Raw genomic sequence first — 44,055 nt, 5'->3', positions numbered from 1 at the left:
CAAAGATCCAAATGGCAAAGACATCGTGGTTGAGTTTGGTACACCAGTGACTCAACCAGACGGTTCAATCACTGTAACCGGTAAAGTACCTGAAGGTACGGATAGTACTGTAACTGTGACTGTGCCTGAAGGTTCTTATGACGATACTACGGGTAACCCAGGACAACCAGGTACGGGTACAGGTACAGTCGATACTGACCGTCCACAAGTTGAAGTGACTGTGACACCAAATGGTGACATCGTACTGACTTACCCAGATGACACAGATCCGTCAACGATTACGACTGATAAAATCACAGTCAAAGATCCAAATGGCAATGACATCGTAGTTGACTTTGGTACACCTGTGACTCAACCAGATGGTTCAATCACTGTAACGGGTAAAGTACCTGTTGGTGTAGACGGCACGATTACTGTGACTGTACCTGAAAGTTCATATGAAGATACCACGGGTAATCCAGGTTTACCGGGTCAAGCCAATGGTGGTGAAGGTACACCAGTAGATACACGTGCCCCTGATGTAACCGTAGATATCGTTCCAAATGCAGCAAACAGCTCAACAGCAACAGCAGTCTTTAAATTCTCTGAAGCTATTGATCCAACCAGCTTTAATGCCACTGATCTCGTTGTGACCGGTGCCAAGTTAATCGGTCAACCTGTTTATGATCAAGCAACAGATAGCTGGTCAGTTGAACTTAAAGTAGAACCAGGTCAAACCGTATCGGTTGAAGTAAAACCGGGTAGTTATACTGATTTAATTGGTAATGCAGGTACAGCAGGTGATGACCAACTCATCACTGTTAAAATTACCGGTGTAACTCCAGATGTGGACGAAAACGGTTCACACATTACGGTGATTACAGGTAAAACTGAACCTGGTAAAGACGTTGTTGTACAACTTCCAGATGGCACAACACTTCCACCGACAAAGGCGGGTGTTGACGGAACATGGACGATTACAACGACTACACCATTACAAGATGGTGACTTTGTAACAGCAACAACGACAGACCAAGACCAACAACCGATTCAAGATAAAGTATCTTTGCCATTGATTTACATCAATGTGGTCGCTGGCGATGACGTGATTAACGAAGATGAATTGGCAGGCTTAACTGATCCAGATGGTCTATTCCTTATCACTGGTACCATCAGTAATCCAGATGCTGAAATTACGGTCACTGTAAATGGTAAACCGTACACTGTTGACCCTGCGAATATTACGCCACAAGGTCAATGGAGCTTAAAAGTTCCAGCGACTGAACTTGGTCCAGACAACAGCATCACTGCCATTGCAAAAACACCAACAGTGACTTCAGAACCTGCGATCCGTAATCCAGGACTCGACAACGAAGCACCAACGGTGGATGTACAAATTACAGAACAAGGTAAAATTACAGTTCAATTTGTACCGGATGTGAATGTAGCGAGCATCGATCCAAAAGACTTTGTGGTGAAAGATGGAAATGGTGATGATATCACCATCAGCTTCACACCATCAGCAGATGGCTTGACGTATACTGCACAGCTTCCAGATGGCTTTGACAGCACAGTAACCGTGACTGTACCAGAAGGTTCATACGAAGATGTATCAGGTAACCCAGGACAACAAGGTACAGGAACAGGTACAGTTGATACTGACCGTCCACAAGTTGAAGTGACCGTGACACCAAATGGTGACATCGTACTGACTTACCCAGATGACACAGATCCGTCTTCTATTACGACTGATAAAATCATCGTCAAAGATCCAAATGGCAAAGACATCGTGGTTGACTTTGGTACACCTGTGACTCAACCAGACGGTTCAATCACTGTAACGGGTAAAGTTCCAGAAGGTACGGACAGCACGATTACTGTGACTGTGCCTGAAGGTTCATACGAAGATACTACGGGTAACCCAGGTCAACCAGGTACGGGTACAGGTACAGTGGATACTGACCGTCCACAAGTTGAAGTAAGCGTGACACCAAATGGTGACATCGTACTGACTTACCCAGATGACACAGATCCATCTACGATTACGACTGACAAAATCACGGTTAAAGACCCAACAGGTAAAGACATCGTGGTTGACTTTGATACACCTGAAACTCAGCCAGACGGTTCAATCACTGTAACCGGTAAAGTTCCAGCAGGTGTAGACGGTACGATTACCGTGACTGTACCTGAAGGTTCATACGAAGATACTACGGGTAACCCAGGACAACCGGGTACGGGTACAGGTACAGTTGATACTGACCGTCCACAAGTAGAAGTGACCGTGACACCAAATGGTGACATCGTACTGACTTACCCAGATGACACAGATCCATCTTCAATCACCACAGATAAAATCACGGTTAAAGACCCTACGGGTAAAGACATCGTCGTTGACTTTGGTACACCAGTGACTCAGCCGGACGGTTCAATCACTGTAACCGGTAAAGTTCCAGCAGGTGTAGACGGTACGATTACCGTGACTGTACCTGAAGGTTCATACGAAGACGTAACAGGTAACCCAGGTGTTGAAGGTCAGGACACAACGACTGTAGATACGATTGCGCCTGAAGTGGCTGTAACGGTGACCTCTTCATCTGCAGACCATACTTCAGCAACGGCTACATTTACCTTTACAGAAAAAATTGATCCCGCAACTTTCTCTACGAATGATTTGATTGTTACGGGTGGCAAGGTTGTTGGCGCTATTACCCAAGTCGATGAATTTACGTGGACTGTTGAACTTAAAACAGAGCCGGGTGTAACCGTATCTGTTGAAGTGAAAGATGACAGTTATAGCGATGTTGCGGGTAACACAGGTAAGGGTGATCAAGATCAATTGATTACACTCAAAATTACCGGTGTAACGCCAAATACAGATGCGAATGGCGATGATATTACTGTTATTACAGGTAAGACAGAGCCAAATAGCGAAGTGAGTGTGCTCGTTCCGGGTCAAGATACACCATTAACAGTACAATCAGGCCCAGATGGTCTGTGGGAATTAACTGTTCCGGGTATTTTGAAAGATGGTAACGAAGTTACTGCGACGACCACTTATGAAGATAAAAATGGTGATGTCGTCAGCACTGGTGATGAAGTTGAATTGCCATTCGTTTATATCGATGTTGTGGCGGGTGATGATGTCATCAATGAAACAGAATTGGCTGATTTAACTGAAACTGTAGATGGTCAAAACTTCATTACAGTGACAGGTACCATCAGTAATCCTGCTGCAGATTTGGTTGTGAACTTTAATGGTACGCCTTATAGCGGTTCACAAGTGACTGTGACTCCACAAGGTCAATGGAGCATCCGTGTTCCTGTTGCAGATGTGAAAGAAAGCAACACCGTGACTGCACAAGCAACAACAGATACAGCAACGTCAAATACAGCTGAACGTCAACCTGGTTTAGATAATCAAGCACCGACTGTGACTGTTGAAATTACTGAACAAGGTCTGATTAGCATTAAATACGAATCGGATGTTAATCCTTCAACGGTTGATGTTGCCGATTATACAGTGGTTGATCAGTTCGGTAAGAAAGTTACTGTGGAATACACAGTGTCTGAAGATGGCTTAACCGTTACAGGTAAAATCACAAGCCCAGTGGATGGCAAAGTGACTGTACTTGTACCAAAAGACAGTTATCAAGATTTCAGTGGCAACAATGGTACCAAAGGTTCGGCAAGTGAATCTGTCGATACAACTTCACCTACAGTAAATGTGACCATTACGCCGCAAGGTGAAATTGTGGTGACTTATGAAGATGATGTTGATCCAAAGTCTATTGATCCAAAAGACATCGTTGTTAAAGATCCATCGGGCAATGTGATCACTGTTGAGTTAACACCATCTGCAGATGGCTTAACGTACACAGGTCAAGTGCCAGATGGTATTGACGGTAAGGTAACGGTTTCAGTTCCTACAAATTCATATGAAGACTTAACAGGTAATCCGGGTAAAGCTGGAACAGGCGAAGGAGATGTGGATACAGATCGTCCACAAGTTGAAGTAACGGTGACACCTGAAGGTCAAATCATCGTGACTTATCCTGAAGATACTGATCCAACGACTATTGATCCTCAAGACATTATCGTTAAAGACCCATCAGGTAATGACATCACTGTAACGTTAACACCATCAGATAATGGCTTAACGTACACAGGTAAAGTGCCAGAAGGTATCGATGGTAAAGTGACTGTAGACGTGCCTGAAGGTTCTTATGAAGACCTTACAGGTAACCCAGGTAAAGTCGGTGGCGGTGAAGGTTCTGTAGATACAGACCGTCCGCAAGTTGACGTGACAGTGACTCCTGAAGGTCAAATCATCGTGACTTATCCTGAAGACACTGACCCAGCGACCATCGATCCAGAAGACATTGTTGTTAAAGATCCATCGGGCAATGTGATCACTGTTGAGTTAACCCCATCAGAAGGTGGCTTAACCTATACAGGTCAAGTGCCAGAAGGTATCGACGGTACAGTCACTGTGGAAGTGCCAGAAGGTTCTTATGAAGACCTTACTGGTAACCCAGGTAAACTTGGTGAAGGTGAAGGTTCTGTAGATACCGACCGTCCACAAGTTGAAGTAACGGTAACGCCTGAAGGTCAAATCATTGTTGAATATCCTACAGATACCGATCCAACATCGATCACAACAGATAAGATTGTGGTGAAAGACCCTGAAGGTAATGAAATCACTGTGACTTTAACACCGTCAGAAGGCGGCTTAACCTATACAGGTCAAGTGCCAGATGGTGTGGATGGCACAGTCACTGTTGAAGTTCCTGAAAATTCTTATGAAGACCTTACAGGTAACCCAGGTAAAGCTGGTGAAGGCAAAGGTGATGTCGATACAGACCGTCCACAAGTCGAAGTGACTGTGACGCCTGAAGGTCAAATCGTCGTAACTTATCCTGAAGATACCGATCCAACCTCAATCACGACAGACAAGATTGTGGTGAAAGACCCTGAAGGTAATGAGATCACTGTGACATTGACCCCGTCAGAAGGCGGCTTAACGTATACAGGTCAAGTGCCAGAAGGTATCGATGGTACAGTAACGGTTGAAGTTCCTGAAAACTCGTATGAAGACCTTACAGGTAATCCGGGTAAAGCAGGCGAAGGCAAAGGTGATGTCGATACAGACCGTCCACAAGTCGAAGTGACTGTGACACCTGAAGGTCAAATCGTCGTGACTTATCCTGAAGATACTGATCCAACGTCAATCACGACAGACAAGATTGTGGTGAAAGATCCTGAAGGTAACGAAATCACTGTGACTTTAACACCGTCAGAAGATGGCTTAACGTATACAGGTCAAGTTCCAGACGGTATCGACGGTACAGTAACGGTTGATGTTCCTGAAAACTCATATGAAGACCTTACAGGAAATCCGGGTAAAGCAGGTGAAGGTAAAGGCTCAGTTGATACAGACCGTCCACAAGTGGGTGTGGAAATCACTCCGAATGGCGATATTATCCTGACTTATCCTGAAGATACTGATCCAACGACTATTGGTACTAGCACGATTACAGTTGAAGGCCCTAAAGGCCCAATCACTGTTGAATTTGGTACGCCTGAAGTACAAACAGATGGCACTGTTGTTGTGACTGCTAAAGTTCCTGAAGGTGTTGACGGTCAAGTGACTGTTACCGTTCCAGAAGGTTCGTATGAAGACTTGACTGGCAATCCGGGTAAAGTGGGTGAAACTCAAGGCAATGTCGATACTGACCGTCCAAGTGTTGAAATCACTTTAACACCACAAGGTTCGATTGTTATTCAATATGAAGACGATGTCGATCCAACTACGATTGATCCAAAAGACATCGTGATTACAGATGAAAATGGTAATCCGATTAAAGTTGAATTAACGGTATCTCCAGATGGTTTAACCCTGACAGGTCAAATCCCACCAAATGTAGATTCAAAAGTGACCGTGATCGTGCCTGAAGGCAGTTACCAAGATAAAACAGGTAATGAAGGTCAATATGATATCGACAGCAAGTTGGTAGATACTGATGTTCCTGAAGTGACTGTAACGGTTGATCCGCAAGGTAATATCACTGTGACTTATCCTGAAGATACAGATCCGAAAACCATCAAACCAGATGCGATTGTGGTGAAAGATCCTACAGGGAAAGAGATCACTGTTGAGTTAACGCCATCACCAGACGGCTTAACGTATACCGCTAAAGTGCCAGAAGGCATTGATGGTAAAGTGACTGTCGATGTACCAGCAGGCTCTTATGAAGATTTGACAGGAAACCCAGGTACACCAAGTACAGGTAAATATCCTGTCGATACCATCGCGCCAACTGTTGAAATCACCTTAACGCCTACAGGCGATATCGTGGTGAAATTTGAAGATGATGTTGATCCGAAATCGATTGACCCTGAAACAATTATTATCACTGATAAAGACGGCAAACCTGTTGAGGTGACGCTAACACCTTCTGAAGATGGTTTGACTTATACAGGTAAAATCCCTTCAGGTGTGGATGAGCAAATTACAGTTGAAGTTCCAACAGGTTCATACACTGACTTGGTGGGTAACCCAGGTGTAACTGATAAAGAAACTGTAGATGTAGATACTATTGCGCCAACAGTGATTGTCGATATTATTGCTCAAGCGACTGATAGCAAAGCTACAGCGACTTTCGAGTTCAGCGAGAAAATTGATCCTGCAAGCTTCAGCTCTGCTGACTTGAAAGTGACAGGTGGTCAAATTGTTGGTCAGCCAACCTATAACGAAACCACAGGTCTATGGTCAGTTGAACTCAAAGTTGAACCAGGTCAAACCGTAACTGTTGAAGTCCTTCCTGAAAGTTATACAGATGAAGCAGGCAATAAAGGTTCAGGCGAAAGTGATCGTTTAATCACGGTTAATATCACAGCTGTTACACCAAATACCACGGAAGACGGTACGCACGTGACCGTGATTACAGGTAAAACTGAGCCGGGTCATGATGTGGTTGTGACTTTGCCTGATGGTACAGAATTACCACCAGTGAAAGCAGGTCCAGATGGTACATGGACCACAACGACTGAACTTCCATTAAAAGATGGTGATGACTTATCTGCGTCTACAACAGACCAAGATGGCAACCCAACGAAAGACACCGTGTCTTTACCATTGATTTCGATCAATGTGATTGCGGGTGATGATGTCATTAATGAAGAAGAAATGGCTGAATTGACCGATGAAGATGGTAACTTCATTATCACCGGTACAATTTCGAACCCGAATGCGGCTATTACTGTCGATGTTAATGGCACTGAATATACTGTTGATCCTGCAGATATTACGCCTACAGGTCAGTGGACACTGAAAGTTCCTGCAACTGAAATCAAACCGGAAAACTCAATCACTGCAACTGCGAAAACAGATACAGTGACTTCAGAACCTGCAATTCGTAACCCAGGTTTAGACAATGATGCACCAACAGTTCAAATTGACATCACTCCACAAGGTGAGATCAAAGTAACATTTGCACCAGATGTTGATCCTGCAACGATTGATCCAAAAGACTTCGTGATTACAAGTCTAGACGGCAAACCAGTAGTGATTGATTTCACGCCATCTGAAGATCGTTTGACTTATACCGGTCAAGTGCCTACAGGTGTAGATACCTCGATTACAGTAAAAGTGCCTGAAGCATCTTATTCAGATAAAGCGGGTAACCCAGGTGAAGAAGGTTCTGAAACAGTTACAGTGGATACAGCCCCGCCTGTAGCAGAAGTGACTGTGACACCAGATGGTAAGATCACTATTACATATCCAGATGACACAAAACCAGACACCATTGATACCACAGGTATTATTGTGGAAGGTCCAGATGGTGAAGTGATTCCGGGTGTAACCTTTGAAGAACAACCTGATGGTACATATACAGCGAAAGTGCCTGAAGGCATCGATGGCGACATCGTCGTGAAAGTGCCTGCGGGTTCTTATGAAGACACTACGGGCAACTCAGGCGAACCTGTAAAACAACCAGCTACGGTAGATACAGAATCTCCAGTCGTTGATGTTCAAATCGATGAAAACGGTAAGATCACACTGACTTATCCAGAAGATACTGATCCTGACACGATTGATACGACAGGTATTGTTGTTGAAGGTCCAAATGGCCCAATTTCTGATGTGACTTTCGAAAAACAACCAGATGGTACCTACACTGCGAAAGTACCTGAAGGCGTTGATGGCGAGATCGTTGTGAAAGTACCTGCGGGTTCTTATGAAGACACTACAGGTAACTCAGGTGAGCCAGTTGAACAACCGGGTACTGTGGATACAGATACACCAACAGCAACCGTAACCATTACTCCAGACGGTAAGATCACTGTCACTTATCCTGATGATGTCGATCCATCGACAATTACAGAAGAGTTGATCGTGGTTGAAGGTCCAAAAGGACCAATCGAAGTACCATTTACACCACCAGTGAAACAACCAGATGGTTCATACGTGGTAACAGGTGAAGTGCCTGAAGGTACAGATGGCGAAATCGTGGTGAAAGTACCTGCGGGTTCTTATGAAGACACTACAGGCAACTCAGGCGAGCCAGTTGCTCAACCGGGTACTGTAGATACAGATACACCAACGGCTGAAGTGACGATTACACCTGACGGTAAAATCACTGTGACTTATCCAGATGATGTCGATCCATCGACAATTACTGAAGATAAGATCGTAGTTGAAGGTCCAAATGGTCCAATCGAAGTACCATTTACACCTGCTGTGAAACAACCAGATGGTTCTTATGTGGTCACAGGTGAAGTGCCTGAAGGTACAGATGGTGACATCGTCGTGAAAGTACCTGCGGGTTCTTATGAAGACACCACAGGAAATTCAGGCGAGCCTGTTGAAAAACAAGGAACGATTGATACTGAATCTCCAGCGGCTGAAGTGACGATTGAACCGAATGGTGAAATTATCGTTACATATTCACCTGATGCGGATAAAACAACCATCGATCCTGCTGACATTGTGGTGAAAGATAGCAAGGGCAATACCATTGTGGTTGATTTTGTTCCATCAAATGATGGCTTGACTTACACAGGTAAAGTGCCAACTGCGATTGATGAAAATATCACAGTGACTGTGCCTGAAAATAGCTTCAAAGACACCACAGGTAATGACAATACGACTTCGGTAAAAACTGACCCTGTCGATACGATTGCACCTAAAGTTGAAGTCGTGATCACGCCAGAAGGTCAAATCACCCTGAAATACGAAGACGATGTTGTTCCATCGACCATTGATACCTCAAAAATTGTGATTGTTGATGGTAATGGTAAATCTGTACCTGTGACATTTACACCAAGCGAAAACGGTTTGACTCTTGTTGGTCAAGTTCCTGATGGTATTGATAGTCAAATTACTGTGACTGTACCAAGTGGTTCGTATCAAGATGAAGTGGGTAATAAGGGCGGTAAAGGCAGCACGTCAAAACCTGTCGATACTCAGTCTCCTGAAGTAGAAATCAGCATTACTCCTGACGGTAAAATCACCATTACTTATCCAGATGATGTCAATCCTGACAGCATTGAAGAAGGTAAAATTGTTGTTGAAGGTCCAAATGGTCCAATCGAAGTACCATTTACTCCACCAGTGAAACAACCCGATGGTTCATACGTGGTGACAGGTGAAGTTCCTGAAGGTACAGATGGTAATGTGACTGTTACAGTTCCAACAGAAAGTTATGAAGATACCTTGGGTAATCCAGGTGAAGAGGTTGACACGACGGTTCCTGTCGATACCATTCCACCTAAAGCCGAAGTGACCGTTACACCAGATGGTAAGATCACTGTGACTTATCCAGATGATGTAGATCCAAATACGATTGTGGAAGAGTCAATAACAGTAACTATTCCAGATCCAACGGATCCAAATGAAACAATCGATATACCTGTGACATTTAATCCACCAGTGAAACAACCTGATGGCTCTTATGTGGTAACGGGTGAAGTTCCTCCGGGTGTAGATGGCACAGTAACAGTGACCGTTCCGGGTACCTCTTATGAAGATGAATCGGGTAACCCAGGTGAACCAAATTCAGGTAATGGTAAAGTCGATACCGACGTACCAACTGCAATTGTGACAATTCAACCGAATGGTGACATTGTTATTAAATACCCTGAAGATACCAACCCAGATTCGATTGATACATCGACGATCACTTTCACTGATAAAGATGGCGATCCAGTAGTGGTTGAATTAACACCTTCTACAGATGGCAAGACCTTTACAGGTAAAGTACCGAACGGAAATGATACTGATATTACAGTTAGTATTCCGACTGGTAGTTATACCGATGAAACGGGTAATCCGGGCGCTCAGGTTGATGTCACTGAACCAGTAGATACTATTGCACCTAATGTTAATATCGATATCACACCAAATGGTCAGATTACTTTAACGTTTGACGATGATACGGTTCCAAGTACCATCCAAACTGGAAAAATCACAGTTACTGACAAGTCTGGTAATCCTATCGTTGTTGAATTTGTCCCAAGTCAAGATGATCCGCTTGTATTGGTGGGTCGTGTTCCTGAAGGTACTGAAACTGGTATCGTGGTGACTGTTCCAGCGGGTAGTTATCAAGATGATGTAGGTAACAAAGGTACTTTAGATCAAGATTCTGCTGATGTAGATGCTGTACCGCCTGTCGCTGTAGTAACGATTACACCAGACGGTAAGATCACTGTGACTTATCCTGATGATGTTGATCCATCGACGATTACAGAAGAGAAGATCATTGTTGAAGGTCCAAATGGTCCAATCGAAGTACCATTTAACCCGCCAGTGGAACAACCTGATGGTTCTTATATCGTGACTGGTGAAGTACCTCCGGGTGTTGATGGTGACATTACCGTAACTGTCCCAACAGATAGCTATGAAGATAAATCAGGCAATCCGGGTGAGGACGTTACAACGACAGAAACACCTGTAGATACTGTTCCGCCAAAAGCTGAAGTAACGATTACACCTGATGGTAAGATCACTGTAACTTATCCTGATGATGTTGATCCATCGACGATTACAGAAGATAAAATCATTGTTGAAGGTCCAAATGGTCCAATCGAAGTACCATTTAACCCACCAGTGGAACAACCTGACGGCTCTTATATCGTGACTGGTGAAGTACCTCCGGGTGTTGATGGTAAGGTTACAGTAACTGTCCCTACAGATAGCTATGAAGATAAATCAGGCAATCCGGGTGAGGAAGTAGATAAAACTGTCCCAGTGGACAATATCGCTCCTGAAGTTGAAACAACCCAAGTGGTTACGAAAGAAGATCAAAGTGTGACATTAACTTGGGCGCATTTTGGTATTTCAGATGCAAATACAGCAAATGATCAGCTTGTTATTACGGTAACAAATCTGCCAAAAGACGGTGTATTAACAATCGTGGATGCTGCTGGGAATAAAACTCCAATCATCGCGGGTCAAACATTATCTTATGCTGACATTAATGCAGGAAAAGTGGTATTTGCTCCAGATGCTAACGAAGCTTCAGCAACTGACGGTGGAGTCTATGCGGGCCTAGAATTTAATGTTTCTGATGGCAAACATGTGACGTCAGGCGAGCTAGAAATTGTTGTCGATGCAGTGGCAGATAAGCCATCCTTAACTCTAGATTTATTAGATTGGAATCCAACAGTGATTAACCTTAATAAAACAACATGGAGTAATTTAGGAACTGTAAATGGCAATAATCTGACTGCCAATGGTGGATCAGGTGCTTCTAAAGATGCACTTAAGAAAGCTTTTGAATATTTATTATCTGATGCTGGGCAGACTGCATATAAAAACCAGATCGTATCAACAGGTAATACGAATTCTCTGGTTTCAGAAGGCAATATAACGGCTAAAACTGGTGTGGCAATTACAGGCTACGTATTCTTAGAAGCCGGCACTGTTTATAAATATACTGGTAAGGCTGATGATAGTGGTATGTTAATCATTGGTAATGAAGATCCTAAGCATGTGAGCTGGAAAGGTATTACATCTGTAGATAGTACATTTACTGTAGCAGAAACAGGATTCTACACATTTGATTTCTACATGCACAATGCAGAGGGTGATGGCAATTATAACTTCAAAGTGGTAGAAGAATCAGGCAAAGAGCTTGCTTATTACCCTGATCTAAAATCTGCTATTGCTGGACTTAATGACTTTTATAGTGCTACGCAACCTTCAGTTGAATGGACTGTTTCTGATTTACTTCAAAAAGATGCTACTGATAAAGACCAATATGGCTTCCATCGCCCTTACTTTAATTTAAGTGGTGAAGTTGGGGAGGATATTTCTCTTGGACTACTTAATACGAAATTGAATGACCAAGATGGTTCTGAAAACTTAACACTGAATTTCTCAGGCTTGGTTGAAGGAATGCAAATTTACGCTGTTACTGTAGATGGAGCTCGAGTATTACTCGGAACTGCAGATACAAATGGTAATTTAAGTTTTGTCGCTGATGGCATGAGTATTGAAGGTTCAAGCTTAGTGGCGATTGCACCACCAAGTTTGGTTGTTACAGGTAATTCTTTACAGTTGAATGTGAAGCTTGAATCTGTTGCAACTGAAAAATCGAATGGTTCAACTGCAAGTTCAGAACTAGAGTTCGGTGTAATTTTATATCCTGCTTCTGTAACAAACGTTGCACCTGAAATTGAAATTGAACCAGAAGTAGTCACTGTTGGTTCAGCTGTTTCCGGTCAAAAAATTGCTACATATGCTGCATCGGATGCAGATAATGATAGTCTGACCGTGACATTTGCGAATGGCTCGACAGTTAGTGCCGACGGTTTCTATCAATTGTCAGTGGTTGATCAATCTGTAACCTTAACTCAGAAAGGTGCGGATCAGTTAAATTCAGGTGCTGCACTGCCTTCGATAAGTCTTCAAGTTACTGATGGTAAAGTTACAACTCCTGTAACTGGTAATGCTGAACTCATTGAGTTAAAAGCAACATTAACAAGTGAAATTTCGGTATCAACGTCAACATCAGGTGGAACTGGTGGTGGTTCAACTAGTTCAGTGATTAACGTTCCAAACCTAGGTACAATTTATAAAGATGCACAAGGTAATTATGTTTCTAATGATCTTGTTGCTGGTGCGAAAATTGTAGATATTGCTGCAGAGATGCAAGCTATTATCAATGATCCACAGTATGGCAATGATTTCAATAATATTACCAATGCTCTAAGAGTCTTTAATAATTTGAAAGGTGATAATAGCATTTCTGAAATTATCATCATCAACTGGGAGAACATTAACAAAGTCCTGACTCAGAATGAACTTGGCTTTAATTTCTCAAATAGTTTCCCACAAGGCTTTTCAAGTCAAAAAGGTACTCCGAGTGACTGGATTGTATTTGATGAAGCGTATTCAGGTGCAAAATATCCAGTTAATTCAATGGTCTTGAATAACTCTGATACAACCAACTATATTGATGGCTTTAACTTGAGTATTACGGGTGTCCAAAATGTAAATGGTTTCCAAATTAATATGTTGGAAGGTGTACTATTTGCAGATGGAACTCAAATTGCTAAGACAGGTGAGAAAAATCAAAATGGACAGGATCAACTTGGGGTAGTAGCTCCTGAAGCAGGCACTCCAGAGAAAGTTTTACAATTTACTTTACATGCAGAAGTTTTAAATGATGCAGAGGCAAATGTGAATGTAAATGGTGTGAAATTTAAATCTGCTGCTCTTGATGCTTTAGTTGATGCCAAAGTTTCGGTAAATGGTATATCAGTAAGCAAAGATTCAGATGGGTATTATACTTATCAAGGCACTTCAAGTAGTCAAGTTGAAGATTTTGTCGTGAAAGTTACAGTCCCTGAAACCTCAATTCAAGATGTAAATGTACTTACAACCCAGCTCGAAACAGAGTTAGGAAATAGTAACAATGTGCTTCCTATTCAGGAAACAGTGACTGCGACAGCATCGTTTGCGATGTTCTCATTAGAAAGTGAAAGTTTACTTATTAGTGATGATATTGTTTTCGACCTTCTTGCAGACGACAATTTGGGTGGTAATACATTAACAACTGTAAATGATTTTTCTATTGCTGACCAAATCGACATCTCGTCATTACTTTCTGACGATGCAACTGAAGCGAATCTCGCAGAGTTTGTAACAGTAGTATATGACGAAGAAACTGATTCAGCTGTGATTTCAATTGACCGTGATGGCACATCAGGTCCGAAATACGAATCACAAGATCTCGTAGTATTGCTCAATCAAACGAGCAAAGTCGAACTAGATGATTTAATCAATAATAATCAAATTATTTACTAATCATTTGATGAACTAAAAAAGCACCTTCGGGTGCTTTTTTTGTTTTGAAAAAAGTGAATGCAGATTGAAGACTTGGTTTTAATCAACAACTCATCGGAATTAAAACAAATACGCTATATCTACACTTGTATATTTTATAAGCTTTCTTGGCGCTAAAAAGTGACACTTATCTGATGACTTAGCTCAAAAGGTATGCATAAAAACAAATCAATGGACAATAAAAATGAAAAAGAATCTCTGGATCAGGACACTTCTTTGTATGACGGTTGCTGTGTCTCCACTCACTCTTGCAGCGACCAGCACAGCACCTATTCCACCCAATAGCCAGCAAGTTTTTTTTGTCGGTAATAACTGGGATGGTACGGTAACAGTGATTAATCCTGCAAAAAACTATCAAAAAGTTGGTGTCATCAATATGGTGCCCGACAAAAAAGAACGGCTCACTGAGATTTACCTCAATCCAGTAAAATTGATCGCCTATAGCTATATTCGAAATACGGCAGGAGAGGGAAATGATCAATTGGTCGATGACATGTATTCCACACCAGATGGCAAATCGGTGGTTGCATCACGCCCAAGTTATGCAGATGTAGTCTCGATTAACATTGCAACAGGGAAAATCAATTGGCGCACACCCGTTGAAGGTTTCCGAGCAGACCATATGGCAGTTTCACCTGATGGACAGCAAGTTGCAGTTTCAGCATCTTCGGGGAACGTCGTACATGTACTCGATATCAACACGGGCAAAGAATTAGGACGTTTTGCGACGGGCGATAAACCACATGAAAATATCTATTTTGCCAATGGAACTAAAATCTTAAATTCAGCCATTGGTAATGTCGAAACAGCTATGGATGCATCTTGGCAAGATTTTACTAAAGGCAAACGCTATATCACGATTGCAGATGCTCAAAATTATAAAGTTCTTAAAAAAATCGATTTTAGACCTGCTTTAGATGCCGTAGGACGTAAAGACCTGTCTAACTCAGTTCGACCGATTGTATTTAGTAAAGATGAATCCAAAATCTATGCGCAAGTCTCATTTTTTAATGGTCTAGTCGAATACGATCTCAATCAAGACAAAGTCACACGTATTGCACAGCTTCCGGGAAGTACAACTATTCCCTCAGATCGCACGAAATGGGTGAATGACTCACGCCATCATGGGCTTTCGATCAGTGGAGATGGTGAAAAACTATGTGTCGCAGGAACCATGGATGATTATGCCACCATCGTCGATCGTAAAACTTTGACCGCAGCAAAATTGATTGCTGCAGGTAAACCGTATTGGGCAACGCAAAGTCCAGATGGAAAACGATGTGTGATTTCTGAAAGTGCGACAGATGCAGTAACCGTGATTGATTTCGCGACAGGTGAAAAAGTCATCACAGTGCCTGTTGGCAATCACCCACAGCGTGTTCGTTTAGGTTATGCGCCAGCAGAGGATGGGGCAACTAATAATTTAGATAAAATTAAATAAAAGGTAAATTCAGAGTCAAATCGGCTCTGAATTTTTTAAATATAAGAATGTATCTAGAGACTGCATCATGTATAAGAAATGGATTGTTCTAGGCTTAATGGTTAGCTTAATTTTATTGTTGATGATTCTATTTTTAAAGCCACAGCAACAGCACGTAAAGCAGCAACAGACTCAACTGGATAAACAAAAAGTGTCTGAAATACATTCAGAGCGAACCACTAAAAATGCTTTAAATGATCAAAGTTCAAAACAAAAAAGACAAGATAAGGAAACGCACGCCCAGTTATTACAGCAACGTGAACAAGTATTTCAACAATTTCAGCAAATAAATACGCAGATGAGTCAGGGGCAACAGCCGAATCAAAATCAAGTACTCACTTTACTCGAGCAACAATATAGATTGGTTGAAAAAGGTGTCGTGAACGTAGATGAAGCCATTTCATCTATTCAATATTTACGCCAAATACTCCCTGAAATGGATCGATTTTTAGATGGGCAACAAGCCAAACTAGAACAACTTAAAGATTGAATAAGGCTGATTTATGCTTTTGAACGTGAACAAGCTTGAACGAAATATTTGAAGCGAAGAACAGAAGTTGAATAGAGCTGAAACAGAATAATAGTTTTTAGAATAACGGTTAGAGTTGAATGCTGAAAATTTTAATAATGATTTAGAAAATAAACACTCCGAAGATGCCGCTGCAAATGTCGTGACCCTGAACCCGATGAGTTCAAGGTGGACGCGACGTACACTCGCTGGGTTTCCCACACAAGGAGGGCATACGCTCAGAATATACAGAACACATCCATAAGTTTAAGTATCGGCAGGGGATTAGACCTAGCTGGCGAACACCTCAGAGATGTGCTCAGTATAACGAATTCAGCGTTATTGGCAAATCACCAAACGCGGACAAAGTGTTTAAAATGAAGCAATCGGGTAAAGTATAATCACTAAACCACCGATTAATCAGTCAATTCTTCCACTTGTTCCAAAATATTTTGCAACAAAAGTTCGCAGTTTGCATATTCTTGCAAACTCTTATTCATCGACAGGACTTCTTGCATTAACTCAAGTGCGACCATAATGATCAGTTTACTCGGTTCCATACGTGGTGCTTTACGACGAAATTCATCGTATTTGTCATTCAGTAATTGTGCTGCGCGTTCTAAATCTGCTTGTTGGTCAGAGGTCGTCGCTAAACGGAAACTATGACCTAGAACTTTTAAATCAACTGCAATTTGTTCATTCATGATCAAACTTCCTCATTGCTTTCAGTCGGATGCGCCAATTGTTGAATTTCTTGTGCATGTTGATCTTGAGCAGTACCTAAAATGGCTAAACGTTGAATAATCGCTTCAACTTTGGCTTTGGCATGTTCATTTTTTTGTAGCAGACGTTCACGTTCTTGCTTTAAACCCTGAATTTCTTGCTGCGCATGACGTTGTTCATTTTGCATTTTTTCTTTGACGATACGTAACTCATTACGCTCGGCCAAAATTTCCTGAAAACGATTTTTTAGATCAGTACAGCTTTTTTCGAGGCGGCTGTATCGGTCAGCCAAGGCAGTTGCATCAGTATTGAGCTGTTGAAGTTGAGCACGTGAATCAGTTAATTGCTCATTCAGTGTTTCAATTTCTTCTTGTTTCGAGGTGATAATGCCGTTCTTATGTACAATTTGAGCATGATGCTGCTCATTAGATGAGTTTTTCTCATCTTGTAAGGCACCATTTTCGCTTTCAAATTGCGCCAGTCGCGTTTTTAAAACGCTAATATGCGCTTGGAGACGCTGTAATTCTTCTAACATAACGTAGTCGCACAGTCTTGCAAACAAAGGTAATATATACGAAGTATAGAGATTGGATAAGCGAATGCAAGACGATATTTCAGGTTGGTCAGATTGGTCCCACAATTTTTCTAAAATTGAAGAAATTTCAAGCCCAAGTGAGTTACATGGTTTACTCACCGGTATAGTTTGTGTGTCACAGCCACCGAGTCGTGAAGAGTGGCAACAAATTTTAGCAACGCTTGATGTTGCTGAATTAGATGAAGATGCATTGGCATTGTTAACTGAAGAAGCAGAAGATGTAGCTCATTCACTTTCAGATGATGAACTCGACTATCTTCCTTTATTACCAGATGATGATCACTTACTAGGTGAGCGTGTACAAGCTTTGGCAGACTGGTGTGCAGGTGTGGTTCTAGGTTTTGGTTTAGCGGCAGGACATCTGCGTACCAATGAACAAGAATTGATTGAGCATTTACAAGATGTCGCTTCAGTTGAGTTTGAAGATTCAGATGATGATGAAGAAGGTGAAGAAAGCTATCAAGAATTATACGAATTTGTTCGTTTAATCCCAGTGAGCCTATCTATGGGACGTACCAAAGTAGATGTTTCAGAAACACCGTTGCTACAACTGAGCGCAAAAAAATCATCGGCTCAAGCGGGTAATGTGGTTGAAATGTTCACACCTCACCGTCCAAGTTAAGGCATTCTTTTTGCATTAATAATTAATAGATGATGGGCTCTATCTTTAGAGTTCATCATCCTATTAAATCAATCATAGTCCAAGCGTATAAGAAGCATATCAATGAAGAAATTAACTCAAGCAGATTTTCAGGAACGTCGTGACATCCTTGCAGGTGAAATGGGCTTACGCAGCATCGCAATTATTGCCACGAGCAAAGAAGCCATGCGAAACCGAGATGCTGACTATAAATTCCGTGCTGATAGTAGTTTCTTTTATTTAACAGGTTTTGCTGAACCTGAAGCGGTTGCAGTGATTGAAACCTTTGATAGCGAAGAAGAAGGTTATAGCTATAGTTTGTTCTGTCGTGAACGTGACCGTGAAATGGAAATTTGGAATGGTTACCGTGCGGGTATTGATGGCGCGATTGATGACTATGACGCGGATGAAGCCTTTGCTATCGATTTATTAGACGAAGAAATTTTAGAAAAATTACAAAATAAAGATAAATTATTCTACCGAATCGGGCAGCAAGCAGATTTTGATGCTCGTGTGGCGCAGTGGATTGCAGCTGCAAGCGGTGAATCACGTAAGGGTGCAAGCGCGCCTGCACAAGTCATTCAATTGGATCGCATTATCGATGAAATGCGTTTGCATAAGTCTGATGATGAACTCGAATTGATGCAGATTGCTTCGGATATTTCAGCAGAAGCGCATACCCGCGCCATGCAAACGGTTAAACCGGGCATGATGGAATATGCACTAGAAGCAGAACTGAATTATGTCTTTGGTCAAAATGGTTGTGTACCGTCCTATAACAGCATCGTTGGTGGTGGTGAAAATGGCTGTATTCTGCACTATGTGGAAAATGACAAAGAACTGAAAGATGGTGATTTGGTACTAATTGACGCAGCTTGCGAATATCAACTGTATGCTTCGGATATTACCCGTACCTTCCCAGTCAACGGTAAATTCAGCCCTGAACAAAAAGCGCTTTATAACGTTGTCCTCGATTCGCAAATTGCGGCGATTGATGCCGTGCGTATCGGCAACTCTTATAAAGAACCGCATAACGTTGCAGTGCGTATTTTAGTTCAAGGGTTGCTGGATCTTGGCATCATGCAGGGCGATATTGACGAAATCATCGCAAAAGAAAGTTACCGCCAGTTCTATATGCATGGAACAGGTCACTGGCTAGGTATGGACGTGCATGACGTCGGTTCTTACAAACAAGACGGTGAATGGCGTGCCTATGAAGAGGGTATGGTTGTGACTGTAGAGCCGGGTCTTTATATTGCACCGGATGATGAAACGGTTGATGAAAAATGGCGTGGGATTGGTATCCGTATTGAGGATGATGTTGTAGCAACTCAAAATGGTCCACGTGTTTTAACCGCTGCAGTGGTGAAATCTGTAGAAGACATTGAAGCACTGATGGCGAAAGCGAAAGCCGCTTAAGTTTATACAGTATTTAAAAAAGCCGGTCAGATGATCGGCTTTTTTATTTCATTTTAAGTATATGGATTTTGATCTAGTATTAAAAACAGTGGCGAAGGCCATTAATATTTTGAGATGTATGTACTGTATTTATTTGGGTTTTACTGATTTCACGTAATTGAAGACTACAGCTGTTGCCGTTTTCATTATATTCAGCTTCATAACTTGTCCCGGCTTTAGGTATGAAACTTCCTGCTATGTTACAGGTATAACTTCCTGTTGCTTCAACACGTCGGGCATCTATTACGAAAGGCTGATTGGCAGTGATAACGTGTTCAGTAAATGTTAGCTTTGGTCCCCAGCCCTTTTGAGGCGTATTCAGTACAGAAGTACTTTTTTCAGTTTGCGGTATGCCGATAATAACACTTTCGCCTTTGGGCATACTCGTTGCAAAACTACGGAAAAGATTTTTTGTTTTCGTTTTTCCCCATGCTTCACAGCTGGTGTTTTCGTATAGATTTGTATTTGACCATTGATGATAAATACGTATACGAGATTGGGTATTAGAATCATAATCGACTGATTCTGTACGATAAATTGGTTGGTAATCTTCTGCAGGTCCTATCATTGGAAGTCCCTGACATCCAGAAATAAAAAAGATTGAACCGAATAATATGGATTGTTTTAGAATAATGTGGTGCATCAGGCATCTCAAAAAATAGAATAAATATAAAGGGTTAATTTAAGTGAAATTTGCTTTAATTTTTGTAAAAATTTACAACGGATAAATGAAGATTAGGCTTTTAGGGGTTAACGTGAATACTGCAAATTAATAATTTCATACAATATTTTAAGGCACATATTTAAATACCTTTAAATGAATAGTGTGTATTTTGAATATTCTGCATAAAAAAAGCCGATCATCAGACCGGCTTTTTAACTTCATTAAACATTAAGATTTTTGCAAAAACTCAGTCGCTAATTTTAAAAACTCTTCCGGTTTTTCATATACAGCCATATGCCCAGCTGCCAGTTCAGCATATTCAGCATGAGGAATCAGCGCTGCCGCGTCTTTAGCCAGCACACCGGGCACCATATAGTCATAGGTACAGCCAATTACCAAAGTTGGTTTGTTGATTTTTTTCGCTTGAGCAGTTACATCGGTATGAATCAGCAGTTCAGCTTGGCGGATAAATCCTTCCCAATTATTGGTTTGCAGCGTGTTTTCTAAGGTTTGCGCCATAGTGTTTTCATCCCATGCCGAGGTGAAGTTTGCGCTAAAACCTGTTTGAATAATAATACTCGACATCGCTTTACGGTTGTTTTGACCTAAATCTTTCCATAGCTCAAATTGAAGCTTAGTGCGGGCATTACCTTTAAGATAAGGGGCCAATAACACCACAGATTTTACATATTCAGGGTATTCAGCAGCGATATAAGCCGAAACACTGGTGCCCAATGAAAAGCCGATTAAATCAAATGGCACAGCATCGGCGGCTTTGGCGGCTGCAATTACTTGTTCTGCCAATTGCGCAGTGCTTAAAGGCTGGCCATCATCGGTTGTTTCACCCGAACCTGAATAGTTCGGACGAACTACCTTATAGTGCGGGGCAAGAAATTCAATAAAATGCCCCCAGTTAGACTTGGAGTTTGCGCCTGCGCCATGCACCAGCACGAGGTTTAATGGGCCGCTGCCATCAACGCTATAGGAGATTTTTGCATTTTCGATTGTTGTAAATAAGTTCATTCGTTGTACATTCTCATGTGTTTGGAATGAAATCACTATAAACTCTGACAGCGCTGTGAGAGTCAAGGGGTAAAAATGCAAATTGGTCAATTAGCTAAAAAATCAGGCATCAGCATCCGCATGCTTCGCTATTATGAAGATCAAGGATTAATCGTTCCGATGCGCAGTGAGTCAGGCTATCGCATTTATAATGCCAAGGATGAAGAGCGGGTGCGCCGTATCCGCGTGCTGACCAAGGCAGGGCTGAATTTGCAAGCCATCAGCCTTTTGCTGCCGTGTATTTCGGTTGAACAGCTGGATGTCGATCCTTGCGAACAAGTCATTGATTCGCTGAAAAATGAATTAGACAATATCAATAAAAAAATTGAAAACCTGCAAATCAGCCAGCAGTATTTGTCGGATTATTTAAACATTTTGCAGCAAAAAAAGAGCATGTTGAGCTAAGCGAAAAACACGCCAAGCTTTTGATAAAATCTGATTGTACGGCTAAATAAATTGATTAAATGAGTTGATCTGACTATTTCATCTCACTATTGGATCAACTTATGCTGCTCAATCATTCTAAAAGCTTGAGCAGCTTGCTGATGCCATACTCGATATCGGTTTTTTTGACATGATCGCGGGCCAAACTTGAAATGCCGGTCAGGAAACTATCAAAGATGGTGGCTAAGCCAATGCTGTCGATATCCTTTGGTATTTCGCCAGAGTCGATGCCGCGCTGCAGGGCTTGAATAAACCCTTGGCGGGTTTTCTGCCGAGATTGCCGCAATATTTCTATTACATGCTGATGCTCTGCAGATGGCGCCAGCACCGTGCTCAAAGCCACCATACAGCCCAAAGGATGGCTTGGATCATATTGCATATCTAGAGATTGCTGTAAGGTTAACCCGATTGCGTCTTTGGCAGATAGCGTATTATCCCAAAGCGCTTCAGTCACCGTTGCAAAGGTATCTATATAATATTGGCTTGCTTCTTGAAACAAATTTTCTTTGGAGCCAAAGGCTGCATAAAAACTCGGGGAAGAAATATCGCCCATAGCCACTTTTAGTTGGCTTAAAGAGGTTGATTCATAACCATAATTCCAAAATAAATACATGGCCTGCTTCAAGGCCTCATCACGGTCAAACTCTCTTGGACGTCCAGTCTTCGCCATTAAAACTCTCCTGTTGCATATTATTAATATACTAATCGATATAGAACTCGTTGACAAAAGGCTATTCATTGTTTTTAATTATATACCAATCGATACATAAGTGTGGGCGCATTTGAAATGGCGCTAAACAATCAGTCAATTAAAAGTGAATAACATGATGAAACAGTTAGAAGATGTATCGCTGGATTCTAAAAATAATGTGCCCATGCCAGTTTTTGCTTTATTGGCACTGGCCATGACTGGCTTTATTTGTATTTTTACCGAAACCATTCCAGCAGGTTTATTACCGCAAATCTCAGCAGGGCTGAATGTTTCTGAAGCCTTAGCGGGACAGCTGATTACGATTTATGCCCTCGGTTCTTTACTGATGGTAATTCCACTCACCATATGGACACGTGCATGGCCAAGACGCCGTACTTTACTCCTGACGGTATTTGGTTTTTTGCTTTTTAATTCAATTACAGCGCTGTCTGATCATTATATTTTGACTTGTATTTCTCGCTTTGGCGCAGGCGCCGCAGCAGGCTTGGCATGGAGCCTATTGGCAGGTTATGCAAGACGCATGGTCAGTCCAGCTCAGCAAGGCAAAGCTTTAGCAATTGCCATGGTAGGGACACCCATTGCGTTGTCACTGGGCATACCTTTAGGCACTTGGCTGGGGCAGATGATTGGTTGGCAAATGACATTTTTCTTGATGTCTGCTTTGGCAATTGCCTTGGTGATTTGGATCTTTATTGCAGTTCCAGACTTTTCAGGTGAAACAACGCGACCAGAAAATTTAATTTTCAGCGTATTGAAAATACCCGGTGTGTTTTCCGTACTGGCAGTGATTGTGACGTGGATGCTGGCACATAACATTTTATATACCTACATTACACCATTTTTGTCTTTGTCCCATTTGGACGCACATGTAGACCAGATTTTATTTTTATTCGGTGCGATGGCTTTACTCAGCATTTGGTTTACAGGTCATTTAATTGATCAGCATTTAAGACATTTGGTCATTGCCAGTTTATTGATCTTTTCAGTGATTTCACTGCTCTTAGGACTGTTTTTATATTCAGCGCCAGTGGTGATTTTTAGTATTGCCATTTGGGGACTGACCTTTGGCGGCGCTGCAACACTTTTACAAACGGCATTAGCACAAGCAGCAGGACAGCATGCCGATGTTGCCTTGTCTATTAATGTGGTGGTTTGGAATGGCGCAATTGCACTGGGCGGTATTTTGGGCGGCTTGCTGCTCAATCAATTTGGCGTACAAGTTTTGCCTTGGGTCATGCTGTTGATTTTAGTTGCGGCGTTCATCATTGCCCTTTGTGCCAAGTCGAATGGCTTTAAAACTCAGTATCTCTAAACCAGTATCAACTAAAGATGAAACAACAAAACACCAATCAAATCAAACATGAAATGAAGATTTAAACGTTATTCAGTTTGAGTACAACGCAACAATCAACAAAGCAGTAAATACACAATCAAAGAGGTTTAATTTTATGAAAAAACTATTACTCGCAACATTCACGTCACTGACTTTAGCACAATCCGTGATAGCTGCACCGCAACTGAATACCACACATGAATTTCCTGTGATGAAGGGATATAGCAGTTATTATGATGATATTGATGGCGTGAAACTGCACTATGTGAAAGGCGGAAAAGGGCCTTTGGTATTTTTAGTTCATGGTTTTGGGCAGTCTTGGTATGAATGGCACCAGCTTATGCCGACTTTAGAGAAAAATTACACAGTTGTTGCGGTCGACTTGCCGGGTCTTGGGCTTTCTCAGCCACCCAAATCTTTTAAAGGTTCAGATGTATCTGAAATCTTATATAAGTTGGCAACAAAATTAAGCAATGATCAGCCGTTTTATTTGGTTGCACATGATATTGGCATTTGGAATAGCTATCCAATGGCAGTGAAGCATCAAGATAAAATTAAAAAATTGGTGTTTATGGAAGCGCCGATTCCAGACAAAAGCATGTATGAATTCCCAGCATTCTCAGAAGAAGGCGAATCACTGGTTTGGCATTTCAGTTTCTTCGCAGCCAAACAAAACCTAGCTGAAACCTTAATTAAAGGGCATGAAAAATTCTTTTTAACCCACTTTATTCATGAGCATGCCACCAATAAAACAGTATTTACACCACAAGTGTTAGACATGTATGCCAAGTCGTATTCCAAACCGCATACGCTGAATGCATCATTTGAATATTACCGTTCTCTGAATGATTCCATCAAAGAGAATGAAACCATTTCCAAAACCAAATTGAATATGCCAGTGCTTGCGATTGGCGGTGGCGGTCATGGTGGTATGGGGCAATTCCAAGTAGATCAAATGAAGCAATATGCGACCAATGTGACGGGTAAAGTGATTCCAAACTGTGGCCATTGGTTACCTGAAGAGTGTGCGCCTGAACTGAATAAAACTGTGGGTGACTTTTTAAATGCCAAGTAAACACTAAGTATAAACCGCAAGGCTTAACATCAACGCATCAGGTATTTAGCTAGATGTCTCCATTTGAATGCATCCAAACATGACCTGTTCAAATGAAGATGAATTAAACAACCTGTGGCTGAGTCTGAAGGACTCAGCATTTTTTATTGTGATCTTGATTGATTCGCTATTTTTAAGATGAATATTTGCGGCAAGATAGACTTTATTTTGTATTTATTCAGTGCAAATACCTGCAACAAATTTGTATTTCATTATAAAAAATCATGCCCTTGATGTAAGATAAAATCCATTACAGATTATATGTATTTCGAGTGAATTTCCTAAATTCGAATACTTGATAAAAAAGGAAGCAAGCATGCAGCAAGAAGTCATCATTGTCGGTGGTGGTATGGTCGGTTTAAGTCTGGCACTCATGTTGGCCAAAGCCAAAATTGGCGTAAAACTTTTAGAAGCCATTAAATACCCAAATTATGATGATGCAAACCTTGCGCCTTATCACTCTAGTTTTGATGCGCGAAACAGCGCCTTGTCACGCCGTACGGTGCAGATTTATCAAGAACTTGGCCTGTGGAGTGCTTTGCAGGAGCACGCCACGCCTATATTAGAAGTGAATATTACAGAGCAAGGCAGTTTTGGTAAGGCACGACTCAAAGCAGAACAAGAAAAAGTCGAAAGCTTTGGACAAGTTATTGAAAATGCATGGCTCGGTCGTGTGTTGCTCACAGAAGTCAAAAAAGAACCTTTGATTGAATTAATTGATGGCGTACAAGTGACTTCACTGACGCAAGATGCAGACTTTGCATATATAGAAGCACAGCGTGCTGAAGAACAGCTCAAGCTGCAATCTAAAATTGTGATTGCAGCAGATGGTCGTGATTCATTCTGCCGTAAAGCCTTGGGCATTGGTGCATCAGAACATGACTATGATCAAGTTGCGATTGTAACGACGGTACAAACTTCTAAACCGCATGCTCATGTAGGCTTTGAGCGCTTTAGTCCATTGGGGCCACTTGCATTATTGCCATTGCCAGGTGAATACCGCCGTTCAGTGGTTTGGCCAGTGCCTAAAGGAACTGAAGGCGAGTGGATGGGTGATGAAAATGATCAGCACTTCTTAGATGCCTTACAAGAAACCTATGGTGACCGTGCAGGTAAATTCCAAAAAACGGGTAAACGTTTCAGCTTCCCATTATCCCAAGTGCTTGCAGAAAAACAAGCTGTCGGCCGTGTAGTGCTGATGGGCAATGCTGCACATACCATTCATCCAGTGGCGGGTCAGGGTTTTAACTTATGTATGCGTGATGCCTATGTACTGCGCCGTTATTTAACAGAGCAAAGTACCCAAGGTGCTGATTTGGGTGATGCAGCTATGCTGCTGGATTATGAAAAATCGCGCCTGACCGATCAGCAGCGTGTGATTAAATTCTGTGATTCAGTTGTACGTGGTTTTAGCAACCAGAACCCAATTTTAAAATTGATCCGTAATACAGGATTGGTTGCCTTTGACACCATTCCGGGTATCAAGCCTTTGGTCGCGAATTATGCAATGGGGCTAAAAGCATGAGTTTAAATCATACAGATGTATTGGATGCCGTAATTGTCGGCGGTGGTTTGGTCGGTGGGTTAACAGCATTACTTTTAGCGCAAGGTGGCGTACAGGCTACGGTATTGGATGCGGCACCTATTTTGGATGCAGAAAAAACCAAAAGTGTTGCGAATCCTCGGGTTTTGGCGCTCAGTCAAGCCACTATTCATTTACTCAAGACCGTGGGCGTTTGGGAAAAGCTTGCCCGTCAGCAGCCTTATACTGGTATGCAGGTGTGGAATAAAAATGGCTATGGCGAAATCAATTTTGGTCATGTTGCAGAGCAAACGCCATCAGTTGAGCAAGCTTTAGGTTCAATGGTTGAACCAAGCATATTGAATTTAGCCATTCAAGAAAAAATGCTAGAACAGCTTGAAGACTACCGAACCCAAGTTAAGGTCAGTCGAGTTGAGCGTGGCGTTGGTGTGTGGATCATTCACCTTGCAGATGGTACCCAGCTTAAAACAAAACTGGTGATTGGTGCAGATGGTGCAAACTCATTTGTCCGTGAGCAAGCTTTCATCGATCTAGATGTGCTGGACTATAAACAAGCCGGTGTGAGCTGTGCAATTAAAACCGCCCAACCGCATCAGCATGTAGCACGTCAAATTTTCTTAGAAACAGGGCCTTTGGCATTTTTGCCGATGGCGAGTCTGAAAAATGAAGAAAGCGGTTATTGGCAATCGATTGTGTGGACCTTGCCAGATGATTATGCCGATGAATATGTGGCTTTATCCGATGTTGAATTTACTGCGTTGCTCACTCGAGAAAGTCATCACATGCTCGGTGAAGTCTTAGACGCAACACCACGTGCCAAATTTCCATTGAAGGCACGAGCTGCGCAGCAATACGTTCATGATGGTCTGGCGTTGATTGGTGATGCGGCTCATGTGATTCATCCACTTGCAGGACAAGGCGTGAATATTGGCTGTTTAGACGCAGCAGTACTTTGCGATGTGCTTTTGACCGATAAAAAACGGGGTGTGTGGGCACATGAACAAAGTTTGAAGCGCTATGAACACCGCCGTAAAGGGCAAAACGATGCCATGATGCATAGTATGTCCGCGATTGGTTGGTTAGAAACCACCACTTTTTCTCCTGTGGTGTGGGCGCGAAACTTTGGTTTAAAACAAGTGGAAAATCAGACTGTTCTTAAAGATGCGTTTATGGCGCAAGCCAATGGTCTGAATATTTTAAAAGATACAATCTACGCAGCTTAGGTCAAAGTCAGATATTTTTTAGACAGTCGTATAAACAAGGTTACGATTTTGATTAAAAAAGATACGATTTTTTGATTATGGGTACTAGTCGAAATGCTCAGAGATTGCTAAATTTCTGTTAATTTAAAACCAGCCATTCGCTGGCAAACAGAAGTCATTCGCGGGGAGAACACAATGACTGATATGAACGATTATGATGATCCAGAAGATTCAGTAGTTGATGAAGATGAAGCACAAGCAGCTGAAAAAGGTGCAGGTGATGCAGCTGACTCTGCCTCTGATGGTGACACCTCTGAAGCTGAAACATTAACAGTGACTGCAAAACTAAAACAACGTCAGGCGCTTGAAGATGAAGTTGCGGCGTTCTTAGCGCGTGGTGGTCGTATTACCGAAGTCCCTCCAGACGAATCGGCAAAAGATTAAAAATGAAAAAACACCACGTCATGTGGTGTTTTTTTTGCTTCATTCGCTTGTGCGAGGCTGATGGTCATTCATTTTTAAACTAAGCATGTTTAGTTATGACGTTGTGAAGTTATTTTAAGCCGTCTTTGGCTTCATATATTTACGACTGATCGCGTAAATAGGATAGAACACAAAATGCAGTAAAAGCAAAAACATACAATTGATAATAAATGCAGCAATATACGGTGGTGCATGCATGGCTGCTACAGCAGCAACAAAAGATTGAAAAAGTAATACCGCACTCAAAACGATATAAGCCCAATAACGATGTCTATCCCCAAATTGGCTCAGTTTCAGTACATTACCGACTACAAAATAGAGGGAACAATATCCACAGACCATCGCAATCGCACCTACATCAGCCGTCATTTGCTCGCCACTAATATAGTGCGGATAGGGTTGAATGCCAGTATAAATAATATGTGCAAGGGCCGTGAGCCAAACCAGATTAAAGAGAATGAACACCAGCGGTTTTTTGACAGATAGATTTATGGACATGTTATAAGCAACTTTTTTCATTCTATTTAAATTATTGTATGGGATAGCTTATGGAACCCGTAGGTCCCATAAGCGGTTCAAATTAAAAATAAAAAAAATTAAGCTTAATCGTTCGCTTGGGTTAACTCTAAAGCACGTTGATAGGCCACTTTCTTTTTAATCCCAGTTAAATCTGCAGCCAACTGAGAGGCAGCTTTCACGGACAAATCTTGAAGTAAACGTGTCAGCAATTTGTCTAACTTTTCTTGCTCTAGGTCTTTTTCTTCGGTCGCACCACCAATCACTAAAACGATTTCGCCTTTTTGCTGATTGTGATCAGATTCGACAAAATGAACTAACTCACCCAAAGACATTTTTTTAATGGTTTCAAATGTTTTGGTAATTTCACGTGCAAAGCCCACAGGACGATCTGCACCAAAGACATTCGACATATCTTTTAGGCAGTCCACGATACGGTGCGGCGCTTCATAAATAATCATGGTTTGAGTTTCGTCTTTCAATTTTTCCAATGCTAAAAGACGTTGTGACTGTTTAGAAGGTAAAAAGCCTTCGAAACTAAAACGGTCACTGGGTAGGCCGACAGCACTGAGAGCTGCAATGGCAGCACAGGCACCCGGCACAGGAATGACACGAATATTTTTTTCTTGTGCAGCTCGAACCAATTTAAAGCCGGGGTCACTGATCAATGGCGTGCCTGCATCACTGATCAGCGCCATATTTTCACCCTTTTCTAGGCGTTCAATGAGCTGGTCTATTTTGTTGCTTTCGTTATGGTCGTGGCAGGCGGTTAAAGGTGTATTGATACTAAAATGTTTAAGTAATTGTGCTGAAGTTCGTGTATCCTCGGCGGCAATAATTTTAACCGACTTCAATACCTCAATTGCACGATAACTAATATCATCTAAGTGCCCGATTGGAGTTGCAACAACAAATAACTGAGCACTCATAGGTTTCTCCATGTTGGATAATAAGAACAAAATTTTGGGTCTTTGCCTTTTAAGCAGTCTGTTTACTGCTGCACAGGCAGACGTCTTGGTCATTCTACCTGAATCTGGCCCTATGGCGCGAGCCGCATCCAGTATTAAGCAAGGTTTCAATAGCGCATATCAATCATCAGACTACAAAGTACCCATTAAGTTTGTGGATTCAAATCAAAAGCAAATTGCAGCGATATTGAAGCAACAGGTGAATAAAAAAACTCAATTGGTGATTGGTCCATTAGCACGTCAAGATGTTGAGGCACTTGTAAAAGCAAAGCCTAAAGTCCGCGTGTTGGCTTTAAATGAAACGACAAGCCAGATTCCAAATGTCTGGCAGTACAGTTTATCGAAACGTGATGATGCTTTAGCACTCCAAAAGGTCTTTGAAAAAGACAAATTAGCGCAGGTGCTAGTTTTACGTCAGCCCGCAACTGAGGCAGAACATGAATTACTGCTCATGTCCTTAATTAGTCAAAGTTCAGTGCCGATTCAAGTGGTTGAACAACTCCCAAAGAAGCTAGACAAAAATCAAGGGGTGCTGTTGTTAGGCAATAATGAATGGTTAAACAGTCAAAAAAAACTGCCCAAAGCAAAACTATATACCGTCGCCAATGCGATTGAAGCCACTAAGCCCATTCCTGTAGGGCTGAAATTTTGTGATGCACCTTCCTTGCATGACGCGCGTTGGCCTGACCTGATCCGAGCATATGAGGAAAATCCAGTAGATATGCCATATCAACGTCTTTTAGCGTTTGGCGGAGACACATGGCATATCGCAAAACAATATTTGCAAGAACCGAAATTAAAAAGCATTGAGTTTCAGGGGCGAACAGGGCTAATCAAAATTAGTCAAAACAATATTCAGCGTGTTCCTCACTGCTATGAGCGAAGTAAAAAAGGCATCGTTGCGATCTCACTTTAGGGATGAAACGATGCAGCTAAACTTAGAGCAGATGAATTTGGGACAGATGAATCTGGGGCAATGGGCAGAACGGCAAGCGTTGCATTTGGTTGAGCAGCAAGGCTATGTACAGGTGCAACAGAATTATCATAGTCGTTATGGTGAAATTGATTTGATCGTTGTGCGTGGTCAAGAATTGGTGTTTATCGAAGTTAAAGCCCGTTCGAATACCCGCTATGCCCAAGCCGTTGAAAGTATCTCTATTCACAAACAACGTAAGATGATGAAGACTGCGTTGCATTTTTTAAATGAACAGTCACATTTTCAAAATTATTATTGTCGCTTTGATGCAATTTGTTTTGATTTTTATCAACACTTTGCAAAAACACTACAGCAAGACTTTTCTAAATACCCGTATCATCAGCAATGGATTGAAAATGCTTTTACTTTTGATCAAGAGTTGATTAATCTCTGATAAAACAAACTGTGTAAACGCATAGAAAAATACGTGTGGAAATTTGAGGAGTCGTGCTGAGTGGTTAAGCGTATTGCAATAACGATGCTTTGTGTCGCAAGTTTATCTGGCTGTGCGAGTTTTATTTCGAATGGAACAGGATCAGCACCTGTAGGAACTGAAAGCGGCGCACGCTCATTGGGACAAGTTTTTATTGACTCTTCCATTGTTCGAACAGCAAAAATTAACTTATATAAATTAGATACTCGTTTTAAACAGTCACGTGTCAATATTGAAAGTTTTCATGGCAATGTCTTATTGACTGGGCAAGTGCCAGATAATCATTTGAAAGAATTGGCAGAAGAAAATGTCCGTTCAATGAGTGATGTTAAAACTGTACATAACTATATTACAGTGGGTAATCAGATCAGCTATAGCACGATCATGCAAGATACTGCGGTCACTGCAAATACCCGCGGTTTGATTATGAAAGCACCTGTGGTGTCTGATAGCAAAGTTCATTTACATACCGAAGATGCTGTGCTGTATGTGATGGGACGTTTAAACACGGCTGAAGTTAACGATTTAAATCAGGTATTACAGCAAGTGGGGAACGTGACTCGCATTGTGACTTTAATTGACAATATTGATCAGAACCCAAATCCACAGGCACGTTCGATTAACTCAAGTTACACCACACCTGCGGTAGGTAATGTGCAACCTGAAGTACAAACGCCTGTTGCGATAGATCCGGATGCTGTCGATCCAAATGCTCAATAAATTGTTGGAATTGATGTTGTAATATATGAATCAATGGTCTCTGCAACTCCAGCAAAAACTGGAGTTGGCTAAATCCTTATACCGAGATTTTCGGCTATATGATTTTGGCAGTTATGCCTTAAATCGACTGACACCCAAACAAGGATATCGTGTTCAAAACAATATCCCTTATGGTCTAAAAGCGCGACATCGTCTAGATTTGTATCGCACGTCAGCACCTCGTCAGCAACGTCCACTCATCGTGTTTGTACATGGTGGAGCATGGATGCATGGTGACAAAAAGGATTATGGGTTCATTGGTGAGGCTTTTGCCAAAGAAGGCTTCGATGTTGCAGTCATCAATTACCATCTCGCACCTGAATATATTTTTCCGGCTTCAATTGATGATCTTAGCCTTGCATTAAACTATTTGACGCAGTCTCAGCATAAGTTGCAAATTGAAGTGGAAAATGTGGTGTTAATGGGACATTCGGCAGGGGCATTTAATGTCATGTCTGCACTGTATCATCCGACGCCATATCAGCTGCAAGTGAAAGAGAATATTCGTGCAATCGTGGGTTTGGCAGGGCCATATCATTTTGATTATAAAGGTGATCCGATTTGTGCAGATGCCTTTGATCAAAGTGTACCGTATCAACAAGTGATGCCATATTATTTTGTTGAGCACAATCAAGTAAAGCATTATCTATTCACTGCGGATAAAGACAATATCGTTGGCTATAGCAATAGTGAAGATTTAGATCGCCGATTAAAAGCCTCAGGCAACCACAGTCAGTTGATTCAAATCCCACGTGTTGGGCACATCACGATGATTGGTTCTGTTTCGAGCCTATTTAGTCGCTTCTTTAAAACCAAAGCTGAAATCATGCGTGTACTCGATGAAATTAGTCCACGTTAATGTCTTTGGTTAAATGATGAATAATAAAAAACCGCCAAGTATGGCGGTTTTTTATTGACTGATTTTTTATTAAAAATAGCTGTTTATAACCATGCTTGGGTGTCATCTGCAACCGCAGAACCATGGATGACATGCATAATCATCGAATGGGCGATACTTCCTTTGAAAGGAATTTCAGGTAATGCATCAAATTTAAAGAATGCCGCATCACTGATTTCTTCTTCTTGTAACTGAAGTTCACCAGCAGCATATTCTGCTTTAAAGGCGATCATCAAATTACTTGGGAATGGCCAAGGTTGGCTTGCCAGATATTGAATATTTTTGACCTTTAAACCCACTTCTTCTTCAGTTTCACGACGAACCGCTTCTTCTAAAGTTTCGCCCACTTCAACAAAACCCGCGATCAGTCCATACATGGCACGGACATTTTTCGCATTTTTTGCCAATAAGATTTCATCTTCACCACGGGTAATGACGGTAATGACACAAGGATTGACACGAGGGTATTGGTGATAGCCGCAAGCGGGACAAACCATGGCGTATTCTGTGGCATGGACTTGAGTTGCTGTACCGCAGTGGCTACAAAATTTATGATTACGGCGCCATTCTAAGAGTTGAATAGCACGGCTGGCTTGTTCAAATTGCTGAACATTCCACAATTGTAGAAGCTGGCGAATAGGGATGAGTTGTAAGCCATCAGGAATTGGCTCATTTTCAAGTAGGTCACGGGCAATCACTTGATCACCCGTGCCAATATTTAAATCACTTGCGAGTTGCTCAACTTCGGGAAGTTGAAAGTTTTCATCGACCAGCAATTGCTGTTGTTTGAAGATATACGCAAGTGATAATTTAGACATTAGGCCGCTGCTGATTTCAGTTTTTCGCTACTGTCCAATGCTACCTTAAACATGCCCTGTAAAACAGGTTGTTTGTTCTTTAAATTGTCAATCAACATATCTGCGCTTGCCAATGAATCTAATGCTTGATTCACTTCATTTGCTTCAATCGTTGTTGAAGATTCAACACGTTTCAAAATGAATTGAGCTGTTGAGTTCAGTGCATTTTGAGCTGCATCTGCATTAAGGAACAACATTGCACCACCAATTTCGCGGAATTGAGTTGCAGTCGCTTCAAGTTGTGTCAAATCTTGGTTTTGTAAATACTGAACCAAAGATTGGCTAGCAGCATCAATTAAAACCTTGGTCTCATTTAACAGGGCAGCATGTGCTTCATCTAAACGGTCGAGTGAAATATTCATATTATTCACACGAAGTTGTAAGCGGCTAGAAGTGTGATGACGTTCAAGCACACCAATCGAGTTCATGGCAGACAAGATATTGTTCATCAACTGCTGGGCAAAGCTTTCATCTTGTAAAATCTCAGCATTACCTAATGACGCGGCTTGACGCGACAAGTCGTTATACGCTTCATTTAAGTTCAAGACTTTGAAAATATTTGCCAATTCGTTCAATTTCGCTTGAAGTTCTTGGGTTTTTTCAGGCGTCATATTTTGATAGTTAAATTCAATATCATTACGAATTTGCGTCATTTCAGTTGTAACCAATTCACCAATGGTGTGCATGGTGTCAAAGTCAGGACCGTATAAATGACGACTGAAAACTTGCAATTGCGTGTCGGTGAGAAGGTCTTCACCGATATTTAACTTGCCACGAATATGATGAGAAATGTCATCTTCTTGGCTAATGCTTAGGCTTAAGACATTGGCTAAATCAGAAATGGAGGCTTTAAAGCGCTCAGTGCCTGCAAAATATTGAGCCATATTGCGTTCAATGCTTACCAAGGTACGTAAGCGAGCATCGGTAATCAAGATTTGATCAATTTGATTAAACGCAACAAAAACCAAGTTCCAATATTGTTTGCTTGGATGTTTGTCTGAAAGACCTGCTAAATACGCACCGACCAATTTAATCGCTTGCAGATCTAGCTCAGTTTCTTCTTGTTTAATCAATTTATTCAACGCCAACTTATACAAACGGTGAACGTATTTTGATTTTTCAAGTGCAGGCGCTTGAGGTAAGTCAAAGTCAGGAGTAATACAATCGAGTAGGGACTCAATGTGTTGGCCTTCTGACGTTAAAGGTTTACCTAAAGACAGTTCTAAACGATTCAGACTATCGAGTAGGAACTGTGGAATTTTAACTTCACGCAAGCAGATAAATTCGATATAGCGTTTCAGCATGGTCGTGCCTTCGCTCAGTGCGATGACATCTTGAGTGTTAATTTGCGCAGGATTCCCCATGATCTTGCGCATTAACTCTGCTGAATATTGAGCGATTTTTGCCAAACTTGGCATATCAACTAAAGCTAATACTTGAGCACATTGTTCAAATTGAATCAGTGCATCATCAATCCCGAAAGGTAAAGTTTGATCTTCAACTAAGGTGCTGACTGCTGATTCGACTAACTTGATTGAGTTATCAACCTCATTTTTTATTATCAGCAAAGCCGTTGGATCAAAATGGATAGAGGTTTGGTAAGACATGTATCTGCACCTTTCCTAGATGTTTTATCTTGTTTATTAACCGCCCCTTAAGGCGGTCCATGTTTATGGTTTTACTATAGCGTATGTAAGAATTGTTTATATACAAAAAGTAACACGAAATTTAGATTTTATTTCGCAAAAAGGCAAGGTGTACCATGTTTTTCTTCAAATTGTTTGACCCATGTCTCATGGGCTTCAAGTTCATCCGCTGAAGGTAAAATTACCGGTAATTCAATTTCAACAGCGGTGCGGGTTTGCGAACCATCTTCATTTTGCGAGTGGGTCAGGGCATCGATATCAAAGGATACCTGACCGCCCGTCATTGCTAGGTATACGTCAGACAGAATTTCCGCATCGAGTAAGGCACCATGGAAGGTACGGTCACGTTGTGGAATTTCATAACGACGCACCAACGCATCGAGTGAGTTTTTCTGGCCTGGATGCTTGGATTTGGCCATAGCCAAGGTATCGGTGACTTCGCAAACTTCCGATAAGGCCACAAAACCTGCACGTTTGAACTCCATATCTAGGAAGTTCATATCGAAGGTTGCGTTATGCGCAATGATTTCTGCGCCTTTTAGATAGTCAAATAAGACATCAGCAATTTCAGCATACAGTGGTTTGTCTTTTAGAAAGTCATCACTGATTCCGTGAATATTTTCAGATTCACCGACAGGTTTTTGCGGGTTGATATAAATATGAATTGAGCTGCCGGTCAGTTTACGGTTAATCATTTCCACCGCACCGACTTCAATAATACGGTCTCCATCTTGGAAATAGAAACCCGTGGTTTCCGTATCCAAAATTAATTGTCGTGGGCCAGATACATCGACGGTTGCTGGTGTAATGACAATCATTGGATGGATTTCAGCAGCTTGCTTAGACTGTGTAGGAGCAGCTGTATTCAACGTTGAAGCAGTGTCAGTTGCTTGTTGTTCTAACGCAATGTCATCAACCTGCTCTGCATTGATCGCTGTCTCAGCAGAGATTTCAAGCGATGGAGCAATTTCTAGCGGCTGAGCAATTGAAGCTTCCTGAATTGAAGCGTCAACAATGCTTTCATTTGCAATCGTAGCTTCTTCAGAGATTTCTTCTTCATCGTCGCTATCAGCAAATTCGAGTCCAAACGGATCATTTAACAACCAATCCGGTTCAGCTTTTTTTTTAGGCGCTTCAGCTGTAGTTGATGCCGCTTGTTTGATCTGTTCAAGGGTTTTTTCCGCGCCTAGATTGGCCAATTGATCGGCCATTTCATTTCCCGGATGGCCTGCATGCCCTTTAATCCAGTTCCATTCAATTTCCCGACCCTGACAAGTTGCATCCAGTAATTTCCACAGATCTGGATTTTTAACATCCTTCCAGTTTTTCTTTTTCCAACCATGAATCCACTCGGTAATGCCTTGTTTGACATAGTTGGAGTCTGTCCAAATGATCAGTTTTGCATCGGACGGACAATGTTGAATGCCTTCAATTGCGGCAGTCAATTCCATACGGTTATTGGTGGTTTCAGCTTCGCCGCCGCAGAGTTTTTCTTCTCCAGTTTCACGGATGATATACGCCCCCCAACCCCCTAAGCCAGGGTTGCCTTTACATGCACCATCAACATAAAGCGTGATTGTTTGAGACATAAATCAAATCCGGAGAAAAACGAGCATTCAGAACCGTATATTGTATAACGCAAATGACGGGGAGAAATCCATTTCTGGCGATTTTTTTAATTTCTTGTAACATTTATACTGAAATAGCGTTAAATTAACGCCTTGTGTCTGTGTCCTGCTTCACTACAATGGCATATCTAAAAAATAAATTTTATATGAGTTGTCTGGATTTTTTTATGTATAAATCAACTGCGACTGTCTGGCAGCCTACGTTACCACAAATTTTTAAATTTACAGTCTTGGGTTCTGCACTCGCAGCTCTTGGTCTGACGGGCTGTTCTTCATCGCAAACGACTAAGCAGAACTCAGCAAGTAAACAAGTCGGCTCAAACTTTCTCGATGCCAATAGTTTAGATTCACTCGAAGATTTACTTTCTGCAACAGACATGCGTGCCGTAGAAGGCGACCGCCTTTTAGTACTGAAGCACGGTGATGTTTGGAAGCGTATGACCGTTGGATTCAAAATGGATTTGAACCACTGGGATACGCGAATTGAAGCACAGCGTGGTTGGTTTATTTCACGTCAGCCGTATATTGACCGTTTAAGTGCGCGTGCATCCCGTTATTTATATCACACGGTTAAAGAAGCAGAACGTCGTGGTTTGCCGACCGAATTGGCATTATTGCCAGTGATTGAAAGTTCTTATGACCCAGCAGCAACTTCAAGTGCTGCCGCAGCGGGTTTATGGCAGTTTATTCCAAGTACTGGACGTATTTACGGCTTAAAACAAACCTCAATGTATGATGGTCGTCGTGACGTTGTAGAGTCTACCCGTGCAGCTTATGAGTTTTTAGGTGCGCTACATAACCAGTTTGGTTCGTGGGAATTGGCTTTGGCTTCATATAATGCAGGGCCGGGCCGTATTCAACAGGCGATTAACCGTAACCGTGCAGCAGGTTTGCCAACCGATTATTGGTCGTTAAAACTGCCACAAGAAACTATGAACTATGTCCCACGTTTCTTGGCTGTTGCTCAAATTATTAAAAATCCAAGTGCTTATGGCGTAAGTTTACCGCCAATTGCTAACCGTCCACACTTTCGTGAAGTGGCTGTAGGGCCTGCAAATTTAAATGAAATTGCATCTATTACTGGTTTAAGTCGTGCAGAACTTTATGCACTAAACCCTGGACATCGTGGCGATGTGATTGATAGTAGCAGCCCAATGCGGATTTTAATTCCTGCGGATGTGAGTCCATCAGTCGATGCACGTTTGAAAAAATTACAATCAGGTGGTTCATCAGGTTATTGGGCAAGTAATTCAACTTATAACCTACCAAAAAATAATGTTGAAATAACACCGTCACGTGTTACTCCGCCGGAATTAAATAGTAAAACTATTCAGCCTGCAAAAGTGACGCCGCCTACGCTGACCACACAGCCGACAGTGACAGCTTCTGCCAAACCACCTGTAGTCGCTGCAACGGTAACGCCAAGTATTCCATCAGGAACGAAAGGCAAAACGCCAATAGGATCATCTGCTTTGGCTGCTTTTGCATCGAATAGTGATATTCCAAGTGCGCCGCGTATTCCAGTCGCTGTAACACCTTCGACGCCTGTGAAAGCCGTGTCTGTCGAGCCACCACTCAGCGCAAATGAGCGTGAGCAAATTATGGCGGCAATTAAAGCTGAAGGTGAGACCAAAACAGTCGATGAGGTATTAAAACCAGTAGCGACCAAAGCAGAGCAAGAAGAAGTCGTTCAGGAAATTAAAGCTATTGCGCCGAAAGGCACTGAAATTGTCGATCCTTATGATGGCAAGATTAAGTTGACTGCGATTCAGACCAGTCAGTCGATTGCAGATCAACAAGGTAAAGAACTGACTAAAGGTTTCTCTTACCCGAAAAGCGTGGCTGAAAATACAGGTGCAGATTCCGAAGAAGCCAAACGCAACCAAGGTAAAAATGTCATTCGTACAGATTCTGAAATTGTCGTTGTACCACCTAAAGGTAAACGCAGTACTTATACAGTTTTGGCGGGCGACACATTAGCATTGATCGCGATGAAAAATGGCGTGAATTGGCGTGATATTGCAGCTTGGAACCAAATTTCTCCAGATTCGACCTTGTATGTCGGTACGACCATCTATTTATATGATGCGAAACCGATTGTCCAAAATAATGAAGAATCGAAAGCCAAGCCTATCGCAGATAGCTATGTGGTCAAAGCAAATGACAGTCTTACAGCAGTGGCGAGCCAATTTGGTTTAAGTACGAAACAACTCGCAGACTACAATGGTTTAACCACCACGAGTGGTTTATATGTTGGGCAGAAATTATCCTTAAAAGAAACGTCTGCATCTAAAGCAAAATTGGAAGCGGACAAGAAAGCAGCTCAAGTTGTCGAAAAATCTGCAAAAGTTCAAACCAAAGCCTACACGGTAAAACGTGGTGAATATCTAAAACTTATTGCAGATCGTTATGCGCTGTCAAATCAAGAGTTGGCAGATTTAACAACGGGCTTAACGGCTGGCAGTAGTTTGATGGTGGGGCAAAAAATTAATGTGCCATTACAAGCTGTAGCTGGGGTTGAGAGCAAAGTTGAAAAGCTCGACAGCAAAGTGGTGAATCGCATTGAAAATGTCAAAGTTGATCCTGCTTATAAAGTTGAAAGCTATAAAGTGCAGCGTGGTGATACGCTTTACAGCATTGCGACGCAGTCAAAAATAAGTTTGTCTGAATTGGCGAGTCTAAATGACATGTCGGCAAATAGTGGGCTGATGGCGGGGCAAAGCATTAAAGTACCTGCAAGTTCAACTGTTCCGGATAGTTATGTGGTGCAGTCTGGCGATACACTGACAGGCATTGCTAGCCGCTATGATTTAGGCATGGACTATGTCGCAAATTTAAATGGCATAGAGCGGAGTTCAGGTCTACGTGTTGGGCAGAAATTAAAATTAACAGGTGATGTCGCACCGGTTAAAGTAGAAACTAAAGTTGAGCCGGCCAAAACTGAAAGCAAAACCAATACACGAACGAATTCTGTTGAAGCGACCGATATTCATGTGGTGAAATCAGGTGAAACGCTGGGTGTGATTGCGAAGAAATATCATCTTCAATTGCGTTATTTAGCTGAATTAAATGGCCTAAATACCAATAGTGCGATTCGTGTAGGGCAGCGTTTAAAAGTAGATGGTGAACTACCTGCTGATGTAGCTAGTAAAGCAACTGAAACCAAAAAAACGGAAGCTAAATCCTCTACGAGCAATGTGAAACCAACAAATACTGAAAGCTATACTGTGAAATCAGGCGAGTCTTTAAATTCGATTGCTAGTCGGACAGGCTTAACTGTGGCAGCATTGGCTGAGTTAAATAACTTGAACCCGCGTGCTGGGCTTCGTGTTGGTCAAAATTTACAAGTTCCTAAAACCATTAGTGAATACCGTATTAAACGCGGCGATACGTTGATTGGTTTAGCAAGTCGTTATGGACTAGATACATCAAAACTCGCTGAAATGAATGATATGCAACCGTCTGCTCAGTTACGTATTGGTGAAGTGATTAAAGTACCGAACTGAGTCCAAACATAAAGGAGTTAAGTTGAATGTATTCTGCTTCAACTTCGCGTTACGTGTTTGGTATGACTGTGAGCATACTTTCAACAGGGGCGTGGGCTGCTTTGCAGACCACGCCTTTTCTTGCCATACATAGTAGCCCTCAATATCATCAATTACAGGCAATGCCCTATGCCAATCCTCTTGCCAATAAGGGGGGATATATCACGACTTCGAGTATTGGGAGTTTTGATAATTTAAACAGCATGAATGGAAAAGGGCGTTCTGTTGAAGGTATCAATTATCTATTTGATAGTTTGATGAGTTCATCTTTAGATGAACCGGGCGTGATGTATCCGTTACTTGCCGAAAAAGTGACATTTGACCCGGAAAAAACTAATTTTGTTATTTTTCATTTAAACTCCAAAGCACGATTTAGTGATGGGAGTGCCTTAACAGCAGATGATGTGAAGTTTAGTTTTGATACATTCCAAACTAAATCAAATCCCGGTCTACAAATGTACTTAGCAGATTTGGACAAAACAGATGTTTTATCTAAATATCAGGTGAAGATGAGTTTTAAATCTGGACATAATACTGATATGCCCATGATTTTGGCGCAAATGCCGATTTATTCCCAAAAAGATTGGGCAAAAAAAGATTTTACTCAAATTACATTGCAGCCCATCTTAGGCTCTGGCCCTTACACGATTGAGAAGATCGATGCAGGTAGGAGTATTCGCTATAAGCGTAATCCTAACTATTGGGGGCAGAACTTAGCCGTTAATTGTGGTCGATATAATTTTAACCATCTGAAATATGTATATTACCGCAGTCCAGACATTGCCTTCGAAGGCTTTAAAGCGGGTCAATTTACGTTATATGAGGAAAAGACTGCACGTAATTGGGTGGGAGCGTACAATTTTCCTGCTTTTAAAGACGGTAAAATTGTCAAATATCGCTTTAAACATGAAAGACCGATTCCCACAAAAAGTCTCGTATTTAATACCCGCCGTGCGCCATTTAGGGATATTCGCTTTCGACAAGCTTTAACCTATGCTTATGATTTTGAATGGCAAAATAGAGCGTTGTTTTATGGGCAGTATCAGCGTTTACAGAGTTATTTTAGTAATAGTGTGCTAGAAGCGAAGGGGAAACCCTCTATCCAAGAGTTGGATATTTTAAAACCGATGTTATCGCAACTTGATCCTATTCAACGACAGGGGGTTTTATCCAATTGGCAATATCCCGTTTCTGATGGCAGTGGAATTAATCGAAAAAACCTTCTGCATGCACGTCAACTGTTATTGAATGCGGGTTATCGTTATCAAGACGGCAGATTGGTGGATGCAAAATCTCAGCCTGTGAAATTCGAAATCTTGATTCAGCAACAAGATTTGCAGCGAACCTTAATGCCATTTATACGAAATTTGAAACGTTTAGGTATTCAGGTGTTATTACGACAAGTCGATGGACCGCAATACACCGAGCGTATGCGAAATATTGACTTTGATATGATCGTGGATGAAATGCCTCAATCGCTCACTCCAGCGGGTGAGCAAGCTCAACTTTGGGGCAGTCAAGCAGCCGATCAAGTGGGTAATTATAATTATGCTGGGATTAAAAATCCTGTGATTGATAAGCTTATTCAACAGGTGATCAATGCTCCAAATCGGGAGGAATTGATTGTTCGTACGCGTGTTTTAGACCGCCTGCTTAGAGCGGGTTATTATCAAATCCCAATGTTTGGGCAAAGTGAAAACTGGTTTGCCTATTGGCATATGTATAAGCAACCTTATGTCAAACCTAAACTTTCTGTAGGGATTGACTATTGGTGGAGTGATGCAGCTCAAGCCAAGCAAATAACACAATATCTACGGCAGCAATAAATACACCTGAATGATAAGGAATGTTAAAGCAACATGGGCACATATATTTTAAAAAGATTGCTCCTGATTATTCCAACATTGTTTTTCATTTTACTGATTAACTTAGTCGTGATTCAGATTGCACCAGGAGGACCTGTTGAACAAGCCATACAGCAAGCTGAGTCCTTTCAAGGCATGGGCAATACCGGCGGTGGTGAAACTGCGACGACAGGCAGTAAATACCAAGGTGCTAAAGGCCTCAGTGAAGAAATGGTGGCAAAAATCGAAGCGCAATATGGTTTCGATAAGCCATTGTTCGAACGTTTTTGGCTCATGTTAAAGGGCTATATGACGCTAGATTTTGGTACCAGTTTTTTTAAAGATAAGCCTGTGACCCAGCTACTTTGGGAAAAGCTGCCTGTATCCTTATCCCTTGGTTTATGGAGTACCTTGCTGATCTATATGGTGTCTATTCCTTTAGGCATTAAAAAAGCCCGTCAACATGGTCTGTTATTTGATAAAAGTACGTCTATTTTATTGGCTATAGGCTACGCCATTCCTGCTTTTGCCTTTGCCATTTTACTCATTGTTTTTTTTGCAGGTGGTTCATATTTTCAGTGGTTTCCTCTGCAAGGTTTAGTTTCAGAGAATTTTGCTGATTTAAGTGTATTTGGCAAAATTGCAGATTATTTTTGGCATATGGCGTTGCCTTTGTTTGCCATGTTGATTGGTGGTTTTGCAGGCTTAACTTATCTGACCAAATACTCCTTTATGGAAGAACTGAATAAACAATATGTTCTTGCGGCTCGTTCTAAAGGTTTGACCGAATCACGTGTGCTATATGGACATGTATTTCGTAATGCAATGCTCATTGTCATTGCTGGTCTGCCAGAAGCCTTGATTGGCATTTTCTTTGTGGGAAATCTATTTATTGAAATTATTTTCAATCTAGATGGTCTGGGGTTGTTAGGATTTGAAGCCATTGTACAGCGCGATTATCCAGTGATTTTTGGCACCTTGTTTATTTTTACCTTGATGGGGCTGATCTTAAGATTAATCAGTGATGTTATGTATCAAATGATTGATCCACGAATTAATTTTGATTCACAGGGGGCAAAATAATGTCTCCGATCATGCAAGCGCGATTTCAACGGTTTAAAGAAAATAAATTAGGCTTTACATGCTTTATCAGTTTTGCCTTGATTTTTATATTGTCACTAGCTGTCGAATTCATTGCCAATGATAAGCCGCTCTTGGTCAAATACGATGATTCTTTATATGTACCCGTACTAAAAAGCTATCCAGAGACCGCATTCGGTGGGGTATTTGAAACTGAGGCTGATTATAAAGATCCTGTGGTGCAGCAACTGATTGACGATAAAGGTTGGGCTGTATGGCCACTGATTAAATTTTCCTATCAAACACCGAATTTAGAACTGGCTGTGCCCGTGCCATCTGCCCCAACTGCACAAAATTGGCTTGGTACCGATGACCAAGGGCGTGATGTGCTCGCACGTATTTTATATGGATTACGTGTGTCGCTCTTGTTTGGTTTTGCATTAACGTTTGCTTCAGCCATATTGGGCATCATGGCTGGGGCGATACAGGGTTACTATGGTGGCTGGGTAGATCTGATCGGTCAACGGATTTTAGAAGTCTGGGGCGGACTACCGATGCTATTCATGGTGATGATTTTGGTCAGTATGTTTACACCGAGTGTGTATTGGCTCT

Annotated in this window: 29 protein-coding genes and 1 other RNA gene (1 of these 30 only partly in view); 19 read left to right on the top strand and 11 right to left on the bottom strand. The window is 41.7% G+C overall.

Going from position 1 to position 44,055, the window contains the following annotated elements; all coding sequences use genetic code 11:
* The first annotated feature begins 25 nt into the window (after positions 1–25).
* The 3 genes from B1202_RS03530 (at position 26) to B1202_RS03520 (ending at position 16,302) form a co-directional block, all read left to right on the top strand.
* Entirely contained in the window at positions 26–14,293 is a 14,268-nt protein-coding gene (locus B1202_RS03530) for an Ig-like domain-containing protein (protein WP_213033252.1), read from the top strand.
* A 259-nt stretch (positions 14,294–14,552) separates the two neighbouring features.
* A complete protein-coding gene (locus tag B1202_RS03525; protein WP_228145127.1) occupies positions 14,553–15,773 on the top strand; it encodes a YncE family protein in 1,221 nt (406 codons plus the stop codon).
* A 67-nt stretch (positions 15,774–15,840) separates the two neighbouring features.
* Entirely contained in the window at positions 15,841–16,302 is a 462-nt protein-coding gene (locus B1202_RS03520; RefSeq protein WP_078189182.1) for a hypothetical protein, read from the top strand.
* 152 nt (positions 16,303–16,454) lie between these two features.
* Here the strand turns inward: B1202_RS03520 and ssrS are convergent.
* The 3 genes from ssrS to B1202_RS03505 form a co-directional block, all read right to left on the bottom strand.
* Positions 16,455–16,637: non-coding RNA, 6S RNA (ssrS, locus tag B1202_RS03515), on the bottom strand.
* A gap of 99 nt (positions 16,638–16,736) precedes the next feature.
* Positions 16,737–17,024: a cell division protein ZapA gene (locus B1202_RS03510; protein ID WP_078189181.1), complete on the bottom strand. Its 288-nt coding sequence runs from the start codon at positions 17,022–17,024 to the stop codon at positions 16,737–16,739.
* A 2-nt stretch (positions 17,025–17,026) separates the two neighbouring features.
* The gene (locus B1202_RS03505; protein WP_078189180.1) at positions 17,027–17,578 is read right to left on the bottom strand and encodes a hypothetical protein; all 552 of its coding nucleotides are present in this window, start codon (positions 17,576–17,578) and stop codon (positions 17,027–17,029) included.
* A 64-nt stretch (positions 17,579–17,642) separates the two neighbouring features.
* Here B1202_RS03505 and B1202_RS03500 point away from each other — a divergent pair, with 64 nt between their 5' ends.
* Positions 17,643–18,260, top strand: coding sequence for a UPF0149 family protein (locus tag B1202_RS03500; protein ID WP_078189179.1), 618 nt, complete (start codon positions 17,643–17,645; stop codon positions 18,258–18,260).
* Positions 18,261–18,362: 102 nt separating this feature from the next.
* Complete coding sequence (gene pepP, locus B1202_RS03495; protein ID WP_078189178.1) at positions 18,363–19,697, top strand: Xaa-Pro aminopeptidase; 1,335 nt, start codon at positions 18,363–18,365, stop codon at positions 19,695–19,697.
* A 79-nt stretch (positions 19,698–19,776) separates the two neighbouring features.
* Here pepP and B1202_RS03490 read toward each other — a convergent pair whose 3' ends face one another.
* Together B1202_RS03490 and B1202_RS03485 are read right to left on the bottom strand one after the other, a co-directional pair.
* Positions 19,777–20,379, bottom strand: a complete 603-nt coding sequence (locus B1202_RS03490) for a hypothetical protein (RefSeq protein ID WP_078189177.1) — start codon at positions 20,377–20,379, stop codon at positions 19,777–19,779.
* Between the two features lie 249 nt (positions 20,380–20,628).
* The gene (locus B1202_RS03485; protein ID WP_078189176.1) at positions 20,629–21,423 is read right to left on the bottom strand and encodes an alpha/beta fold hydrolase; all 795 of its coding nucleotides are present in this window, start codon (positions 21,421–21,423) and stop codon (positions 20,629–20,631) included.
* 75 nt (positions 21,424–21,498) lie between these two features.
* On the opposite strand from B1202_RS03485, the gene B1202_RS03480 reads away from it, so the two are divergent.
* The gene (locus B1202_RS03480) at positions 21,499–21,867 is read left to right on the top strand and encodes a MerR family transcriptional regulator (protein ID WP_078189175.1); all 369 of its coding nucleotides are present in this window, start codon (positions 21,499–21,501) and stop codon (positions 21,865–21,867) included.
* Between the two features lie 112 nt (positions 21,868–21,979).
* On the opposite strand, the gene B1202_RS03475 is transcribed toward B1202_RS03480, so the two are convergent.
* Positions 21,980–22,576 (bottom strand): TetR/AcrR family transcriptional regulator, encoded by a 597-nt coding sequence (locus B1202_RS03475; RefSeq protein WP_078189174.1) that lies wholly within the window; start codon positions 22,574–22,576, stop codon positions 21,980–21,982.
* A gap of 154 nt (positions 22,577–22,730) precedes the next feature.
* Between B1202_RS03475 and B1202_RS03470 the strand changes: the two genes are divergently transcribed.
* From B1202_RS03470 to B1202_RS03450, 5 genes are all read left to right on the top strand, one after another.
* The gene (locus tag B1202_RS03470) at positions 22,731–23,930 is read left to right on the top strand and encodes an MFS transporter (RefSeq protein WP_078189173.1); all 1,200 of its coding nucleotides are present in this window, start codon (positions 22,731–22,733) and stop codon (positions 23,928–23,930) included.
* A gap of 136 nt (positions 23,931–24,066) precedes the next feature.
* On the top strand, positions 24,067–25,026 hold the full coding sequence (locus B1202_RS03465; RefSeq protein WP_078189172.1) for an alpha/beta fold hydrolase: 960 nt from the start codon (positions 24,067–24,069) through the stop codon (positions 25,024–25,026).
* A 355-nt stretch (positions 25,027–25,381) separates the two neighbouring features.
* Positions 25,382–26,590 carry a 2-octaprenyl-6-methoxyphenyl hydroxylase gene (gene ubiH, locus B1202_RS03460; protein WP_078189171.1) on the top strand — a complete coding sequence of 403 codons (1,209 nt, stop codon included), beginning with the start codon at positions 25,382–25,384 and terminating at the stop codon, positions 26,588–26,590.
* Positions 26,587–27,831: an FAD-dependent monooxygenase gene (locus B1202_RS03455; protein ID WP_078189170.1), complete on the top strand. Its 1,245-nt coding sequence runs from the start codon at positions 26,587–26,589 to the stop codon at positions 27,829–27,831. The genes ubiH and B1202_RS03455 overlap by 4 nt, the downstream gene beginning before the upstream one ends.
* Positions 27,832–28,005: 174 nt before the next feature.
* Positions 28,006–28,254, top strand: coding sequence for a hypothetical protein (locus B1202_RS03450; protein ID WP_078189169.1), 249 nt, complete (start codon positions 28,006–28,008; stop codon positions 28,252–28,254).
* A gap of 114 nt (positions 28,255–28,368) precedes the next feature.
* Here B1202_RS03450 and B1202_RS03445 read toward each other — a convergent pair whose 3' ends face one another.
* Positions 28,369–28,791: a hypothetical protein gene (locus B1202_RS03445; protein ID WP_078189229.1), complete on the bottom strand. Its 423-nt coding sequence runs from the start codon at positions 28,789–28,791 to the stop codon at positions 28,369–28,371.
* Between the two features lie 104 nt (positions 28,792–28,895).
* A complete protein-coding gene (rsmI, locus tag B1202_RS03440) occupies positions 28,896–29,738 on the bottom strand; it encodes a 16S rRNA (cytidine(1402)-2'-O)-methyltransferase (protein WP_078189168.1) in 843 nt (280 codons plus the stop codon).
* 10 nt (positions 29,739–29,748) lie between these two features.
* Between rsmI and B1202_RS03435 the strand changes: the two genes are divergently transcribed.
* The 4 genes from B1202_RS03435 to B1202_RS03420 are packed head-to-tail and all read left to right on the top strand — an operon-like array spanning position 29,749 to position 32,804.
* Positions 29,749–30,693 (top strand): penicillin-binding protein activator, encoded by a 945-nt coding sequence (locus B1202_RS03435; protein ID WP_078189167.1) that lies wholly within the window; start codon positions 29,749–29,751, stop codon positions 30,691–30,693.
* A 46-nt stretch (positions 30,694–30,739) separates the two neighbouring features.
* A complete protein-coding gene (locus B1202_RS03430; RefSeq protein WP_078189228.1) occupies positions 30,740–31,147 on the top strand; it encodes a YraN family protein in 408 nt (135 codons plus the stop codon).
* A 60-nt stretch (positions 31,148–31,207) separates the two neighbouring features.
* Positions 31,208–31,906 (top strand): BON domain-containing protein, encoded by a 699-nt coding sequence (locus B1202_RS03425; protein ID WP_078189166.1) that lies wholly within the window; start codon positions 31,208–31,210, stop codon positions 31,904–31,906.
* A 25-nt stretch (positions 31,907–31,931) separates the two neighbouring features.
* The gene (locus B1202_RS03420) at positions 31,932–32,804 is read left to right on the top strand and encodes an alpha/beta hydrolase (RefSeq protein WP_078189165.1); all 873 of its coding nucleotides are present in this window, start codon (positions 31,932–31,934) and stop codon (positions 32,802–32,804) included.
* Positions 32,805–32,887: 83 nt separating this feature from the next.
* Here the strand turns inward: B1202_RS03420 and nudC are convergent, their stop codons facing one another.
* The 3 genes from nudC to dnaQ form a co-directional block, all read right to left on the bottom strand.
* Positions 32,888–33,661: an NAD(+) diphosphatase gene (gene nudC, locus B1202_RS03415; protein WP_078189164.1), complete on the bottom strand. Its 774-nt coding sequence runs from the start codon at positions 33,659–33,661 to the stop codon at positions 32,888–32,890.
* Positions 33,661–35,307: a chemotaxis protein gene (locus B1202_RS03410; protein ID WP_078189163.1), complete on the bottom strand. Its 1,647-nt coding sequence runs from the start codon at positions 35,305–35,307 to the stop codon at positions 33,661–33,663. Before B1202_RS03410 ends, nudC begins: the two co-directional genes overlap by 1 nt.
* Positions 35,308–35,435: 128 nt before the next feature.
* On the bottom strand, positions 35,436–36,935 hold the full coding sequence (gene dnaQ, locus B1202_RS03405) for a DNA polymerase III subunit epsilon (protein WP_078189162.1): 1,500 nt from the start codon (positions 36,933–36,935) through the stop codon (positions 35,436–35,438).
* 206 nt (positions 36,936–37,141) lie between these two features.
* Between dnaQ and B1202_RS03400 the strand changes: the two genes are divergently transcribed.
* The 4 genes from B1202_RS03400 to B1202_RS03385 form a co-directional block, all read left to right on the top strand.
* Complete coding sequence (locus B1202_RS03400; protein ID WP_078189161.1) at positions 37,142–40,480, top strand: LysM peptidoglycan-binding domain-containing protein; 3,339 nt, start codon at positions 37,142–37,144, stop codon at positions 40,478–40,480.
* Between the two features lie 62 nt (positions 40,481–40,542).
* Positions 40,543–42,345, top strand: a complete 1,803-nt coding sequence (locus tag B1202_RS03395; RefSeq protein ID WP_416202500.1) for an extracellular solute-binding protein — start codon at positions 40,543–40,545, stop codon at positions 42,343–42,345.
* A gap of 33 nt (positions 42,346–42,378) precedes the next feature.
* Positions 42,379–43,446, top strand: a complete 1,068-nt coding sequence (locus B1202_RS03390) for a microcin C ABC transporter permease YejB (RefSeq protein WP_078189159.1) — start codon at positions 42,379–42,381, stop codon at positions 43,444–43,446.
* Positions 43,446–44,055, top strand: partial view of an ABC transporter permease gene (locus B1202_RS03385; protein WP_078189158.1) — the 5' portion only. It continues 404 nt past the right edge of the window; the window shows 610 of its 1,014 coding nt (coding positions 1–610); it begins with the start codon at positions 43,446–43,448; its stop codon lies off the right edge, out of view. The genes B1202_RS03390 and B1202_RS03385 overlap by 1 nt, the downstream gene beginning before the upstream one ends.

Source organism: Acinetobacter amyesii, from assembly GCF_002018365.1.
Classification (GTDB): Bacteria; Pseudomonadota; Gammaproteobacteria; order Pseudomonadales; family Moraxellaceae; genus Acinetobacter; species Acinetobacter amyesii.
This window is presented reverse-complemented; position numbering and strand designations above follow the sequence as displayed.

Bases quoted from the DNA above. Each gene is read 5' to 3' on its own strand.
- B1202_RS03525 (WP_228145127.1), top strand. From the start codon at position 14,553: ATGACGGTTGCTGTGTCTCCACTCACTCTTGCAGCGACCAGCACAGCA.
- B1202_RS03520 (WP_078189182.1), top strand. From the start codon at position 15,841: ATGTATAAGAAATGGATTGTTCTAGGCTTAATGGTTAGCTTAATTTTA.
- B1202_RS03510 (WP_078189181.1), bottom strand. From the start codon at position 17,024: ATGAATGAACAAATTGCAGTTGATTTAAAAGTTCTAGGTCATAGTTTC.
- B1202_RS03505 (WP_078189180.1), bottom strand. From the start codon at position 17,578: ATGTTAGAAGAATTACAGCGTCTCCAAGCGCATATTAGCGTTTTAAAA.
- B1202_RS03500 (WP_078189179.1), top strand. From the start codon at position 17,643: ATGCAAGACGATATTTCAGGTTGGTCAGATTGGTCCCACAATTTTTCT.
- pepP (WP_078189178.1), top strand. From the start codon at position 18,363: ATGAAGAAATTAACTCAAGCAGATTTTCAGGAACGTCGTGACATCCTT.
- B1202_RS03490 (WP_078189177.1), bottom strand. From the start codon at position 20,379: ATGCACCACATTATTCTAAAACAATCCATATTATTCGGTTCAATCTTT.
- B1202_RS03485 (WP_078189176.1), bottom strand. From the start codon at position 21,423: ATGAACTTATTTACAACAATCGAAAATGCAAAAATCTCCTATAGCGTT.
- B1202_RS03480 (WP_078189175.1), top strand. From the start codon at position 21,499: ATGCAAATTGGTCAATTAGCTAAAAAATCAGGCATCAGCATCCGCATG.
- B1202_RS03475 (WP_078189174.1), bottom strand. From the start codon at position 22,576: ATGGCGAAGACTGGACGTCCAAGAGAGTTTGACCGTGATGAGGCCTTG.
- B1202_RS03470 (WP_078189173.1), top strand. From the start codon at position 22,731: ATGATGAAACAGTTAGAAGATGTATCGCTGGATTCTAAAAATAATGTG.
- B1202_RS03465 (WP_078189172.1), top strand. From the start codon at position 24,067: ATGAAAAAACTATTACTCGCAACATTCACGTCACTGACTTTAGCACAA.
- ubiH (WP_078189171.1), top strand. From the start codon at position 25,382: ATGCAGCAAGAAGTCATCATTGTCGGTGGTGGTATGGTCGGTTTAAGT.
- B1202_RS03455 (WP_078189170.1), top strand. From the start codon at position 26,587: ATGAGTTTAAATCATACAGATGTATTGGATGCCGTAATTGTCGGCGGT.
- B1202_RS03450 (WP_078189169.1), top strand. From the start codon at position 28,006: ATGACTGATATGAACGATTATGATGATCCAGAAGATTCAGTAGTTGAT.
- B1202_RS03445 (WP_078189229.1), bottom strand. From the start codon at position 28,791: ATGTCCATAAATCTATCTGTCAAAAAACCGCTGGTGTTCATTCTCTTT.
- rsmI (WP_078189168.1), bottom strand. From the start codon at position 29,738: ATGAGTGCTCAGTTATTTGTTGTTGCAACTCCAATCGGGCACTTAGAT.
- B1202_RS03435 (WP_078189167.1), top strand. From the start codon at position 29,749: ATGTTGGATAATAAGAACAAAATTTTGGGTCTTTGCCTTTTAAGCAGT.
- B1202_RS03430 (WP_078189228.1), top strand. From the start codon at position 30,740: ATGAATCTGGGGCAATGGGCAGAACGGCAAGCGTTGCATTTGGTTGAG.
- B1202_RS03420 (WP_078189165.1), top strand. From the start codon at position 31,932: ATGAATCAATGGTCTCTGCAACTCCAGCAAAAACTGGAGTTGGCTAAA.
- nudC (WP_078189164.1), bottom strand. From the start codon at position 33,661: ATGTCTAAATTATCACTTGCGTATATCTTCAAACAACAGCAATTGCTG.
- B1202_RS03410 (WP_078189163.1), bottom strand. From the start codon at position 35,307: ATGTCTTACCAAACCTCTATCCATTTTGATCCAACGGCTTTGCTGATA.
- dnaQ (WP_078189162.1), bottom strand. From the start codon at position 36,935: ATGTCTCAAACAATCACGCTTTATGTTGATGGTGCATGTAAAGGCAAC.
- B1202_RS03400 (WP_078189161.1), top strand. From the start codon at position 37,142: ATGTATAAATCAACTGCGACTGTCTGGCAGCCTACGTTACCACAAATT.
- B1202_RS03395 (WP_416202500.1), top strand. From the start codon at position 40,543: ATGACTGTGAGCATACTTTCAACAGGGGCGTGGGCTGCTTTGCAGACC.
- B1202_RS03390 (WP_078189159.1), top strand. From the start codon at position 42,379: ATGGGCACATATATTTTAAAAAGATTGCTCCTGATTATTCCAACATTG.